This window comes from Parazoarcus communis SWub3 = DSM 12120, from assembly GCF_003226565.1.
In the GTDB taxonomy this organism is placed as follows: Bacteria; Pseudomonadota; Gammaproteobacteria; order Burkholderiales; family Rhodocyclaceae; genus Parazoarcus; species Parazoarcus communis.
Genome location: NZ_QKOE01000019.1, coordinates 1 through 56444, shown reverse-complemented (window position 1 = coordinate 56444; position 56444 = coordinate 1). Strand labels below are relative to the sequence as shown.

The 56444-nt window shown below is 61.4% G+C and carries 56 protein-coding genes and 1 tRNA gene (1 of these 57 running past the window's edge); 12 read left to right on the top strand and 45 right to left on the bottom strand.

Translation table 11 applies throughout. The features are described from left to right. Both DNK49_RS19225 and radA read left to right on the top strand, forming a co-directional pair. Nucleotides 1-899, top strand: partial view of a LysR family transcriptional regulator gene (locus tag DNK49_RS19225; protein WP_110528479.1) — the 3' portion only. Its footprint begins 43 nt before the window's first position; 899 of the gene's 942 nt are visible here — the last part of the coding sequence; the start codon falls outside the window, past its left edge; it ends in the stop codon at nucleotides 897-899. Then, nucleotides 899-2269: a DNA repair protein RadA gene (radA, locus tag DNK49_RS19220; RefSeq protein WP_110528476.1), complete on the top strand. Its 1371-nt coding sequence runs from the start codon at nucleotides 899-901 to the stop codon at nucleotides 2267-2269. Before DNK49_RS19225 ends, radA begins: the two co-directional genes overlap by 1 nt. A gap of 944 nt (nucleotides 2270-3213) precedes the next feature. On the opposite strand, the gene DNK49_RS19215 is transcribed toward radA, so the two are convergent. The 7 genes from DNK49_RS19215 to DNK49_RS19190 form a co-directional block, all read right to left on the bottom strand. Beyond that, nucleotides 3214-4248 carry a zonular occludens toxin domain-containing protein gene (locus tag DNK49_RS19215; protein WP_110528473.1) on the bottom strand — a complete coding sequence of 345 codons (1035 nt, stop codon included), beginning with the start codon at nucleotides 4246-4248 and terminating at the stop codon, nucleotides 3214-3216. Continuing rightward, a complete protein-coding gene (locus DNK49_RS19210) occupies nucleotides 4245-4514 on the bottom strand; it encodes a DUF2523 domain-containing protein (protein WP_110528470.1) in 270 nt (89 codons plus the stop codon). The genes DNK49_RS19215 and DNK49_RS19210 overlap by 4 nt, the downstream gene beginning before the upstream one ends. Before the next feature lie 3 nt (nucleotides 4515-4517). Continuing rightward, nucleotides 4518-5834 (bottom strand): virulence factor TspB C-terminal domain-related protein, encoded by a 1317-nt coding sequence (locus DNK49_RS19205; protein ID WP_110528467.1) that lies wholly within the window; start codon nucleotides 5832-5834, stop codon nucleotides 4518-4520. A gap of 74 nt (nucleotides 5835-5908) precedes the next feature. Further along, complete coding sequence (locus DNK49_RS23950; RefSeq protein ID WP_133255131.1) at nucleotides 5909-6220, bottom strand: hypothetical protein; 312 nt, start codon at nucleotides 6218-6220, stop codon at nucleotides 5909-5911. Between the two features lie 12 nt (nucleotides 6221-6232). After that, nucleotides 6233-6460, bottom strand: a complete 228-nt coding sequence (locus tag DNK49_RS19200) for a major capsid protein (RefSeq protein WP_110528464.1) — start codon at nucleotides 6458-6460, stop codon at nucleotides 6233-6235. 218 nt (nucleotides 6461-6678) lie between these two features. Then, nucleotides 6679-7686 (bottom strand): phage/plasmid replication domain-containing protein, encoded by a 1008-nt coding sequence (locus tag DNK49_RS19195; protein WP_110528461.1) that lies wholly within the window; start codon nucleotides 7684-7686, stop codon nucleotides 6679-6681. Between the two features lie 217 nt (nucleotides 7687-7903). Beyond that, nucleotides 7904-8248 carry a single-stranded DNA-binding protein gene (locus DNK49_RS19190; RefSeq protein ID WP_165843387.1) on the bottom strand — a complete coding sequence of 115 codons (345 nt, stop codon included), beginning with the start codon at nucleotides 8246-8248 and terminating at the stop codon, nucleotides 7904-7906. A 114-nt stretch (nucleotides 8249-8362) separates the two neighbouring features. On the opposite strand from DNK49_RS19190, the gene DNK49_RS19185 reads away from it, so the two are divergent. The 3 genes from DNK49_RS19185 to DNK49_RS19175 all read left to right on the top strand — a co-directional run bounded on the left by DNK49_RS19185 (nucleotide 8363) and on the right by DNK49_RS19175 (nucleotide 9655). Further along, nucleotides 8363-8707: a helix-turn-helix domain-containing protein gene (locus DNK49_RS19185; RefSeq protein WP_110528454.1), complete on the top strand. Its 345-nt coding sequence runs from the start codon at nucleotides 8363-8365 to the stop codon at nucleotides 8705-8707. Nucleotides 8708-8857: 150 nt separating this feature from the next. Then, nucleotides 8858-9454, top strand: coding sequence for an RluA family pseudouridine synthase (locus tag DNK49_RS19180; protein ID WP_341538208.1), 597 nt, complete (start codon nucleotides 8858-8860; stop codon nucleotides 9452-9454). A gap of 116 nt (nucleotides 9455-9570) precedes the next feature. Then, a tRNA-Leu gene (locus tag DNK49_RS19175) sits at nucleotides 9571-9655 on the top strand. Between the two features lie 488 nt (nucleotides 9656-10143). On the opposite strand, the gene DNK49_RS19170 is transcribed toward DNK49_RS19175, so the two are convergent. Further along, on the bottom strand, nucleotides 10144-19491 hold the full coding sequence (locus DNK49_RS19170; RefSeq protein ID WP_165843386.1) for a PLxRFG domain-containing protein: 9348 nt from the start codon (nucleotides 19489-19491) through the stop codon (nucleotides 10144-10146). A gap of 280 nt (nucleotides 19492-19771) precedes the next feature. Between DNK49_RS19170 and DNK49_RS19165 the strand changes: the two genes are divergently transcribed. Both DNK49_RS19165 and DNK49_RS23945 read left to right on the top strand, forming a co-directional pair. After that, nucleotides 19772-20479: a hypothetical protein gene (locus DNK49_RS19165; protein ID WP_110528448.1), complete on the top strand. Its 708-nt coding sequence runs from the start codon at nucleotides 19772-19774 to the stop codon at nucleotides 20477-20479. After that, nucleotides 20479-20877: a hypothetical protein gene (locus DNK49_RS23945; protein WP_133255130.1), complete on the top strand. Its 399-nt coding sequence runs from the start codon at nucleotides 20479-20481 to the stop codon at nucleotides 20875-20877. The genes DNK49_RS19165 and DNK49_RS23945 overlap by 1 nt, the downstream gene beginning before the upstream one ends. 392 nt (nucleotides 20878-21269) lie before the next feature. Here DNK49_RS23945 and DNK49_RS19155 read toward each other — a convergent pair whose 3' ends face one another. The 25 genes from DNK49_RS19155 to DNK49_RS19040 all read right to left on the bottom strand — a co-directional run bounded on the left by DNK49_RS19155 (nucleotide 21270) and on the right by DNK49_RS19040 (nucleotide 42001). After that, nucleotides 21270-23294 (bottom strand): hypothetical protein, encoded by a 2025-nt coding sequence (locus DNK49_RS19155; protein WP_110528442.1) that lies wholly within the window; start codon nucleotides 23292-23294, stop codon nucleotides 21270-21272. A gap of 70 nt (nucleotides 23295-23364) precedes the next feature. Continuing rightward, nucleotides 23365-24342 (bottom strand): hypothetical protein, encoded by a 978-nt coding sequence (locus DNK49_RS19150; protein WP_133255129.1) that lies wholly within the window; start codon nucleotides 24340-24342, stop codon nucleotides 23365-23367. 14 nt (nucleotides 24343-24356) lie between these two features. Next, nucleotides 24357-26300 (bottom strand): hypothetical protein, encoded by a 1944-nt coding sequence (locus tag DNK49_RS19145; protein WP_110528436.1) that lies wholly within the window; start codon nucleotides 26298-26300, stop codon nucleotides 24357-24359. Further along, entirely contained in the window at nucleotides 26300-27436 is a 1137-nt protein-coding gene (locus tag DNK49_RS19140) for a hypothetical protein (RefSeq protein WP_110528433.1), read from the bottom strand. Before DNK49_RS19140 ends, DNK49_RS19145 begins: the two co-directional genes overlap by 1 nt. Then, on the bottom strand, nucleotides 27424-27945 hold the full coding sequence (locus tag DNK49_RS19135; RefSeq protein WP_110528430.1) for a glycosyltransferase family A protein: 522 nt from the start codon (nucleotides 27943-27945) through the stop codon (nucleotides 27424-27426). The genes DNK49_RS19140 and DNK49_RS19135 overlap by 13 nt, the downstream gene beginning before the upstream one ends. Nucleotides 27946-27948: 3 nt before the next feature. Next, nucleotides 27949-28365: a hypothetical protein gene (locus DNK49_RS19130; RefSeq protein WP_110528427.1), complete on the bottom strand. Its 417-nt coding sequence runs from the start codon at nucleotides 28363-28365 to the stop codon at nucleotides 27949-27951. Next, nucleotides 28362-29579, bottom strand: coding sequence for a hypothetical protein (locus tag DNK49_RS19125; RefSeq protein WP_110528425.1), 1218 nt, complete (start codon nucleotides 29577-29579; stop codon nucleotides 28362-28364). The genes DNK49_RS19130 and DNK49_RS19125 overlap by 4 nt, the downstream gene beginning before the upstream one ends. A 1-nt stretch (nucleotide 29580) precedes the next feature. Further along, nucleotides 29581-31596, bottom strand: coding sequence for a hypothetical protein (locus tag DNK49_RS19120; RefSeq protein WP_133255128.1), 2016 nt, complete (start codon nucleotides 31594-31596; stop codon nucleotides 29581-29583). Between the two features lie 644 nt (nucleotides 31597-32240). After that, a complete protein-coding gene (locus tag DNK49_RS19115; RefSeq protein ID WP_110528419.1) occupies nucleotides 32241-32618 on the bottom strand; it encodes a hypothetical protein in 378 nt (125 codons plus the stop codon). A gap of 2 nt (nucleotides 32619-32620) precedes the next feature. After that, complete coding sequence (locus DNK49_RS19110; protein WP_110528416.1) at nucleotides 32621-33031, bottom strand: hypothetical protein; 411 nt, start codon at nucleotides 33029-33031, stop codon at nucleotides 32621-32623. Next, nucleotides 33028-33444, bottom strand: a complete 417-nt coding sequence (locus DNK49_RS19105) for a hypothetical protein (protein WP_243632447.1) — start codon at nucleotides 33442-33444, stop codon at nucleotides 33028-33030. The genes DNK49_RS19110 and DNK49_RS19105 overlap by 4 nt, the downstream gene beginning before the upstream one ends. A 1-nt stretch (nucleotide 33445) precedes the next feature. Then, nucleotides 33446-33757, bottom strand: coding sequence for a hypothetical protein (locus DNK49_RS19100; RefSeq protein WP_110528413.1), 312 nt, complete (start codon nucleotides 33755-33757; stop codon nucleotides 33446-33448). 2 nt (nucleotides 33758-33759) lie between these two features. Continuing rightward, nucleotides 33760-34134 carry a hypothetical protein gene (locus tag DNK49_RS19095; protein ID WP_110528410.1) on the bottom strand — a complete coding sequence of 125 codons (375 nt, stop codon included), beginning with the start codon at nucleotides 34132-34134 and terminating at the stop codon, nucleotides 33760-33762. A gap of 1 nt (nucleotide 34135) precedes the next feature. Next, nucleotides 34136-34354, bottom strand: coding sequence for a hypothetical protein (locus tag DNK49_RS19090; protein WP_110528408.1), 219 nt, complete (start codon nucleotides 34352-34354; stop codon nucleotides 34136-34138). Nucleotides 34355-34356: 2 nt separating this feature from the next. Continuing rightward, the gene (locus DNK49_RS19085; protein WP_110528405.1) at nucleotides 34357-34884 is read right to left on the bottom strand and encodes a DUF2829 domain-containing protein; all 528 of its coding nucleotides are present in this window, start codon (nucleotides 34882-34884) and stop codon (nucleotides 34357-34359) included. 5 nt (nucleotides 34885-34889) lie between these two features. Next, nucleotides 34890-35528 (bottom strand): hypothetical protein, encoded by a 639-nt coding sequence (locus tag DNK49_RS19080; RefSeq protein WP_110528402.1) that lies wholly within the window; start codon nucleotides 35526-35528, stop codon nucleotides 34890-34892. Beyond that, entirely contained in the window at nucleotides 35528-36016 is a 489-nt protein-coding gene (locus DNK49_RS19075) for a DUF2514 family protein (protein ID WP_165843385.1), read from the bottom strand. The genes DNK49_RS19080 and DNK49_RS19075 overlap by 1 nt, the downstream gene beginning before the upstream one ends. A gap of 1 nt (nucleotide 36017) precedes the next feature. Beyond that, the gene (locus DNK49_RS24160) at nucleotides 36018-36179 is read right to left on the bottom strand and encodes a hypothetical protein (RefSeq protein ID WP_165843384.1); all 162 of its coding nucleotides are present in this window, start codon (nucleotides 36177-36179) and stop codon (nucleotides 36018-36020) included. Further along, a complete protein-coding gene (locus tag DNK49_RS19070) occupies nucleotides 36167-37114 on the bottom strand; it encodes a lysozyme family protein (RefSeq protein ID WP_110528396.1) in 948 nt (315 codons plus the stop codon). Before DNK49_RS19070 ends, DNK49_RS24160 begins: the two co-directional genes overlap by 13 nt. Then, nucleotides 37114-37428: a hypothetical protein gene (locus DNK49_RS19065; RefSeq protein WP_110528393.1), complete on the bottom strand. Its 315-nt coding sequence runs from the start codon at nucleotides 37426-37428 to the stop codon at nucleotides 37114-37116. The genes DNK49_RS19070 and DNK49_RS19065 overlap by 1 nt, the downstream gene beginning before the upstream one ends. 80 nt (nucleotides 37429-37508) lie before the next feature. Then, nucleotides 37509-38180, bottom strand: coding sequence for a phage adaptor protein (locus tag DNK49_RS19060; RefSeq protein ID WP_110528390.1), 672 nt, complete (start codon nucleotides 38178-38180; stop codon nucleotides 37509-37511). Further along, complete coding sequence (locus tag DNK49_RS19055; RefSeq protein WP_110528387.1) at nucleotides 38180-38998, bottom strand: RyR domain-containing protein; 819 nt, start codon at nucleotides 38996-38998, stop codon at nucleotides 38180-38182. Before DNK49_RS19055 ends, DNK49_RS19060 begins: the two co-directional genes overlap by 1 nt. Before the next feature lie 55 nt (nucleotides 38999-39053). After that, nucleotides 39054-39533, bottom strand: coding sequence for a hypothetical protein (locus DNK49_RS19050; RefSeq protein WP_110528384.1), 480 nt, complete (start codon nucleotides 39531-39533; stop codon nucleotides 39054-39056). Nucleotides 39534-39594: 61 nt separating this feature from the next. Further along, nucleotides 39595-40890, bottom strand: a complete 1296-nt coding sequence (locus DNK49_RS19045; protein ID WP_110528381.1) for a phage capsid family protein — start codon at nucleotides 40888-40890, stop codon at nucleotides 39595-39597. A 25-nt stretch (nucleotides 40891-40915) separates the two neighbouring features. Beyond that, nucleotides 40916-42001: a hypothetical protein gene (locus DNK49_RS19040; RefSeq protein ID WP_110528378.1), complete on the bottom strand. Its 1086-nt coding sequence runs from the start codon at nucleotides 41999-42001 to the stop codon at nucleotides 40916-40918. Nucleotides 42002-42174: 173 nt separating this feature from the next. Between DNK49_RS19040 and DNK49_RS19035 the strand changes: the two genes are divergently transcribed. Continuing rightward, complete coding sequence (locus tag DNK49_RS19035; RefSeq protein WP_110528375.1) at nucleotides 42175-42687, top strand: hypothetical protein; 513 nt, start codon at nucleotides 42175-42177, stop codon at nucleotides 42685-42687. A gap of 2 nt (nucleotides 42688-42689) precedes the next feature. Here DNK49_RS19035 and DNK49_RS19030 read toward each other — a convergent pair whose 3' ends face one another. The 7 genes from DNK49_RS19030 to DNK49_RS19000 are packed head-to-tail and all read right to left on the bottom strand — an operon-like array spanning nucleotide 42690 to nucleotide 49739. Next, nucleotides 42690-44927: a portal protein gene (locus DNK49_RS19030; protein WP_110528373.1), complete on the bottom strand. Its 2238-nt coding sequence runs from the start codon at nucleotides 44925-44927 to the stop codon at nucleotides 42690-42692. Between the two features lie 22 nt (nucleotides 44928-44949). Further along, nucleotides 44950-46497: a terminase family protein gene (locus DNK49_RS19025; protein WP_207807047.1), complete on the bottom strand. Its 1548-nt coding sequence runs from the start codon at nucleotides 46495-46497 to the stop codon at nucleotides 44950-44952. After that, nucleotides 46490-47224, bottom strand: coding sequence for a hypothetical protein (locus DNK49_RS19020; protein WP_110528371.1), 735 nt, complete (start codon nucleotides 47222-47224; stop codon nucleotides 46490-46492). The genes DNK49_RS19025 and DNK49_RS19020 overlap by 8 nt, the downstream gene beginning before the upstream one ends. A gap of 19 nt (nucleotides 47225-47243) precedes the next feature. Then, the gene (locus DNK49_RS19015; protein ID WP_110528368.1) at nucleotides 47244-47729 is read right to left on the bottom strand and encodes a hypothetical protein; all 486 of its coding nucleotides are present in this window, start codon (nucleotides 47727-47729) and stop codon (nucleotides 47244-47246) included. Between the two features lie 26 nt (nucleotides 47730-47755). Next, entirely contained in the window at nucleotides 47756-48307 is a 552-nt protein-coding gene (locus tag DNK49_RS19010) for a PDDEXK family nuclease (protein WP_243632446.1), read from the bottom strand. 18 nt (nucleotides 48308-48325) lie between these two features. Continuing rightward, complete coding sequence (locus tag DNK49_RS19005) at nucleotides 48326-48928, bottom strand: hypothetical protein (protein WP_110528362.1); 603 nt, start codon at nucleotides 48926-48928, stop codon at nucleotides 48326-48328. Next, nucleotides 48882-49739: a hypothetical protein gene (locus DNK49_RS19000; protein WP_110528359.1), complete on the bottom strand. Its 858-nt coding sequence runs from the start codon at nucleotides 49737-49739 to the stop codon at nucleotides 48882-48884. The genes DNK49_RS19005 and DNK49_RS19000 overlap by 47 nt, the downstream gene beginning before the upstream one ends. A 62-nt stretch (nucleotides 49740-49801) precedes the next feature. On the opposite strand from DNK49_RS19000, the gene DNK49_RS18995 reads away from it, so the two are divergent. Beyond that, a complete protein-coding gene (locus tag DNK49_RS18995; protein ID WP_110528356.1) occupies nucleotides 49802-50272 on the top strand; it encodes a hypothetical protein in 471 nt (156 codons plus the stop codon). Nucleotides 50273-50304: 32 nt separating this feature from the next. On the opposite strand, the gene DNK49_RS18990 is transcribed toward DNK49_RS18995, so the two are convergent. Genes DNK49_RS18990 through DNK49_RS18975 form a run of 4 tightly spaced genes read right to left on the bottom strand, consistent with a single transcriptional unit; the run spans nucleotide 50305 to nucleotide 53799 of the window. Further along, the gene (locus DNK49_RS18990; protein ID WP_110528353.1) at nucleotides 50305-51534 is read right to left on the bottom strand and encodes a phosphoadenosine phosphosulfate reductase domain-containing protein; all 1230 of its coding nucleotides are present in this window, start codon (nucleotides 51532-51534) and stop codon (nucleotides 50305-50307) included. Next, nucleotides 51531-53318: a DNA cytosine methyltransferase gene (locus DNK49_RS18985; RefSeq protein WP_110528350.1), complete on the bottom strand. Its 1788-nt coding sequence runs from the start codon at nucleotides 53316-53318 to the stop codon at nucleotides 51531-51533. Before DNK49_RS18985 ends, DNK49_RS18990 begins: the two co-directional genes overlap by 4 nt. After that, a complete protein-coding gene (locus tag DNK49_RS18980; RefSeq protein WP_110528347.1) occupies nucleotides 53318-53536 on the bottom strand; it encodes a hypothetical protein in 219 nt (72 codons plus the stop codon). Before DNK49_RS18980 ends, DNK49_RS18985 begins: the two co-directional genes overlap by 1 nt. Next, complete coding sequence (locus tag DNK49_RS18975; RefSeq protein ID WP_110528344.1) at nucleotides 53533-53799, bottom strand: plasmid mobilization protein; 267 nt, start codon at nucleotides 53797-53799, stop codon at nucleotides 53533-53535. The genes DNK49_RS18980 and DNK49_RS18975 overlap by 4 nt, the downstream gene beginning before the upstream one ends. A gap of 93 nt (nucleotides 53800-53892) precedes the next feature. Here DNK49_RS18975 and DNK49_RS18970 point away from each other — a divergent pair, with 93 nt between their 5' ends. Beyond that, the gene (locus DNK49_RS18970; protein ID WP_133255127.1) at nucleotides 53893-54159 is read left to right on the top strand and encodes a hypothetical protein; all 267 of its coding nucleotides are present in this window, start codon (nucleotides 53893-53895) and stop codon (nucleotides 54157-54159) included. A gap of 75 nt (nucleotides 54160-54234) precedes the next feature. Here DNK49_RS18970 and DNK49_RS18965 read toward each other — a convergent pair whose 3' ends face one another. Beyond that, nucleotides 54235-54468: a helix-turn-helix transcriptional regulator gene (locus DNK49_RS18965; RefSeq protein ID WP_165843383.1), complete on the bottom strand. Its 234-nt coding sequence runs from the start codon at nucleotides 54466-54468 to the stop codon at nucleotides 54235-54237. Between the two features lie 82 nt (nucleotides 54469-54550). On the opposite strand from DNK49_RS18965, the gene DNK49_RS18960 reads away from it, so the two are divergent. Both DNK49_RS18960 and DNK49_RS18955 read left to right on the top strand, forming a co-directional pair. Beyond that, entirely contained in the window at nucleotides 54551-55402 is an 852-nt protein-coding gene (locus tag DNK49_RS18960) for a LexA family transcriptional regulator (RefSeq protein WP_110528336.1), read from the top strand. After that, complete coding sequence (locus DNK49_RS18955; RefSeq protein WP_110528333.1) at nucleotides 55402-56274, top strand: hypothetical protein; 873 nt, start codon at nucleotides 55402-55404, stop codon at nucleotides 56272-56274. Before DNK49_RS18960 ends, DNK49_RS18955 begins: the two co-directional genes overlap by 1 nt. Nucleotides 56275-56444: the final 170 nt, after the last annotated feature.

The following is a 56444-nucleotide window of genomic DNA, read 5'->3' as shown; positions in this document are numbered from 1 at the left end:
ACGGCTCCTTTACCCGGGCGGCTGAACACTTGTTCATGACCCAACCGGCCGTTACCTTCCAGATCAAACAACTGGAGGAACACTTCAACACCCGCCTGCTTGAACGCGGGCACGGCCGAATATCTTTGACTCCCGCGGGGGAGCTGGTCCTGGCTTACGCCGAACGCATCCTCGGACTTTCCGAGGAGCTCGAATCCCGCGTCTCGGAGCTGACTGATGAGTTGTCCGGCGTGTTGAACATCGGCACCAGCACAACGATCGCTGCGTATTGGTTGCCACAGTTGCTTGAACGTTTCAAGCGGACGTTTCCAAGGGTGATCCCCAGGGTCGTAGTGGGCAATTCCCAGCTCACTGAAAATCGCGTTGCGACACGCGAACTCGACATCGGCCTGATCGAGATCGTCAGCGACCAGCAGGCAATCGAGCATTTCAGTGCGGCCAAAGACGCTTTGCTCGTCATCTGCGCACCTACGCACCCGCTGGCCAAAGCCTCTGCGGTTCAGGCCTCGGACCTGATCGAGCACGCTTTCATTACTCGCGATCCTGGTAACGCGATTCGTGAAATCGCCGAGGAGTTCTTTGAAGCAGCGGGCATTCCGATGGCCGAGGTCAACATCTGCGCCGAACTCGGCAGCTTGGCTACCGTGAAGCATCTTGCAGCTGAAGGCATGGGATATGCCATCGCCTCGCAAGCCGCGATCCTGCGCGACATCCGTGAAGGACGTCTGGTCGGTATTCCGCTTGAGCCACGCATCTATACGCCACTGGAAGTCATCATCCCACGCGACAAGTTCCGCTCCCGCCTGATCAACACATTTGCCGAACATGCCCGCACCGAATTGGCCGCGATGGCGGAAACCTTCGCCCTGAAAGCGCAATTGGCGAGCCGGAATCATTGATGGCCAAGGTCAGATCGGTTCACGTCTGTACTGAATGCGGTGCTCAAACTCCGCGCTGGCAAGGCCAATGCCCGCAATGCAACGCCTGGAACACATTGGTAGAGTCTGTTGCTGAACGTGGGGCAGGGGGGGCAAGTCGATTTGCCGCCATTGCAGGTAGCACGGCCCAATTGCAGCGTCTTGCCGCTGTTCAACCGAGGGAAGAGCCGCGCACGACCTCGGGTATCGACGAGTTCGACCGCGTACTCGGCGGTGGGCTGGTTGCCGGTGGCGTCGTGCTCATTGGCGGGGACCCGGGTGTCGGCAAATCAACACTGCTGTTGCAGGCTCTGTGTCATCTGGCCGCCGCGCACCCTGTCATCTACGTCAGTGGAGAGGAGTCGGGAGAGCAGGTCGCTCTGCGCGCGCAACGCCTCCAGCTTGCGCCAGCCGATCTGCAGTTGCTCGCCGAGATCAATCTCGAGCGCATCCTCGACACCTTGCGAACCGCAGCCCCCAGAGTCGCAGTCATTGACTCCATTCAGACGATCTACTCCGAGGCCCTGCAGTCGGCACCGGGTTCGGTAGGCCAAGTGCGGGAATGTGCTGCGCAATTGACACGTTTCGCCAAACAGAGTGGAACTACCCTGATCCTGGTTGGCCACGTCACAAAGGACGGCGCACTTGCGGGGCCACGAGTGCTGGAACACATCGTGGATACCGTGTTGTATTTCGAAGGTGATACTCATTCGAGTTTTCGCCTGGTCAGGGCGTTCAAGAATCGATTCGGCGCGGTCAATGAACTAGGTGTCTTCGCCATGACGGAACGCGGTCTGCGGGGCGTCTCCAACCCTTCAGCCTTGTTTCTGTCACAGCACGCCGAGCAGGTCTCCGGCAGTTGTGTACTGGTGACACAGGAAGGCACCCGGCCATTGCTGGTGGAGATCCAGGCTTTGGTTGATAGTGCCCAGAGTCCCAATCCGAGACGGTTGTCGGTTGGTCTGGAACAAACACGGCTGGCCATGTTGCTGGCCGTGATGCACCGTCACGCGGGTATTGTCTGTTTCGATCAGGACGTTTTTGTTAACGCGGTCGGCGGGGTAAAGATCACCGAGCCTGCTGCAGATCTGGCAATTGCAATGGCCACCGTATCCTCTCTAAGAGATCGTCCTCTTCGGCGCGGTCTGGCCGTTTTCGGTGAAATCGGTCTCGCGGGAGAAATCCGTCCGGCGCCACGCGGGCAGGAACGTCTCAAAGAAGCGGCAAAACTTGGCTTCGAGCTTGCGATCGTGCCAAAGGCAAACATGCCGAGACACCCGGTCGACGGCATTGAGGTTCATCCGGTAGAGCGAATCGGTGAAGCACTTGATCTGGCAAGGCAGCTCACGTAGCGCGCGGGTGCGGCGTACTTGCTGGTCTGATCCTTTATGAGCCACCAGGAAGGCTCATGGCTCGTAGTTTACATAATACAAATTATCGCGGTTTTATCTCGCGCCGTTTCCGTATGCTATTCGCGTTTCTTCGACATCATCTGCTGCCATCGCCGAATGGCCGCTTGGCTCTCGGGATTGCGTAGCACCCTGCACAGCGCGTGCAGTTCGAAAAGATCAACGCCTGCATCAAGCAGGCGTTTTTTTTCGTCCCTGATCCGACGCTGCCAAGTGCGCGGCGTCGGGCGCGACATATGCCGCGCCGCACGAAGCCGGTAGTAAAGCCGGGAAAGCGTAAAGGCCCACGGTGGAAACATGCCGGGATGGTAACAGCGGCAGTGCCAGGTGGAGCGTGACGGAAGGCTCGCGGCGCGGGGCGCCGCTTTATTGAATCAATTGAGAAAACCTCGAAAAAGTCTAAACGTCCGGTCCTTCGGCCCGGCCAGACATTTTCGACCCCGTTGGGGCTACGCATCGCCGGGGGCGATGCTTCGGATTTTCTTGTACGAAGAAAGGCGGCATCTCACAGAGCGTGCAGCCGCGGCGGCGCCGCCGCGGGGATGCGTCAGGAAAGCAAGAGCGCTCTACTTCGCTCGCGAGTTCAGGGGGTGGCAGTGTGCCGCACGCAGGGCGTGCGCTGGGGGGCTCGATCCTGATGGCGAAAGGCGACGCCATCAGGCCCGGCTAAATCACGCTTTCGTCGTCGCAAGCGCCAACGAAACCGCTCAAGCCGGCGCTCCCGCGTCGATCCTGTGCCATGTGAACGCGCGGGGTTGGTCTGCAATGAAGCAGTGTTCAGAGGGGACGGGCGGGGGCGGCCGTTGGCCGGATGCGAAGGGAAGTAATCAGGGATAAGGAAATGCGGGGGTGGTTGGTGCGCATGCGCGCCCCACTCCACCCCCGCATCACCCAGGTTGAACAGAGGCAGTGGCGACAGGCGCAGAACGGTAAGGCTCGGCGTAGGGGTCATAAGGCGGGTTATCCAGCCACGCCCGGCACTGGTCGTGATTGAGGCCGGCATCTGTGCCCTGATCGGTCACACACCGGCACTTCGTGCGCATGGCAATGCACCCGCGAATAACCGGCATGGCCTTGACGACGCGAACGCCGTCGTAGATCGGGGCAGACTCCGGGCGACCGGCCAGACGCGGGGCAAACTCGGCCACCGTGGTGCCGACGGTGGCAACGCGCTGACCGAATGCAGGCTGATCAGGGACCGACGACACAACAGCCACAGCCGGATCGGCGACGGCAGAAGTCTTCTCGTCGATCATCCGATAGATGTACGTACCCAGACCGGCCAAGGCGACGGCAATGCCTGCGAGGTAATAGACACCGGTAGGAATACGGCGAACCGGTTTGACATGCACGGTTGCGGACTTGTAGAGGCCGAAAACGTGCTTCGGCAGAGACCACCGAATCTTAACGGGCGCGTTCTTACACTTGGTGTCGGGTGACTCCATCGTGTTCGACCACTCATATTGCGTTCGGCCAAGACCAGTCACGCGAATATGGATATGGCGACCCACGAGCTTACGCACGTGAGTGTCAATCAACGCCGGTTCCTGGGTGATCAACACGAAATCCAAACCCTGATGGCGGTGACGCTCAAAGGCCGCGACATGGGGCGGCACCTTCGACCCGGAGGCGCGGACGCGGTAAATCTCTTGGGCCTCGTCAATGATGACGAGGGAGCCGTGGTCGAGCTTGAAGCGATGCGCCTGAAGGCTGTCATCCAGTTCGCTGGTTGTGGTCTCGGTCCAATGCTCAAGAGCGGGCAGCGGCTCATGCGGGAGCTTCAGGTCTGGGATGTTATAGACGTAAATCTTGCGGGGCTCCCTGCCCTCGCGCTTGGCCTTTTCCTGTTCCTTCAGGATGAATTCCGAGACAGCAAACGCGGTCTTGCCACCGCCGGGGGTGGCCGTCAAAAGCGTGATCATTTAATCCCCCACCGCTTAAGCATCATCATCGAGACACGGGCAGAGATGCCGCCGCAGATGATGGAAAACGACTGATTGACACCGGCCAAGCCCATGAGCTGGGCGACTGCGCCGGGAAGACCCGCCCAGGCCGATTGCGCATAACCGATCATCTGGCTGGTCATGGTCTCAACACCGGCATAGACGAAAACGGCAATGCCGAGGGATGCCAACACCTTGAGCGCGAGCGGTTGGGCAAGCGCAAGTAGCCAAGTTCCCCAGCCCATGGATCAATCCCTCTTGTAGCCGCCGAGAGCGATCAGCAGCGCAGTCACGAACGCAACAGCAATGACGACCGGATTTAAGGCGATCATGAAGTTGCAAAGCGGTTGGTAGTCGATCGCAAACGCCCTGCCCTGCACGTTGAATGCATAGGGTGCGGGGCAAGAGCCGCCAGAGCCAAAGCCGCCCGAGGGGACGAAAATAACGTCAATGGTCTCAGGGGGCGTCGGAGTGACTGTGGGCACGTCAAGGTTCTGACAAGCGGAGGCATCCGGGTAAAGCTCACAGAACGGCTTCGGAGGCTCTTCAGGCGGGGCGGGTTGAGAGGTGCCGCCAGTCGCCGGAGGGGTGCTTTCGGTGGTGGTGGTCGTGCTCGTTCCATCGGGGGCCGTGGTGGTCTCCGTGGTGCGCTCTTTGATGGTCACAGACCCCGGCGCATAGTCCATGTCGTAACTGGTCTCGCGGGTGGTCGTTGTGGTGCCAGATGGGCCGCTGGTGGTGCTGGTGGTCGTACTGCCGGGGATTGACGACGGGCCGGTCGTGGTGATCTCGGAAACGTCGGGGCGATAACCGGCCTCGATCAGACGGCGCGCAAGATCGGAACCCATGCCACGGGCAACGAGTTCGACGTAGATCGCGTCTTCAATCTGCTGATCAGTGGCGGGAATAGGCGATTTAGGAATATTGGCAGCACACGCCTTCGTGATGACGTGTTTAGACCCGCAGTTATTGCCCCACGACCAGCCTTGAGAAACAAGTTGATCTTTCATCGAGTTGGGAACAATCCCGTAAACGAGATGTGGAGCACCATCAGTTCTTTTCCAAAATGCAGGAGGGGTGGCGCCACCGCCGTTACAGCTAGCGTAATAAGCGGATTGCCAATTCGGCAACGAGGTATAACCAAGGCAGGTCTGTACAGGATCATAAGGACCGCCAGTAGGGTCTAAAAACTGTTGAGTCGCAGGGTCCCAAATCAGATCAGCAAGCGTCAAACCAAGGGCCAACGGCCCGTAAACCTTCGCCATCGCCCTGCCAGCCTTGGCGAGATTGCCGGGCGAAAAGATGCGACGACTGTCAACGTCGAAGATGCGACCGCCGACACCGACACGGTTAATGTCACGGAAATGACCGGCGCCACCTGGCGCATCGGGAAAGTCGTAGATCGGGGAGCCATACCACCCAGGTGCGCGAGCACCACCGGAGACACCGGGATAGTTGAGATTGGTCGAGCGACCCCACGAAGCTGCCGAGGCAAACGACGCCACAGAAAAGCCCGCGAGTGCGAAACCGAGGAAGAAAAAGGCGAGAGACCGGACAAAGCGCATGGATCACATCCGATAGAAAATAATCCAGAGCGCACCCAGCACGCCCAAAGCGACGAAGATGAAATCAGGCGTCATCACACACCCCGACGAAGCGAAACCCAGATGTAAGCGGCACACCAGAGCGTTGCGACCCACCACGAATATTCAAGAGCGTCAGGTGCCTGAAGAAGCTGGCAGTCCTGTAGGGTGACAGTCACGTTTTTGACGAACGAACCAGCGGAATCGAGCCGCGTGCCCGTATAAAGAAGGCCGGTTTCCGTGACGGTCACAGAAAGCGAGTAAGGAGAACCGGAGACATCGACCACACTGCCGGAGATGGCCGAAGCCATCGCCGACAGGGTGGCGGGAGCGTCGGGGTAGCACACCCCTTGAAACTGGTAGGCCACCCCGGCACCCGATTACGGCGCGCGCTTGAGGTACTTCCAGACCGCGATGGCGATCACGATCAGAAAAACCGCAGCACCGACGACACCCACATCGGTGAGACCATCACCCAGGGCGGTGGTCACACTGGCGGGCAACTCGGCATGAGCAGCACCGGCAAACAGTGCAACGGGAGAAACAACGGCCAGTTGAGCCGAGCGACGATCAGCGAGAGCGCGCAGGCGGGCAAGTTTTTGCTTCATTTGGACTACTCCTTGGTCAGATTGAACGCCCGAGACCGTGACCAGCGAGAGACGGGCAGAGATTCGGACGCCCGGCCCCGAGGGGCCGCACGTCCTCGAAAATCACGAAAATGCAGCAGGCCCGTTCACGAGCAGATAGAGCAAGAGGCCGATCGGAGCGAGCAAAGTGATTGCGCAAAGCGCGAAAACCAGAAACCCAAGGAAATCATCAAGAAGGTTCATGCTGCGAACACCGAATAAAGCGCATCGAGAGGACGGACCTCTACAACGCGGGAGCGCTGAACCAGCGCAGTGACGTTGCAGGGAACACCGATATCGATGCCGTGATCCTTCAGCTTCGACTTGATCCGGCAGTAGCTGGAGTCGTGGGCAAACAACGTACGAATGTCCGTGCCATCGCGCCAGAGAATCGCGTATTGCCGAAGGCGGGGCGGGAGTTCCGACCAGTCCTCGACGCTCGGGGGTTCCCGAAAAAGATCGGCAGCAAACCGACCGTAAATAACCTTGCCCATGTCTTCACCCTCCTGCGTCCATGCCTTGACCTTGTGGAGCCCTTCCCGCTTGAGCCATTGCGAACCTAGTTGCACTTCACCCCGTGCGCGGGTGCGACCAGACCGGGGCTTGCGCTCGCCTGCCTGCTCGGCGTCCTTGTCATAAATCTTGAACTTCCACCACTGGGCCCGCTTGGAGTCATAACCCCAGGTCGGGCCAAACTTGCCGGGGGCGGGATGCTTGCGACCGATGGGACGAAGCAAGAGCGCACGGCACCACGCGGCAAAATCGCTCACGTCGTAATTGCCGGCGAGGTCGATACGGGTCAGCCGAGTACCCCACTCAGACGGGGTATCTTCAGCAAACAGCGACCCGAAGCCCATCAACTGAAAACCGAGGTTGCGGAGAACTTCCGCCCACTTGTCGATGCACTGCGCGACGGTGAGGCCGTAGAGGTTGCCGGAGCGCTGGAAGCGCCCGATGTTTCCCGAGAAGTAGAGCTTCTGACCATCGCACTTGATGCGGAGCGAGGTATCGGACGAGGGACACCGGATGGTGTCCCAGTCCTGTGTTTCCCACTCGATAGCCCCATCCCGGTCGATCTTGAGAGTGCGGCCCGCTTCCCACGGCTGAACCGGCTCTTTGTACCGATGGACCCCCTTCATCCAGTCGCAAATCACGCCGACCGGATGAACGGGGTTCAGGGGTTTAGAGGGGTTCAGCAGTGTGATCATTAGCTGTTCGGCTAATTAGTTGCAGTGGTACTAGCACTGCAACTGGAAACCCGGCACGCCCGACGTGCCCAGGCGACACGACCAGCCGGAGAACAAACACCCAAAGCAGAAAGGCACGAAGCCTCTTGCAGAGCCGTCCGAATTGCCGTGACAGACACGAAATAGACAAGGGCAAGCGCCCTGACATGTTGCGTGGTCAGTACCGGGTGGCTGTACATCACGCGGCCTGCTTCGCGGGGCCGCTGGGGGCGTTGACGTTGATGAAGGCGATCATGCGCTTGATGCCCTCGTTCAGCGGGATCAGCTTTGCGCGGGTCGTGACCTGGCCGAAGCGGTCGGGATAGTGCGACTCGTCCGCCATGACATAAGCGCCGACCGGATACGGCTGCTGATCGTCGCCCAGGGTGAGGCGGATTTTCTGGGGGTGCGGGTGGGGCTTGCCTTGCGGGTCAGTGAAGTAACCCCAAGCTTCCTGTTCCTTGATGCTGTACGCCTTACCGCTGCGCTGGCTGGTGCCCTGCTTGACCTGCACTTCCGTGCTCTCGATCTGAACCTTGATCATGATCTATCTCCAAATACGTGACAAAACGTCACGCGCCGAAACGTGACAGATTGTCACTTACTTGTCAATACGTCACGTGGGGGCTATCGTGCGAACAACAGCGCGGAGGCAGATATGGAACTGAAAGACGTAATCGAAGAAGCGAAAGAGAAAACCGGGCTCAACCAAGACGAACTTGCAAAGAGAATCGGGATAGATCGCACTGCCCTGTCACATGCGCTTCACGGAAGACGGAAATTGAAGGCGGAAGCTGCAATCGAGTTGTTCGACATAACAGGGATACACCCGAAGAAGATTCTTGCAGCAACGGCACGAACAGCGGCATGCATTGCACTTGCCGTTGTCGTTATCTTTTCGACGGCGGGTGCAAACCCTGCTTATGCGTCAATGGCATACGAAGCGGGAATGGCGGGTAATACAAATTATGGTTGTTTTGATGAGTACCACCCGAGCTACTAGGCTACGGCGCCGATTGCCGTAACCTCGGGATATCCCCACAATCCGGCCCCGACAGCTTGCGGCCACTCCCACACCATTTTCTTCATGACAACGATCCCGTACGTACCACCACCTCGAAGCGTACTGCACTATCCATACGTGGATGATGACTTGCTTGTAGTCGTCAAACCATCCGGTTTGCTATCCGTGCCGGGACGAGGCGCCGAGAAGTCCGATTGCTTGCTGAGCCGTGTGCGGGACGACTACCCAGACGCGTTGATTGTTCATCGTCTCGACATGGAAACTTCCGGACTGTTGATCCTGGCGCGAAATCCAGTGGCCCATCGCGCACTCAGCATGCAGTTTCAGGCACGCCAAGTCTCCAAGCTTTACATTGCGGTCGTAGACGGTTTGATTGAAAGTGACCAGAACGAAATTGCTCATCCGCTTATCACCGACTGGCCCAACAGGCCATTGCAGAAGGTTGACCGGTCTCTTGGCAAACCATCACTGACGCGGTATCGCGTCGTCCAACGTCAGCCGGATGAAAACCTGACAAGGGTTGAGCTGGAGCCTGTTACCGGACGGTCCCACCAACTGCGAGTTCATCTCATGAGCATTGGCCATCCCATACTCGGTGACGCGCTTTACGGGCGTCCGGATGCTGTCGCCAGAGCCGATCGACTGATGTTGCACGCCAGCAGGCTTTCACTGACGCATCCAGCAAGCGCGCAGACGCTCGTCCTGGCCAGTCCATCACCTTTCTGAACCTGCCCCCCTCCCCTGCAGAACGCCTGTTCGCTTCCTGAATGACCGCACATCGCCGAAGACGCCAAGCCCTGCGGATGTGTATAATCCGCATCCTCGTTTCAGAGCGGCACCTCGCGAGGGTGGCGGAATTGGTAGACGCACTGGATTTAGGTTCCAGCGCCGCAAGGCGTGAGAGTTCGAGTCTCTTCCCTCGCACCACAAGGCGTTCAGGCTGTTACCCACAACACAGGTTTGGTTATCAAATCTGTGGGCGGTTATCAAACTTGCTGAACCAGAGCCGACCCTTGTGACTTCGGATTGCCCACGGCGCGCCCTACTTTGTACGCCGCCATCAGTTCGGACGGATACTGTCCTGCAATTTCTTTGCGCGTCTGGTATCCGCCGGCAACGGGACGCTGCCCGCGCTGACGAAGGCGTGGCCGGCCGCCTGGATGTTGATGTGTTCAACGTCCCGAATGCCTTCGGCCGCCCGACGCTGCGGGCGCGCATTGTCGAGCGCACCTGCGGGCTCGACCGTTCGCTGCTACCGCCATTGTTCGACGTCGTTTTGCGTCGAGTGACAAAGCGGGGGATTCTGCTCGCTGGCATCCAGCGGGCTGAAGATCGGCGCCGATGCCTGCAGGAGTGGTGGTGCGAATATGTCACGTCGGATGTCGACACCACCACTGCGAGGGACGCCCAGGCTGTCAGGGATTCGCAAACCTCCCTGCTTCCAGAGCGTCACGCCGATTCCTCGGCAGATACACCCCGTCCTGAGCCTGGTCGATCCGACGCTGTCGAGCGCGCACGCTCTGCCACATCTGCGGCGCCGTGATTCGTCTGCCCGGGTTTGCTTGGTTGAAGGCTGCAATCGCGTCTCGAGCCTGCGCCATCGCTTCGGCGTCCTTGTCCATTGCCGCCCGGGCAAATCCAGACATGAGCTCGGCGCGTCGTTCGGCAAGCCGTCTGTCGGCGCGGAACACCGCGCTACGACCTTCGAACGCCAGACGAACCTCGGACGGCGAGAAGCCTGCAAGCTGCCCAAGCGCACCGGCCGTGCTCACCTCGTCCTTGATTGCGATGCCAGAACGGTCGATTGCACCTTCATCCCACAGTCGATAGGCCTTGATGGGGTTTCGCATGAAGATGGGGAGCATGTCCTCAAGGCCTCTGCCGTAATCGCCATCAGCCATCTTTTGCGCGCCTTTGGCAGCATTCGCCCCCATGCCGATCACCGGCCCCAGCATCGCCGTCGCGAACGACTCAGCCCAGCGCTGCCCCTCAAGGCTCTCCTGCACATCCGGAAGCAGCAGGTTATTCAGCCCCACCCGTCCAGAGATATCCCAAGGCGTGAGCCGCGAGAAGCCCTTCGAGATCACCTCGGATACCGTCGGGCCAAATGTCTCGGCCAGCATGTTCCGCAACGCGGCTTCGGCATCCCACGGTTCGTCGTCGCTCCCACCGATCGCGGAGGCCATGGTCAGCAGCGTCCCCACAAACGGCAGGCCCAGCACACCGGCAGCGGCCGCATGTGTTGTCAGCAAGGCACCGAACACCTTGCGGGCTTCGCGCTTCACCTCATCTGACTCACCGGCAACGGATTGATAGGCGTTTCTTGCCAGCGTGAAGATCATGTTCTGCGCGTATTGCTTGAACAGCAGCACCACGCGCGCCACGTTGCCTTGCATGACCCGCGGCCGGTTCCCGGCGCTGTAATCGAAGTGCCCGTCGTAGGTCGCCTTCACCGCCTGTTCGTAGGCGCTGTCATGATGACTGCCGGCCTCCTTGGCCAGCCGGTAGGCTGCGATGAAGGTGGCCTGCCGGTTAAAGCGCTCAGCGTGGTGGAACAAGAAGCTGGCCATGCGCATCACAGGCCGGATCTTCCACATCACCTTGGCGTCCTCGCCTTGCGCGATGCCGGCCAGGTCGTGCGCCATGGTCACGTCGATGGTGCCGGTGCGTACAGCTTCGTCGTACGCTCGAATCTCGTCGGCGTCGGTCAGCTGGCTTCTCATGTCGTTCTTGCCTGCCAGCGTCTCGCCAGAGGCCTTCAGGAGCGCTGCCCCTGCCTTCTTGAACCCCCACTTGGCCCCCATCACCGGATACGCAACCAATGCGGTCTGCGACAGGTTGACGGCCGCTGCAGCGGGCGACAGGCCCAGGTAATAGACAAAGCCCAAACTGGTGAGGGCTGTCGAGAGCGGATTGCTCTTCGGGTTCATCATCGCGTCGTGGCGCTTGTTCATCTCGTCCACCACTCGCTGAGCACCAGGCTGGTCGAAGCCATCGGCGCTGCTCATCTCGTCGACGTGCTTCTGCATCCGATCGAGCTCAGTCTGCATCTGGTCGCCGTACCGCAGCTTGGCCAGATACCGCGCACCATGGAAAGTGTTCTGTGCAAACGCGCGACGTGCATCCTGGCTGAAGCCGGGTGTGCCTTTGCGATGGATGCCATGCTTTGCCCACGACAGGTCGGGCAGGCTCGACAAGTAAAGCTGGCCGAGCGTGTCCTCGAGTTCCGCCAGCTGAGCGGCAGGCAGATTCTGTTGGTCGAGCGCCTCGTAGAGTTCGGTCATGAATCCGCGGCCGACCATGTCCCTGCTGGCGACAAACTCCTTGCTCAGCACAACGCGCCCCACCCGGTATCCATCGCGGGCCGGAAACGCCTTCACCATCTCGCGGCGCATGGCCTCGGCCTCGAGCATGGTCTCCGCCCTGGAAACGCTCTCAACTTTTCCGGCTGCGTCCTTGACCACCACCACGTACTGACCGAATCGCGCCAGCGGAAAATAGACGCCCTTCACCGCTTTGAAAAAGTCGTCATCCATACGCTTCAGGATCTCGGCCTTGCGCTCGTTTTTCAGTTCGCTGCGGCCAATGCGATCGCGGATCGCATCACGCACTTCAGCATGATGCCGGCGATAGTGGTCGCGGGCCTCTCGATAGACCTTCTGGGCGTCTGCGCTCAGCGCCTTGAACTGCCCCTTGAGCATCGTGCTGCGCATCCGGTCATCACCAGCGACATAGGGGACGGCTGAGTCTGCATCGACCTGGGCCAGGGTCGCGTCATGCATCAGCTCGGCGAGCCGCTGTTCGTCGGGCAGCTTGCCCCAGCGCCGGGCAAGATCGTCGGCCGTGGCGCCAACGTCGTTCTTGTCCGCCTCCATCTGTGCGGCCAGGCGGTCATAGTGGGCGAGCGGCAGTACGTCACCATAGACCTCCACCAGCTGACGCCGGCCCAGAAACTGAAGGCCAAGCTTCAGCCAGTCGGTCAGCTTGTGCCGACCGGCTTGTCTGATGTTCTGTACCGTGATTGATTTGAGGCCGTCGCCGATATTCCGGGCGATCTGCTGCGAGGTGACTCCGGCGCGGCTGAACTGGATATTGCCGCCTCCAGGAGGGGAGACTACAATCAACCCATCCCCGCCGTCGCTTCGGGCGTTGGAAGGCAGAGTGGCTACGATGTCACTGAAATCCTTCGCGGCGGGGTACTTCCGCATTGAGACGGCCGCCAGTTCGCGCCGGCCGCTCCTGACCTCCTCCAAGTACAAAATTGAGCCGTCGGCCTGGCGCTTCAGATACGCAATCTGGTCCTTGCGCCCCTGCGTCTTTGTGCCGAGCACCACTTGATCAGGCTCAGCAATCACCTCAGCTGCGGCTGCGATATCCGCATCGGTCAGAGGGATCTGGCCGCGGTTCTTTTCAATCGTCGGATTTGTGTGCCGATTCAGCATGTGTCGAACAGCCGACCCGTCGAGTACATGGGTAAAGCCGGCGATATTCAGGCCTGCTCGTGCCTTCGCCTCATCGGCAAGCCAGTCCGCCACACCGCCGAGGTTCGCCTTCTGTGGCGCGTGACCTGGCGAGCGCGCGGCGTCGATAACCGCACGAATCGCCCCCGCCATGCCGTCTGGCCCGATGCTCGTTGCCGGGACTGCATTCCTGCCGGCACCCGCCCTTCCACTGGCAGCCCGCTCCACCCCAGCCATCGCATACCCGACCAGATCATCCACAGTCAGCGTCGTGATGCCACCGTGCCGAATCATCCATGTCCGCACCATGGCCGCCACGCTGCGAACAAACTCTGCCACGCGCGGCCCGAGTGTCACGCCTACCCAGTCCAGGAATTTCGAATCGGCAACTCGGTACCCGCGACTGCGCCCCTCGATCACCGCCTGCTCGACAATGTAGGCAGCGGCCTCCTTGCTGTCGGCAGCCGCACCGGCGTCCACCATGCGCTGCGCCACGCGATCGAGAAAGGCGCGAGTGGATGCATCCTTTTCCTGACTGCGGTTCATCAACATTGCCATCGCTTGCGCGTCAATCTTCTCGCGCTGCTGACCGTGAATCATCTCGTGCAACAGCACCGCAGGTGCCGTGATCGGATCCAGGTTCGGCCCAACAAGGAAGATCAGGCCGGAACGAGGATCGAAAAACCCGTTCACGGTAGCGGCCTCGCTGAACAGCTCAATCGAGTCATCCAGCGCACGCCCCGTCTTCATCGAAAACGTGCCTGCCACGCGTAGCGGGTCCGCACTATCGATCACCACCAGGCCGCCTTTGGTGCCCGCTCGGCCGCGCTCGAGCATTCTCCGCGTCGGCTCCACCAGACCAGGGAACTGGTACCGCAGCGCGCGCAACAGGCCGCGTTCACTCACCGGCAACCGGCTGCCGGTATTCTTCGGCGCCGTACTCAAGACCTGGCCATTGAAGGTCACGATCACTTCGTCGCTTGGCACATCTGCGGTCAGTTCTGGCGACACCTGCCGGCGCATGGCGTCAGTCATCCGCATGCGGCTTTGCGTGTTTCGCGCCTCCACTTCTCCGGCCAGTCGGCGGTAGGTCTCGGCGCCTGATCGATCCAGGTCGCTCGTGAGATTGCGCGCGCTCCCTCCAGTGGCGAAGCCTTCGGCGTTCTGGATGGCGTGTTGCAGTTCATGCAGCATCACCGACGGCAGCGTCTCACTCTTCAGACTGCCGCGGATCTGAAGCCGAGTACCGGTGACCGATCGCATCAGCCTGGCCGCTGCGCGCTCGCCGGCCGGCATCAACTCGACGCGAATGTTCTCCAGGTGTGGGTAGGCTGCGAACAGCTGCGGATGATCCAGCATGTCAGCCACGCGCACATTCGGGCCGTCGAGCGACGCGGCATCAAGCACTTCGGCCGCCGTTTTACCGCCTACCGCCAGACGCGCCTGCTCGTCGCTGATCTCGAAACGCCACATGCCGTCCGCTCCGCGATGCCAGCCGGTCGCCTGGCGCACCGCTTCCGGGTTCTCGCCAGCCGCGATGCGGCGTTGCGCGTTGCCCAGTCCATGCAGGTCAGCCGTCTCGGCATCGCGGCCGGCGAAGGAGAACAGCGCTTCGCCGCGATCAGTGCGACGCGTCTGGATTGTGGCAAACAGCGCATCGAACGCCTCGGCAACCGGTGCCATCTCGCTTTCGAGCATGTACGGGTAGCGTCCGGCGTCGCGCACGAAATCTGCCGCAGGCACCACATTGGCGAGGTAGTCGTTCTGGTGGCCACGCTGCGCCATCTTATGTATCGCGTAGCCCTCGAAGGCTCGCGCCGCACGCTCGATAATGCGCGACCAATAGCCATCCGTCGCGCCCTTGTCGTTCAGTGCCGAACGCTGCGCCATCGGCGACTCGTCGAGCGCCTTCACTACGCCGGAAAATGCCTCACCGACCTCGGGCCGTACCCCTTCCTTCAGCTCCCACTGCGCACGATCCATCGCGCGGCTGCTCAAGCGGCCATGTTCTGGATGCCGCTCGCCCTTGATCATGACCTCAAAGGCACGCTGCGGCAGGATGGTGCCCGTAGTCTTGTGGGTATAGAAGCTCTCTGGGTTATAGGTGATGAACGCCTCGCGCCGATATTGAGCCTGATTGCCCTTGAACGTCGGAACCCCTCGGTAGCGAGCAAAGTAGTTGTCCAGCGCGTGGAACCACTCGTGCGCGAGCGAGCCGGCCCCGCGCGTCTTGGTGAGATTGATCACCAACGTGTCGGACTCGAAGTGCGCAGACGCCCGCCCACTCCCGCGAGAGCCGAAGCCAAGCCCGAGCGTGCCGTCCAGCGAGACAGCGCGCGGCGGAATGCCCACCACGTCGGCCAGATCCCGCAGTGCGTCGTACGCCTGGTTGAGCATGCCCTGACGCTCCTTCGCCCCCTTGCCCTGCTCCACCCAGTTGCCAAACTCCACACCACGGAAGCCAAGCTCCTCGATGAACTGCTCCGGTGTCACATCCTTGCCGCCACGCCAGTCGTGACCGACCCGCTCCCGATTCTCTCCGCGGCGTACGTCGGTCTTCTTTACGTTGTCGCGGTCCTTCACTGCCTCCCATGCCGCCACCAGGTCGTCATGGTTCGACTTGCGGTACTCCATCGCCTCCTTTGCTGACGGGAAGCGCCTGAGCGCGCGCTTCTCCTTATCGCCAGCCTTGGCGATGAAGTAAGCGCCGCCCTTGCTGTATACGTCGAACTGCAATCGACTCTCAGCGGGCCCATCGCCCAACCGCTCGCGGACGGCATCGAGCGCATCGGCCACTGAGCCAACACCGCTAAAGTGTTCGGCGCGGCCGTCGATCGTCACCGAAACAAATGAACTGCGAATCTTCTCGCCGTCCTCGCCGAAGCGGTAGGCGTCCGGGTACTCATTTACTTCACCGATGCGCTTCCAGTGCTGCCGGTCGATTGCCTCCAGTAGCGCCAGCTTGGCCCTGAAGCCATCCAGTGCGCGGTGCGATCGCATCTCTGCAAGGAATTGCTCGCGGGTCACGTCACCCAGGGCGCGCTGCACCACCCCACGAAATAGCTTTACCTTCTCCGCCCAAGCGCGAACCTTGTAGCCCTTGCGCGGCTTAGCCGGGATCTCGGCGCGCGACGCAAACATCACAGCAGCAGTGAAAGGGTCTTCGATCTTGTCGGTCTCGCTTGCCGGCCATAGCTTGCTCAGTGGCAGATGCTCGATCTCGGCATCAGTTGGAACCTTGTCGAACGCTGCCCGCATCGCATCGCGGTCCTTGCGTGCACCACCCAGCTTCTCGCCGAAGTCAGCGATCTCGGACGCCTTGGTTTTGTTCGCGGCGTCGATTGCGCGCTGAGCATCGCCGATGCGGATGCCGGTAGCGTTGTGGATCTGGAACGGCGTAGCCGGTGTGCCGCCGTCAATCTCGCTTCGTGTTGCTGCAGCAGCCTCAGCTAGAGACACAAAGCGCACGTCACCGCTACCCATGACCACGCCGACGTCGCCATCACGCTCGACCTCGTGCGACTTGGCGCGCAGATCAAGCTCTGTGGCCTGCGGCGCGATGGCTGCAGCAAGTGCGCGTGAGTCGATATCTGCTGCTTGTTCAGGTCCCTTCTGCCTAGTCTGGGCATCAGAATTGGTCGCCTGGTCTTTGGCGGTGTCGATCTCCGGCTTGCCTTCGGTCTGCGACATCTTTGCAGCCAGACTCTCGCGCACCTTCTCGAGCAATCGATCCCAGCGCTTTTGCGCCGTTTTCAGGGCAAAGATCCCTGGCTGTCCAATGGAGAGCGCCAAGGCCTCCCGCTCCGCAAGGGTCATCTCGAACCAGCGCTGCGCGTATGCGTCAGCCGCGGCGCGGGACTTGCGCGCAACTGCAGCCTTTGGTTTCGTCGGGCTCACTGACTGAGCGGGCAGACTGGATGCGCCCGACGCGTTCGTCGAACTCGGAAACTCTCGTGCCAAGGTCACCAGGTCGCGGATAGGCGCGTTCAGACGAATGACCTTGATCTGCTCACCCGCCTCCCGCTTGGCAAGCCACTGATGGTGGCCATCGAGCACATAACCATCGGACGAAACAAGGATCGAACGGTCACCACCATCAAATCGCTTTGCCCGGGCGACCTTGGCAGGCGAAAACTCGGCCTGGGTCGGTTTCAGGTCACCGGCATCCATCGTTGCCTGCTCATGCGTCACGCCACGCGCATTCATGAAATTGACCATGGCGCCGCGGTGCTCGGCCTTGATCTGGGGCATCTCGGCGCGCGGAATGCTCAGCGTTCCTGACGTCTGCGAAAAGGCGGTCCATTCCCGGCTGATGCGCTTACCGGCAATGCTGGCAGGCGTTACTGTCGCCCGCCCATTGTCGGCGTCTCCAGCAGATTCAGCCGGCTCGCGGCTACCTGCAGTTGCGGTGGCAGCGGGGTCCAGTCCTCCCACGGTGGGCACATTGCGCTGTGGCACCGTATCGCCTGCGCCTCTTCCCACGTCAGCGCCCGCTTCCGTATTGCTCGCCGCAGGTACGCTGGCATCGTTTCGTGCAACAGCGATTGCGCCATCTTGGCCCTCCTCGTCCTGTGCAATCAGTCGTTCGATCCGGGCGCGTGCCTTTTCCGGCACTGCCTCCCAGCCGCGGCCCATCAGGTTCTTGCCGACCACATTCAAGAAGCCCGACTTCGTCGCCCAGCCTCCTTGGCGCGCCAGTACGGCGGCTCGTGCGTTGGCATCCATCGAATCCCAGCGGGCGCCAGCTGCCTGCGGAGCGTCTGATCCGTTCTTGATCGGGTTTTGATCCGCCCCGGCGTCCGGCGTCATGGTCTGCGCCGGTGGCGACGGCTCAGGCTGCAACGCGGCGGGCACTTCAGGCTCAGGCTGGGGACCGGCCGCGGTAATCGCGTTCTGTAGTCGGGTTCGTTCCTCGATGAGACGGCGATCCCATCCTCCATTCGTTCGCGCCTGTTGCTCGATGAAAGCAAGACGCTCGCGCATCCCGGCAAGCGTTTCATCCGGCTGCTGCTGAGGTTGCTCAAACGGCAATGGCGCTTGTTCCGGACGAGTGATCTCACCGGTGTCCGCATTCACAACTTCCGGCGCTGGGCTGATTGCCGACGTTGCGCCCGAATCGACCGCCAGCGCAGCCGCCGCTGACATCGGGCCGGTGCTCGGATCAAGGCCCATCCGCTGGGACGGGGTTGCGACAGGGTCAAGTGCGCGATCGTTGATGATCGGCGCGGGCGCGGGCGGATAGACACCAGCACGGCCAAGCGCGGCTTCGTCAATCACCGGGGGCTCGACGGTCGTTTGCGGGCTGGCTTGAGGGTCGGGTGGAGGGCTGACAGGCGTGGCAGCGTTGCCCTGCGGCTCAGCCTGACGCCCTGCCACCCCGCTCGCTATCGACGCGCCGCCGCCCATCACCATCCCGGCCAACGTGCCCATCACGGCCGCGTCTTCAACGCCATCGCTCCACGGCCTGTCGAGCGCCAGGTTCTGAATGATCTGCTCGGAGATCGACTGCGGCAGTTCCTCGAGGAATCCCTCGGTAATCGCGCCCTCAACCACTTGGCGCGGGACGCTTTTCGCCGGCATGCGTGCCAACTCGCCAGCAACGTCCTGCCGGGTCAGCGAACCGCGTGCGAGCATTGTGTCGACGTCACCGATTCCCAGGCGTTTGGCCAGACTGGCGCCGCCAAAGCTAAAGAGTGACCCTAGCACCCCGGTCAGCGCAGCCGCACCACTCTGGTTCGATGTCAGCAGCCCGTCATCGGTCTCCTGGCGAATCGACTCTGCCTGTGCGCCAGCCATGACGGCGCCCTCGCCGGTCGCGCCCGCTGCAACCGCAGACATTCGCGGCGCCAGTGCGCGCAGCCCGCGCGCCGCAACACCGCCAGCCAGCATGGGGGCAGCTGACTCCATGACCGTATTGGCGATCAGTGACGGGTTCTGTAGCGCCACACCCGTCTTGGCCAGTACACCGTCTGCCTCCTGGAACTCGCGTTGCTGCGCCTTGTACTGATCAGTGTGCTGGTCGCTCAGGAACTGTTTGGCCTCCTTCGGTCGGAAGCCAAACAAGCCACCCTCGTTCTCCAGGGCCTTGCCAACGCGGCCACCGGTCGGGATGTCGGCCAGGCCGACGAGGGTTTCGGGTACTGCAATGGCAGACTTCAGCGCAGAAAGCCCCAGGTCTCGGGCGTGGCCGGTGATGCCTTTGGGTGCAGGCGGCTCCGTGATCTCACCTGCATCCCAGTCAATCTCATCCCCTGCGCTGGCAGGGAAACCGATCTGCCCACTTTCCCAGTCAATCTCGGCCATCACCGCCTCTCATCCAGATACACGATCTCCGGATGATGGGGTGCAGGGGGCGGAATCGCTGCGCCCTACAGGGGGTGATACAAGGGCAAGAAGTAAACGATATTTCTAAACTATAAAAGCGATAGAAAAATACAATGAGTTATCAACAGCCTTATCCACAGCCAGGGGAGTTATCCACATATTGCTCTCTCAAAAAGTGCTAATCTCAACGCACCCGGAGGGCTCAGGCGCAAAGCTTGGGCTGAATCGCTGTTATGTTCTCGGAATAGATTTTAGCCGAATGCCGCTCCCACAACTCGACACTCAGAAGTTCATCGACGAGCTTAACGCGTTACGTGGTAACGGGACAATAGTTCGCGATGAATTGCTCTTGGGCAGGCTTCGCAGGCAGATAGACGCAGTTAAGGCTCATGATGTGATGGCGCATTTTGCCTATCTTGGGTCACTGCTTATGGTTGCCGGAAAATATGAAGCAGCTATCGACGCTGTCAGGAAGTCACTGAACACATCTCAATCTGGTGAACGCCTTCCATACAATATAAATACGCTAATAACGTCCGGATTTTTCTCTGAGGCTGCGAAATACGCTTCTCAGCTTAGCGATGAAGATGTGTCCTCTCAAGAGATTGCCGGCAATTGTGTCTGGTGCGTTTTAGATTTTAGGAGGGCCATGTTCGTGGATAGCCGGATAGAAATTGCGGGAGATGCCTTGCGAGTCTTTGACGCCCATGGAGTATCGTCCACTGACGTGATTCCTATGCTTGATTTAGCTGGTGAATTGCTGCGAGAGAGAGGGCTGCTTACGACCGGCGGTCCATCTTTCTTTGTGTACTCATTGGACAAGACGATGACCATCCATCTTCCGGTGAAACAAAGACCAGAAGTACTGGCAGAACTCGAGTGGGAGTACAGTGCTCGGCTTTTTGCCACTCTGCCGGACTCGCCTCATTCATTCGTCCATGTTGGCTTTTGTTCCGGTGATCACTAATGGCGAATACTCCTGCAGATTTACTGAAATTCGCTGAACGTATTATTGAGACTGGATTCAACGATGAAATCGTAAATCGAACAGCAGTCAGTCGAAGCTATTACGCCGTTTATCACACCGCGCTTGGATTGGCTGACAGCTTGACCCTGCCGCCAGCCGATCCGAATGCAAAAGGCAGTCATAGCCGACTTTATAGTCAACTGATTAGCTGCGAAACAACACATTCGTCTGAATACATGAAAATACGGCAGATAGGATATATGGCCCGAGGTGTATTGAAGCCGTATAGAGTTCACGCAGACTATGAGTTAAACAAAGACTTATCTGGCGAAAAATGCAGCGAAGCCATTGCAAAAGCAAGACTTTTGCTCGACAAGGCCAAGCATTTCATCTCCTAGGCTATCGCCAATTCTATATTTTCGAGCTTTGACCACAACTAGGATGCTCGCCCTCGCTGCCCTACTCGCGCCGGCCGTCGCCAGTGCTGGGAATTTTGCGGAGTGCATCATCGAGTCCGTACCAGGAGTGCGCCATCAGCAGGTACTCCATGCGGCCATCCGTGCGTGCCACGACAAGTACCCCGCAGGCATTGACAGCGTAAAGTGGGGGTCGGGGCGGGGATTCTTCTCCAAGTACAACTCGACCGACGAGTGCTTTGCGGCGGAAGGCCGTGAGACCAGCATGTCTTCCGCCGCCATCCAAATTTTTCAGGCGTGCAACAGGTTGTACGGTAATGAGCCGACTCCGGATTGGGAGAACGGCATCATCACTCCTCCATCCCCGCGCTAAGCTAAGTCCTCTCTACCCACTTAGCGCCATCCCACACAGCAGTTCTACCACCGACCCTCGATGTGGCGCCCACCGGGCGCGATAAAGATTGTTGCTGCCCTGCTCCCTGAGACTGCCCTCCTCCAGCCATCCCCAGCGCTGGCGCGGCCCATTGATCAAACAGGGGCATCTTGTTGTCTTTATCGTATGCCTTCTGCTCGGCGTAGGTTTTGTACAGGTTCCCAACGAGATCGATGCGAGCCTTCTCGAGACCCGCCGTATCGCGCTCACGGCCGGTCAGAACCCGCAGCCGCTCCGCCAGCTGAGCCCGTTTCGCCGGATCCGTTTCCGTCTCGAACTGCTGTTGCAGCCCCTCGATACGCTCCAGCCCTCGTAGCTCATAACCCCGGGCTCGAGCGTCAGTCTCGGCGCGCTGCTGCTCAATACCCAGCCGCTGGCGATCCAGGCCAAACCGCTGCCCCTCGAGCGCCTGCTGTTGTTGGGCAATCTCGGCCTCGCGCCGGCTATTCATCAGGCCAGCTGCGACCTGTCGGCCGCTTCGACTGCTGCCGGTCAGCAGGCCGCGCTCGATCTCCTCTTGCGACATCTGACGAGAGAGTGCGGCACCGCTGCCAAAGTCGCGCTGCGCCTGCAGGTCACCCATGCCGGCGCGGATCTGATTGGCCCTGGCCATGCGCTCGTTGCCCAGGTTCATGTCGATGCCCTGGGTGTAGGACTGCGGCAGGGCATTGGCGCCGTCGCCCGAGAACGACATGACGCCGTTCGGTCCTCGTGTGGCCGTGATGCCGGTACCGCGAGTCGCCTGCTCGGCGTTGTAGAGCGTTGTCGCGTCACGGCCGGCGCGTTGAAGCCCGCGCGGGGCCTGCGCCTGCCATGCCTCACGATAGCCGTCAGCGGCCTTGTCGCGTTCCTGCTGCGAAGCGCTTGACTGCCAGTCCGCGAAGGGCGTGCTGGGGGTGGTGACTGCGCTGGGGGCGACACCGGCGGCAGGGGCGCTGGGTACCGACTTGGAGGTGGGTTGAGTGGTTGTGCCAGCAAGCGGGGATGTCGCCCCTTGAGGGTTACTCAGGCGGGCCGATGTCTCCAGCTGAAACGGGGACGCCCCCGGAATCGCATTCACCCTGTCCTGGTAGCCGGGCAAGCCGCGATCGGACGCAATCTGCGCACCGGTTCGTGGCGTTCCGTACAGACCGGTGCCGGTGCGCTCGGCGCGCTGGGTGTTCGTCTGGTTCATTGTCTCGCCCATGGTGGGCGAGCGAGTGAAGGAGGATCCTGGCGCTGATCGCAGCCGAGTTTCATCGTCGACCATCCCGCCGTCGGCGAAATTGAGTGGCTGCCGACTGCCCGGCCGGCGAAGGCCAAGCCCAGGCTCTTGCGGCGTGGCGTCAGAACGTCGGTTGTTGAAACCTGGCAAGCCAAGCTTCGGCGCGGGCGCAGGCTCTGCCGGCGGCGTCCGCCTCAGCCCGAGCCCGGGCGCCTGCTCCTCAATCTTGAAGGGAAGGCTGCCATCCGGCATCCGAAACCCGAGCTTGGGTGCAGGCGCAGGCTCGGCCGGGGGTTGGCGCCTCAGTCCGAGCTTCGGTTCCTGTGCCGGCGCGGCCGGGGGTGGGCGGCGCAAGCCGAGTCCCGGCTCCTTCGACTCGGTTCCTTGGGTCTTGGGCTTGTAGCCGGGCAACCCGAGCTTAGGCGCATGCGTCGCATCGCGAAGCTGGTCAAGCGCCTGAACGCCCACCGCATGCACCTGCTCGGGCGGCATGCCGAACTCGCCCTTGCTGACGCGGGCATCGACTTTGCCGCGCGGCATCCCATTGAACCCGGGCAGCCCTCGCGCACCCATTTGAGCAAGACGATCTGCGCCGATCTGGTCGGTCGAGTCTGCCGGCATGATGTAGCTGCCACGAGGGAGTTTGGCGGGAATGCTGTCAGACGTGCCGGTTCCAGGCCCCCTGATCAAGCCAAGTCCCGGCTCCTTCTTCTCTGGCTGCGCCTCGCGCTTGGTACTGTTGTTGCGATTCAATCCGAACATGACTGACTCCTGAGTGGCGGTTGCCGGATACTCCCCCTGACTCGAATTGGAGATCCAGCCCTATAGGGGGTTAAGCGCTCTCAGCCTGTACAGCCACCTGCGCGGACGCATGAACCGCGTTGAGTGCTGCAGCTGCCTGAGTGCCCGCAGCCTGCGCCGCCTGGGCCAGCACCTGCGCACGCGCCTTCAGTCGCTCAGCGTGGGCGTTCACGTCGACCGCCTGTGCGGCGTTTTGGACGTTGCTGTTCCACTTCAATGCCTCGAACCGCAGCTCTTCTACGCGGATACGGCTGCCGTAGTAGCTATTTGCTGCGCCGATCAGCCGCGCCTGGGCATCGGCTGCGCTTGTCGCCAGCTTCATGGCGATCTCGGGTCCGATCGCAAGCGTCTTGATGTAGTCAGCCGCCGCTGCGATCCCCTTGATGCGGTAGTCGAGCGCCTGCTGCACGGCGAAACGCAGATTCTCGATCAGGATTTCGACATGCTTGATGGCCACGTCACGGGATTGCTGCGCCACCTTATCCTGAGCATCCTGCTGCATCGTGCTGAGCTGGTGCTGAGCCGCACCTGGCGGCAACGGAAACCCGCGACCGGCAAACGTGGCCAACACCTCGCGATGGGAGCGCCCCACTTCGTTCAGCACTCGTGCGCGGTCTCGCTGCCATATTTGCTCTTCGACATGCGCGGGAATGCCGGTGCTGCCGTCAAGCATGGCACACAACGCGCTCTGGGCTTTGGCCAGGTAGTCGCACTCGTTCGGGAAATACTCGACGAAGAAGTTCGTAAAGGCTCCGGTCAGATCCGCCTGGATGCGCCCGTAAGTCGAGTCGTACAGTGCCCCATCGACGCCCGCAGCAGCGTTAGGGATCAGGACACTCGGCTCCAGGTTGCTCTTCGGTGTGAACGACACAAGCACCGGATTCGTACTTGCAAAGCCACTAGACGCTGTAATCGCCTGATCGGCGTAGCTTGCCGACTCATCGGCCTTCTGTTGCGCCACCGCCAAGGCTTGGTCGATGATCGCGATAACTTGTGCTTCTGCTGACATGATTTTGGCTCCCGTCATACGGATGCGATATTCGTAAAGAGCAGCGTACTCAGCTGGTCTGGAAACTTGCTCTCAATCTTCTTTTTGACTGAGCTTGACGCGAAATACGCCCGGTCGAACACCCGCGCGGGAGGATCTGTGGCAGACGAAAGTCTGGCGTGCACGTACCCGTAAAGGTGCTGTTCCCCCGCAACCCCGAGGGAAGATGCCAGAGAGCTTGGCACGCTCGGAACGACCATAGACGCCTGTGTTGAAACTTGCGTGCCGGTGAAGCCTGGCGCGTACAGATTGCTTCTGGCCAGTGGAACGAACTCATCCATCTCCGCCACCGCTACGGTGTATTCCTCCAAGGTAGCGCTGTAGCTCGCACCATCTATCCGCCCTTTCAGCATGTAGCGGTACGTCGTTGTGCCTGGCCCAGACACCGGATACGAGATGGTGCCCCACACGTCCTCCAGCACAGTGGAGAACTCCCACGTCGCGACGGACTCCCGGTACAGGACCACTGCTGCATCCACCCTCGCATCCACGAAAACAAGTGAAAATGCTTGCTCGGTGCGAGATCCAGAGTGGGTGTGCGTGTAGAAAAGCGTCGTGCCGTCGAAGCTGTTGGTGGCCGACCCGGTGCCCGACCCCATTCCTGCTGGCAGCGTGAGCGTGCCACTCCCGGACTTGATGCCTCCGTGCGTAATGGTCCAGTCCCGCACCAGCTCCTGGCTGACTGCGGCTACAATGTTGGTGCTTGAATCCGGCTGCCCCTCATCGCCCCCAGCCTCGTCCATGGTATATGTCATGGTGGACACCTCCTCATAGGGAAGGCATTGCGCAGTCACGAGGGTGGTCTCTGCGTAGTCGGCGTAGAACGTCTGAGCTGACTTCGTCAGGTGGAGGGTGTACGTGGTGGTCCCGTGCGGGTCGATCTGCGGGTTCGAGGTGATCTTGGTTTCGACGTGCGTGTTCGACTGGACCACCTCGAAACTGAGTCCGTTGAATCTCACCACCGAGTAGGCCTCCCCGGTGTCGAACGTGCAGACCGCGTTCTCACCCTTCGCATCGAAATACCAGTCAGACATCATGGTATGTGCACTGGAGTACGAGGCGATCTCGGTCAGCTCGGTGTAGTCCGCAACCCCTACGCCTGTCAGCGGGGCTTCATAGAAGGTGAAGGTGTGTGTCGCCTGCCTACGCCCGGTCCCCATCACGACCCGCAGCTTGCCTTCGTAGATGGCTGCCCCCATTACTGCGCGACTGTATGTTAGGACAGGTGTGGCTGGGATCGTGGTGGCTGTGGCAAGCCCAGCTTCGAGCGCGTCAAACACCACGCGCTCATCCTCGAACACCAGCACGTCCGGGAACGACGCATAACGCCAAGTGCGCAGGTACTCGTCGGCCGAAGAATCGTAGAGGATGCTGCGGACCGTAACCAGCGCGCTGGGGGCGATACCCCACCCGGCGATGCTTGACACAGTGGGATGGTCAAACCGTGATGACGGCCCGCTCCACGACAGCACTCGCTTTCGTCTGCGCCCGAACCAGGTGCGACCCCCGTACAAGCGAGTGTGCTCACGCTCAAGTCTGGTGGATTTGCCGCGCACCTTGGCCACCCACGCATTCAAAGGAGGCTCCTGGTTATAAAAGCTGTACTGCTTGGGGTTAAGCGTCTCGGTGCCCAGCGGCGGATTAATCGCGGCCCCTTCTTCATCTACATACGGAGCAGCATATCCAACTTGGTCTGTCTCCAGGTTTCCCGTGGAAAGCACCCCCGTCACGGGCGTGAAGATAATGTCCCCCGCTTTTTCCTCCCCAAACTTCACTTCGCCTTTCCCTTGCATCACCCCCGCGTACACATCGCCCGCCCGCGCGCTCAGATATGGCGCTCCAGTCAGCTCAAGCCCGCGCACCAGCCCCTCGCCGAGCGCGTGAGGGCCGTTCCACAGCTTGGGGCGCTTGTGGTCCATCAGATCCTCCGCGACAGTGGTACGGCCACGAACTCGACCGAGGCCAGCTCGAAGTCGTCGCCATCGGCGTTGTAGAGTTCAAACTCCAGGTAGTTAGCTCGCAGTCCGCGGCCGAGGTCGAAGCGCTGTACTTGGAGTTCTTCGGAGCCGTCCCGCGCCTGGTACAGGTACTCTTCGCCCTCGACCAACACTTTCACGAACAACTTGCCGCCCGAGCTCGTGCCGACGTAGATGTTGCTCACGCGCTTCAAGGCTGACGTGCTGAAGTCCTGCTTGCCGAAGCTCACCATCGCCTGAATCGGGGCCTCGTTATCCGTTTCGCCGTCGAGCTCGTAGATACCGTCTGCGGTGCATCCGTAGTAGCGCCCGTTGATCTTTGCGAAGCTGTCGTATGGGTAGTTCTCGTACCGGCTGAACGCGTTCGTTGCGACGTTGCTCACCCACACGACGTGCAGCGTGCCCAGAAGCGTGACGTCACCTGCAACGACAAGCCGCCCAGCGACTCGCTCAAGGATGGTCGCAGTTTCTTCGGCGGCGCCAGCCACAACAAGCGTGCCGGACACCGCCTCGACGAACCCCAACCAGGTGCTGACATCGCCGACAAGCTCCAGGGTGCCGGACACTGTCTCGACGAACATCTGCATGGTAGTGCTGGCACCAACAGCCACCAGCGTGCCATCAACATCCTCGACGAACGTAACGGTCTCCAAAACACCGCCGCCAAGTTCCAGCGTGCCGGACACCGTCTCTACGGTCGGCTCAACAAGCGCTTCCCAGTCTATCCCGTTCGCCGTGTTGAGCATGTTGTTTGCGACAGCAAACTCTGCACCCCACGCGACGAAATAGACCTTGTACGGCACGTCCCCGTAGCCGTCCGTCGAACCCGTCACGCGGATGTCGGTCGGCAATGGCTCATCGACTCCGAGCCCGGCCGGTGCGTCAAACTCAGCACGGGCCGTTGTGAGCATCGAGTCCATGACGAGGTTGTCGCCGTCGACAGTAAAGCCGGTCATGGCAGTGGCTGTCGACGCCAACGTGGCGGTTTCCCAGGCGGGCAGTTCAAACCCCGACAGGACGTTGGCCGAGCCCGTCGAATATGGGTTGAACTCGATGATGATCTTGGTCACCAGGGGCATCGCGCCACCTCTTTGTCAAACTCGGTTTTGCTGAACTGCTTGTGCGTGTTCGTCTTGTGCTGAGACCACACATACCCAATGAAGTCGAGCTGCACCGGCTGCAGCTGCCGACTGATCAGTCGGTTCCCATGACGCACAACAGTCGCCAGGTGAGGTAGCAGCGGCTGCACATCAGCACGGCGGTACACTGCCAGGCTGTGCCCGACTGCCGGCGTAGGGTGTCGGCGCCCGTCTTCATACTCGACCCATTCGCGGGTCACAACTGCGTGGTGTCGCTCCAACGCCAGCAAGCATACGTCGCCTACGCCGGGCAGCAGGTAATCGTCCGAATCGACGTATGTCACAAACGCATGCCGCCCGAGCGCATAGCCCGTCGCGCGCCCAGCCCCGATGTTCGGGCCGTTGCGCACAATATGCGGCTCGATCGGCTCCCCCTCGAACGAGGCGAGGCACCGATCGAGCCATTCGGGTTTCGTGCCGTCGTGCACGAGGATGTGGGCGTCGATCATGTGTTACGGGGTCGGCTGCACAAGCTCCAGCTCGACCAGCACTTGCAGATTCGACCCAGTGGTCATGGCCCGCGGTGTGGCGAATCGTTGGACGTGCAGCAGCACACCGGTCAGGGCACCTTTCGTCGGCACGGACGACACGCCCACCCCGTACCACGTCTCGTCGGCGGTCGCGGTCAGTGTGGTCGGAGCCGCGGAGTTATCTACCGCTCCTGCCGTGACCGTGCCGAAAGTGATGGTCGCCCGGGTTGATCCTTCGTAAGCCGTGGATTCTTGCGCCAGCGTCGGAAACGTCGCGGCAACGTCGGCCGGAGTGGGTGTGTAGTTGCCCTTGATCGGGAACACATACCACTGAGTCACTGGCGTGGTTCCCTTGACGCCGGCTCCTGCCAGATAGGTTGCACCTTCGGTTGTAATCACAGCATCTCTCCTTCACGCGCGGCGTCTGCCGCAATGTATGTCCGGGCCGGAGCCAGGGTGTCGCTCACCCCGAGCAACGCGGCCACCGCTTGCCTCATTCCGTCCTGCTCACGCCACAGCATTGCGCCGCGTTGCGCGCCGCCCACTGCGACGTTGCTCTCTTGGATGTTCCTGACCTCTCCACCCGCACTGGCTCGAACCATTCCCCGTGTCGAAAACCACAACACGTCCGTGCTGTTCTCGACAGTCGCGTCGGTGCCTTCCACGACTCCATAGGGCAGCACCTCGACCAGCTGCCCTGCTTCGACGTCGCCGCTAGGCAGCCACCAAGTCTTGTCGTGCGTAGCGATGTACCTGCCTCCGTCGACCGGGCGGTACATCGTGATCCGCCCCGGAAACGGCAAATACCCGCGACCAGGGCTGAACCAGCCTGGGGCGTAGGGCTCCGAGATGTACGCGACGTTGGCTTGTGCGACTACCAGGCGCCCTTTGTCCCACCGCACGATGTGCCCGGCCGGCATTGGGCTCAGGCCCAGCGTCTGCAGCTGCGCCCCGAGACTGGGCATCACGGGGAACGCGTAGCTTGTGAATGTTGTGGTCACCACGTGGAACAACACGTCCCCGTTAAGCGACGACATGTAGATGTTCTTCAATCCGGCGGGCATGCCTGTGACTTGCACCACGCCACCCTGGGGAACCGCCACTTGAGCCGGCCACGTCGCTCCGGATTCGCGTCCGTCCATAACTGCAGTGATTGCGACCTGGTAATACCCGGCCGGCAGGGCGCCACCTACAGTTGCAGTAACGCTCGGCGCAGGATTCGGCACGGCGATCCCTGCCGGTTCTGAGGAGGCGCCTTTGGTGCGCTCCAGCACAACCCCATTCGACCAATAGACCCAGCCGTCCGGGGCCTTGGCGAACGAGCACCGAGCGCCCGGCAATAGCCCGGATCGAACCGCTGTGCGGGGCCACTTGTAGAGCGTGTCGCCGTCGGCGTAATACGCCGCAGGCCCGTCTGCCCACAGACTGTGGCAGGCGCTGCCGGCCTGAGTCAGGGTGCTACCTTTGCGCCGCTGAATGGTGCCGGCATCGGTGATGTCGACATTGATCGCGTTGCGCAGGTAGTCGCCACCGTCGGCAATCCTCAGCCGATGGTCAGGTAGGCGGTTATTCATACCGGCGAACGGACCTAGCGATGGCAGGTCATTGACCATATCAGTGCCTCGTGAAGTTGGTCATCGGGTCATCGACCCGAACAAACGCCCGCTCGTCCGAGACTCGGGTGGTCGCACCCTGCCGGCTCAGTCGAGTCACAGCGACGAGCTCGGCGAGTCGCACGAACACAGATTTGCGCAGCAGCTCGGCGGCCGGCACCGGCAGGTACAACGTTGGGTTGCTTGCCTGGTGTGCGTGGATCGCGTCGCTGACCAGCAAATTGACCAGCGTGGTGAGCGTCAGCGCGTCGGCGTAGTGGGCGTGTAGCGCGTCGTGGATCGCCAGGGACAGTGCAGCATCGAGTGCCAGGCCATCAGCGACGTGTGCGTGGAACGCGCTCTGTACGGTCAGCGAGATCCCCGACGCCGCCGAGACGTTGTCCGCCGTGTGGGCGTGCATGCTGCCGCTAATCGACAGCCCGAGATTCGCCGAGAGCGTCACCGCATCCGCGCCGTGCGTGTGGATCGCCGACTGCATAACAAGCGTCAGTGCGGTGCTCAGGGCCAACTGCTCGGCTGCCTGCGCGTGGGTGGCGTCCTGGGTAACGAGCTGCGCAGCGTTGGCGGTGTCGAGCGTCAAGTTGCCGGCCGTGTGGGCGTGCGCTGCCGCGTCGACGAGCAAGTTCAGCACAGCCGACAGTGCAACTGTGCTGGCGCTGTGGTCGTGCTGTGCGTCGGCTACGACAAGGTTGTGCGCCGCGGACAACGCGAGGCTCTCGGCGAGGTGAGTGTGTACCGCGTCGGCCGGGGCCAGGGACAACCCAACATCGAGCGTCGGGGAGCCTGCGACATGAGTGTGTGCGGCGTTGCTGGCAATGAGCGAGTGTGCGGCGCTCAGCGTTGCTGTATCCGCGACCTGGCCGTGCGCTGCGTTGCTGGTGGCGATGGTGTGTGCCGAGCCGAGCGTGGGGGTCTGGGCAGTGTGGGCGTGCAGCGCGTTGTTCGTGCTGAGGTCCGCCGCGACTCCGGAGAGTGTGTGGGCGGCGAAGTTGTCGAGCTCGGAGCCTGCGCTACCATTTCCGAGCAGGCGAACCCCCGCACGCCCCACGTCCAGAATCGGGGTGGTGTCCGTGTAGTCGATGACAAGCGAGCCGTTCCCATACACTTGGATCTTGTCACCCTGCATGCGCAGTTCGATGTCTAGTTCGGTTCCGTTGGCGAAGCTCTGTGCTTGCTGCGCCAAGATGGCGAACGTCCCGCTCAGTGCCCGAAATAGCTGCCAGTTGCCGTTGCCATATCGCGCCACATACATCGTGTTTTGCGACGTGCTCATACGTCCCGCCGGGCCTGGGTATCCTGATGCACCAGTGCTCAGCACTTTGATCTTCGCCCTAACTGCATAGTCCGCACTGCTCGGGACCTCGGTACGGTAGTACGCGCTACTACCTGAAGCGGGTCCAATAACCCAGGCTGAGGCAGTCACCGTGGTCGTGTTGCTGTAACTCGGGTGCTTCACCCACTGCGCGTTGTGCGCCGACAACTCCGTATCTGCCGACGAGCCGAAGAAGTCATCCTGAGCGAAGAGGCCTGGGTATGTCAGCTGCCGGCGCTCGGCCGACTGTGCGTGCAGCGCGGCGGCCACGGCCAGGGTCAGGGCTGCCGATACAGGGAGCTGGTCGGCTGTGTGCGCGTGGAGCGACGCTGCGACGTTCAGGGTGTGTGCAGCGGTCAGGGTCGGGCTGTCAGCCTGCTGAGCGTGCAGGGCGTCGGCGACGGTCAGTGCGAGGCCCGCCGAGAGGTCTAGGGCCTCTGCTGAGTGGGCGTGCGTGGCGCTGGCCGGAACAAGCGCGTGGGCAGATCCGAGCGTGACGCTGTCGGCCGTGTGGGTGTGCGTGCCGTCCGTCGTGACCAAATTGAGCAGGGCCGACAGATCGATAGTCGGCGCGGTGTGCGCGTGCAGCGCGTTGAAAATATCGAGGTTGAACACCCCTTCGGCGCCCAGGCTGTAGATCCGAACTGGGTCTGCGCGGAATAGTTGCCAGGGGTTCTGCTGCAGCGCCCTGCGAACCTCCTGCACGCCGGGGTCTCTTAGAACCGCACGAAGCGCAGCCATATGCGACGAGGGTTCGCGCGTCAGGCCCTCGGTCACTCGGGAGTACCAGCGCGCAATGCTGGCGTTCTGCCCCCAAGCGCTCGGAGCGCCCGTCATGGTGCCAATCACTTCGCCTGACGGCGATATTGCCCCGAATGTGAGTCCGTTTGACCACCCAACAACTGTGCCGACACCACGATCTGTGATTCCTATGGGTAGCGACACGGAGAACGGCTCCACAGCAGTGTTGAACCTGACTATCTCCAAACTTGTGCCGTTTGTTCTGAATTGCAGCCGCCGATTGACGGGGTTGGCTACGTTGTCGCAAGCAAATATCTGCTTAATGCCTGACAGACCACGCGGGGTAAGCACGCACAATACGATGAACTCAGTCCCAGGCCCTGCTGGCTCTGAAATGTATGGGTCAGCCCCGTTTGCGGCGTCGCAAGTCCCGGCTTGACTAAGGCCAGGTTCGACACCGTTTTTAGTGTCGAACTCCTGACGGGCTACGTTGTAAAAGGAACCGCCGATCGAACAGGATAGTACCTGGCTCTCCCACCCAGGCGCGATCGTCACCCGTCCTTGTGGTTGGTTGTAGTGCCTACGAGGTATGATGATCGCGGTCACGCTTACACCGCATAGAGCGACGCAACAGCCTCGACGGTCACGGCCTGGCCTGTATTGCCGGTGAACTCGATCTGGACATGCCGGACTTCAGGACCGAACGTGTAACTCTGCTCGGTGGGTTGGTTTGCTATTACACCGCCGCCAAACCGCCAAATCGTCTTCCAGTCGGCGCCTGCAGCCCCGGCAGTCGGCAGAGTGTCCTCGTGCGAGACCATAACGCGCCCTTCGCACTGCACCGTCGGCCCTGTGCCCCCGTTCGTGATCTTCATCGTCACGATGCCGCCGTACTTGTCGTTGACGTTCAGCGTGCCGCGGGTTGTTGCACCAGCAGCGTTGCTTGCGCTGGCGACGATTGTTGCTTTGGATTTTGTGAGCGCCATCGTTATACCCTCAGCGTGCCGTCATCGTTGAAGATCGCACAGCGCACATCGAACTCACTGATGGGGTCAGGTGCCTGCGCTCGGGCCAGCAGAGCGTCGCACTGCCCCTGAGTGAGCAGCGCCGGCACCATCGCCTGAAGCGTGGCTCGAACGAACGCGCTGTCCAGCCGCAAACGCCCTTGATCGAGCAGCGGCTTGACGTGCCGGTAATCCTGGGCGCTGTAGATCACATCGAGCACTGCGTTCGCGGAGCTCAGCCCGAGCACTTCGATGATCGTACCGACGCCGATCTCGGTATGTACGAACCGTGTGCGGCCTGCCGACAAAGCGTCGGCAAGTGCTGCTGTGTCGGGCACCAGGGCCTGCAACACTTCGTCGGCGGCGATGGCCGCTCGGATCTCGTCGTGTGTCATTCTGCGTTCCTCATTCGGCAGGCCTGCGCGAGTAACGCGGGCGAGTAAATCTGCGGGCTGGCGAACCCCAGCGCGGCGGCACACCACTCGCTGCAGAACCAGCCTGGGGCGTCGCCGGGGCGGTTGAATATCTGGCGCGTCAGCAGATCCCAGTAGCCGTAGGGCTCTCCGGCGGTCTTCACGTAAAGCTCGGTAACGCAACCTATGTCGGCCCAGGGCAGCTCGATGAAGTCCCAATGCTCTGGATTCCAGTCGATCCTCTTCATTCGTACTCCACCGTCGCGGATACTCGACGAATACCCGTACTGACTGAGAGCAACCACCTCGCAGTGGCTATACTCGGACTTGGTCCACCACCGGATCAGCGCGTTGCCGAGGCTGCCGCGGCCCTTGTAGAGCGCAAGTTGCACCACGTCACCGCCCTCCTTTCATGAACGCCATCGCTTCGGCTGCTGTGCTGAACCGCCTGCAGCGCACTGCTCGAAACTCCCACACGCGGTACGCCCCATCAAAGAGCAGCAGCCAGTTGCGCACAGTCCAGAGCTGCTTGTGCGGCGGCACATACTCAAGCGCCATGAAGCGACGCCACCCGAACCGCTGGGCCGTCCCCGCGTGTGGGATCAGCCCGCCGAAGTGCAAGCTGCGCCGGGTCCAGATCGCCGCTCGAAAGCGACTTGCGCCCCAGAACCACAGCGCGACGAGCCAGCAGTTCAAATGGATCCGCATGATCAGGTCGGAGCGTTAATCTCGACCTTCCAACTGGGGAAGTTCACCGTGTTGCCGGCGCCGGCCGTCAGCACGAGGTTCGAGCAGGTGGTGACGTAGCTTAGGATCGCGCTGTTGTTGTGCAGCACGATGTGGTTCGCGGTGCCGGAGGTGTCGATCGTGACGCCCGACTTGGCCGCGATGGTGACCTTGCGGCCCGAGGTGTCGCCGTTGGCGATGGTGAAGTCGCCGGAGGCCAGGGTCGCTTCAGCCAGCTTCACCGCGGCGATGCCTGCGTAGTTCGCGGGCTCGGCCGAGCAGGCAGCCATGCGGATGGTGTTGTCGCGCAGCCAGCCCAGCGCTGCGTCGTAGAATGCGTTGTCGGCTTTCTTGGCCATGTCAGAGTACCTCGCTGTCGTGGCCGAGCTGGCCGTCTTGGATGTCCAGCGTCACAGCGACGCCGGTCGGGATGGGGGCGCCGGCCGCTCCGGGGGCTTTCAACCAGCCATAGCTGACAAAGTTGCTCAGGGCCTCAGCTTCGAAGTTGCTCGCGGCCACGCGCTCGCCCTCGTAGTAGCGCTGCCGGCCGTCGTTGAATGTGATGACTACGTCGTACATGGTCAGCCCTCCACCACAGCCCAGTCTTCTGACAGCATGTCGGTCTGGCTTGCAAGCCAGGGTACAAACATGTTGTCCGCCGTCTTCATGCCAATCCACGACAGCATCGTTCCCTTGGCCTCAGTGTTATTGTCTGCCGCCTTGAAATACGGGTTGGTTCGCACACCGTCGCAACGACCCGCAAGCATGTCCGGGTGTGGCGCGTAAGGGTCAAGCAAGCGCAGCCACATGCCCTTGCCGTTCCACCCGGCACGTGCCACTTTCTTGCCGGCCTTGAGCGCCTCGATCGCGAGGCCGAAGGTCATGCCGTTGGTGGGTCGATACGCACGCTCGAACACCGCCTCCGGGCTCCAACTGATGTAGCCGACGTGCCGCGAATCGTTGGCCTGCCCGCCGTCCAGATACTCCACAAGGAAGCCGGCATCCGCGCCGTTCTCGTTCTCGGGCAGCGTCCAGCCGCGGTACTCGTTGTATTCCAAGCGGGTCATCGGCGTGGCCTTGATCAGCTTGGTTCCAATAAATGTCTGCATGTCTCTCACTCCGCTGTCGTAACTTCAGGGAGCACGGTCAGCACACTGTCTGCCGTGCAGATGGGCTCCACGTCGCCGTTGGCGCGCAGCAGCTCGATGTCGAAAACGCACTTGTCGAAGTCGATGGCCTCGGCCTCTTCGTCGGTCAGGCGCAGCCACAGCGTGTCGTTGCTCGTATCGAGCTCCAGGGCGCCGTTGGTCGTATCGGTAACGGTCGCAGGGGTAGCGAAGAGGGCCAGGCGCGTGCCGCCTACCCGATCCTTGCACTCCATCCGCGCACCAATGTAGAGCGACAGATCCACCGGCTTGTAGAACACCAGCTGCCCGGTGCTGGCGACGTGCGCCTTGCGGTAGCCAGCCGCATTCACGCTGTTGAACTCGATGGTGTCGGCGTCGACGCGGGTCACCAGGCGCAGCTCGGCGTCCTTGGGTGGGTTGTTCTCGGCGTTGAGCTCGGTGAGCCCCACCGCGTTGGCCACTGCCGCCCGCCAGCCGTCCGGGACACCGTGCGCCGTGGCTGTGATGCTCACCGGGGCGGTGCGCTGGATCGCAGTGATCTGGGCGTACGCCAGCTCGCTCGACTCGACCCGGATGGGGAGTGCGATGGTCGCGCCGCGTCGGATCGTGAGGTTCAGGCGCTGCATCACTGAGCACTCACTGCGTCGTAGGCGCTTTCGCAGGCAAGGCCGGCGATCCGAGCGGCGTCAGCATGTCGAGCAATTGCATCCGCAGCTTCGTCAAGCCGCTGCTGCACGTCGGCGAGCAGATCGGCGGTGACATCGGCTGTCTGGCCTGGGGCGGCAGATCCGGGATGGCCGGTGCCTGCACGACAACTGGCGGTGAGTTGGGCGATACGCTTGCGCAGCCTGTCGCCAGCATTAGCTGCACCAGCAGCGTCAGCGCGAGCGCGATCGAGTTGGGTCTGGGTTTCATGGGCGATCTCCTGCAGTGCTGTGTATCTGCGTTGCTCTTCGATCCGTGCTTCTTCGACGGCTTCGCGCCCGGCGCGCTCCAGGTCGGCGATCTGTTCGGCGTGCAGGCGTTTGGTCTCGGCGTGATCGCGCTCTTCTGCGATCAGCAAGCCGAGGCACACGAGGAACGCGAAGGCAGCAACAATCAACGCTTCTTTCACGTCACACCCCGAACCAGGTGCGAATGAGTACCCGCTGCCACGCAGCAGCGAGCCGGATGTTGCTGCGGGTGATGGATTCGATTGCAGCGTGCCAGCGGCAGGCGTCCGACACAGCCGGGCGCATTGCGGCGCGATAGGCGGTCATATCGATCACGATTCCCATGACGCGCTCCCGAGGTGGGCGCGGTACTTCGGCGCTCGCCGCTGGATCACGTCGGCGACGTGGTGGCGGTTGATGTCGCAGGCACTACGGTTACCGTAGAGCGGCGTGCGACTCTTGAGGCATGTATGCTCAACGTGCCCCCACCATCGCTGCGGGTCGCAGCCGTCTTTGATCTGGCACGCCCGGCGCTCGCGCTGCAGCCCGCCAAGCCCGCCGTTATAGGCTGCGTCAGTCATTGCCAGCCGCTCAAGCGGGTCAGCGACCACGCGCAACGTCGTGTAGTCATCGCGGACCTTGAGCACGACGGCGCGCATCTGCAGTTCCGGCCTGTCGTAGATCGTGCGCCACGACAATTCCCGCAGCGCCGGATGTCGATCGCGCATCTCGGCCAGCGCATCAAATCGAAGTGAGCCGTCCGGACGCCACGCTCGCGTCAGTTGGCCAAGGCCGGCACCCTCCTCCCGTGCCGTCTTGAGGCGTGACTTCGAGGACCAGCACCGACTGTGTGTCAGGCTGATGCAGCTCTCGTGCTCGATCAGCCCGCCGAAATACTCAGGCATCGGGTGACCGTTGAAGTGGGCGCGGATCTCGGCCTGGAGTCCCAAGAGGTGCTGGTGCGCCGCAGCGGGCACTTGGCCGTGCGCGACCGATCCGAAAAGCCCAACCAGCCCGTAAAACACGATGGCCAGCGCCACGAGCGCAAGCCCTGCCCCGGTCGGACTCTCACTGGCTCTTGCAAACAACCTGCGCGCGTCAGCTTCAGGGTAGTCGTGCGTCGCTTTTCGGCCGTAGTGTGCGAACCCCAGCGCGAGCAGTGGTGTGACCAGGCCCAGCAGCAGCATGCCCGTCGAAATGCCTTGATCGGGGTCGGTTGCAAACAAGGCCGCCAACACGATGGCGCTGCCGCCGAAAATGAACAGGTATCGGAATCGCATCAGATGAACCCCACTTTCTTCGCAATGAAAAGCACGGCCAGGCCTGCGGCAGTCCACACTCCCGACAGCACCCATCCGCTTGTCTTGCGCTGAATGGGCATGTCACGCTCAATTGCAGCGACGCGGCCTTCGACTTTGTCGAGCTGCTTGAAGGCACGGCCAAGCGCCTCGTTTGTCTGGCTTTGTCGCTCTTCAACGAGCGCGAGTCGCGTCACGGCCGTGGCAATCTCGCGCAGCGTGGTCTTGAGCTCGCCGACGTCTTCGGATAAGCCTGATAGGCGGGCTAGCACCACGTTGATGTCGTGTTCGGGCACGGCGGACAGATCCTGAAATCGAATGTCCGCAGTCTCGCGCGCAGTCCCTGAGCGCCGCGACCCCTACAGGGGGTGAAGACCTACCAGGCGATGTTGTGATGGGGTTCGTCAGCCCTGCCGGCGTGACGCAAATCGGCATCAGGACGAGGCCCGAAGTAGCGCGAGAACTCGCTTTCGGCGCGAGCTGCCCGATTTGGGTCGTACGTTTCTGTGTCGGGGATTGAATACCCTTTGTAGAGCGCCCACTGCACAAGGTGGATGTGGTGGACGCCTCCAATTTCCGGCGTGTCGTCGTCATTCACCATCTGACGCAGTGGCAGTCGATAGCCCTCGAGGAGCAACGTGCCACCAACACCTGGGGCGGGCACAAGCCGCAGCAGATTGGCGTCGCGGACCAAGAACTGCGGATCATCCGGATCCAAGTCTCGCCAGTCTGGACGATGGCCATCGATCCATTCGCGCGAGACAAGGCGGAGCGGCGATGACCTGGCGCCGTTGAGCGGTCGCCAGGTCTGATGGCTGATCTCGAAGAGCGCAGGATCCATCTCGCGCTCCGCAACGTTCGCAGAAAACGCGACTTCACACAGGCTTGACGCGGTCGAAGGCGTTGCACGCAATAGCCGCGCTCGAATGGCGGCCTCCGCTTCACCGTCGTTGAGCCAGTCGGTGATGTTCTCGGTACGCCACAAATAGGGCACACGAAGATCATCAGCGGCAACCCGCACTCGACGGATCAGATCCGCGAGGGTCATCAGCGAACCCCGAACTGCTCGATCAGGTTAGCGACTTCGGTGCGCAGGGCTGCGACAGCGCGACGCTTGTCCAGGCTGACTTCGTACTTTGCCGCGTAGGCTTCGAGCGCGTCCTTGTCCATGGTCTCCACCAGATTCAGCGTGCCTTCGAGCTCCTGGCGCACGGCGTCTTCGCGCTGGGCCTGCGAGGCAACCAGCGTCGCCACATCGTCGTCTTCGTTCGACTCAGGCAGCGCTTCCGTTTCGTCAGGGGCAGCGACCGCGAACTCAATGAAGCGCAACAGGATCTCGGCGTCTCGCGTCGGCACGCGCTTGGTCTCGCCGGGCTGCCAGGTCGCGCGTATCGAGGTCCGGTCTCGATAGACCTTGCGGCCGCGATAGGTGATCGACACGATATCGGCGCCGGCGTCGCGCAATGCGCGGACTGCGCTCAACTGGCGCGTCGGCGCAGGCTGTTGCACCTGCACAGTGTCGGGGAGGTCCTTCAGTGCGTGTACAACCGCGCGGAAGAGATAGTCCTTGGATTTCTGTTCGGTCGGCAGCTCCGCATAAGGCACACAGCAGGGATGTTCCTTCTTGTCGGCATCCTTCACGGGGCCATACTTCCAGCCGTCCTCAAGCTTCTGCGCAAGCCAGGATTCATGCGATTGCTCTGGCGTCGCCTCGGGGTTGGCAAGGTGCATATCGACACCCGCCAGTGCGCTCGCGCGTTGCCATTCCGGCGCACTTTCCCACTCCGGTTGCGACGGGTCGCCGATCGATGCGCAGTAGGCGCGATTGATCTCGTGCGCAACGCGCGCGATGAGTGCTCGTTCCATATACCCTCCATGAAAACAGAGGCCACAAGGCCCCTGCTCCCGATTCGCTCAGCGGTTATTCAACGCCTTCGGCAATGCCGAAGACCACGACCTCAACCGCCGATGCTTTCGCATTCGCGGCCCCACCGGTGGTGACGGTCAGCCAGGCCTCTTTCGGCAGAACCGCGGACGGATTCGCGGTTGCATTGCGCAGCCGTGCTGCCGAGCTCATGACCAGTGCAGCACCGAAGTAGTCGTCGTCTTGCGGGACTGCCGTGACGTCGACGCCATCGGCGTACTCAAAACCCACCTTCGCGGTCACCGATGCAGACATCGCCGTGGCGATGATGATCAATGAATCCACAATCCGGAATCCCGCCGGCAGCAGCCCGACCTTGATCTTGTCGCCACTCGCCACGGCCGCGGCTGTGTCCGAACCAATGACGGCGCCGGCAGCGTTGGTTGAAAAGTGATACCGCAGGGCCGAGAGGTTGCCCCACGGCGTCGAGCCAAGGCGCACGCGTGCGTCCTTGTCGGATTTTGTGATCGTTGCCATTCTTCAGATCTCCTTGATTGGTGGCAGCCTTTTCGCGACTGCCACCAGTTGCGATTGCTGGTTACTGACGGGCGCCGATGATGCGAACGGCCGTGTCGATGGCAACGACCCCGTGGTCGGTGAAGTGCTTCTGGCCATTGCCTTGATCAACAAACCAGCGGACCTTGCTGATGCCCTGGATGGCGCCGATCAAGAGCTCCATCTTGTCGTCGTGGTCGAACGACTTCTCCTTCCAGAAGAACGGCATGCCGCCATGGCCGCTGGCGGCAAATGCCTGTGCGATGGCTTGACCGCCCAGCAAAATCGAGCGATCAACGGCGTGCGTGGTGCCAAAACTTGCCGGCACGGTGCAGGTCGATTCGGCTTCGCTCGTGAAACTCGCGCAGTAGTTGATGGTGTCGCCCGCGTAAAAGCGGATCGGCTTGGGCATCTTCATCAGCAGGATGCCGTTCCAGAGGCCGCACTCGCCCAGGAACAGCGGGTGGTTCTTCGCCTTGGCGGCACGCGCCATTGCGCTGGCCTGGAACTGACGGAAGTTCGGATCCTGAGAAAATGCGTGGTACTGCGCAGGCGACACGAGCAGCACGCGCAGGGGCGAGTCCTCGGCCACCACGTCGCCAGGGATCTTCACGGCCGGCGGCGGCAGCGCGATCGACTCCATGACCGTGCGAATACCGTCAACGGTATCCATCTCGAGCACATCGGTGCTCGCCAGATCGATCTCGCCGGCATTGACAGCAAACGGCTTGATGCCATTGGAGCCGTCGGCGATGTAGTGACGGTTCTTGGTCGGCGCGCGCACCACGTTGATCGCGATGCTCGCGAACTTGGGGTGATCGGCAACCGGCACGCGCCACTCGATGTTGTCCTGGAAGCCGCGGGCGCCAGCCATATGAACCAACAAGGACTGGTCCATGTAGCTATCCATCAGCGACTGGGCGACCGGCCGACCGACGCGGCGGAAATCCACCGGTGTGCGAATGGCGGTCATGGTGTCGCCGAGATCCACGGGGAAGCGCGCCTGATTCACCCGCACGCGGGACGTGTCGTAACTCAGACCGGTCCCCTTCCCTTCGGCGTGCTCGCTGCCCATGATCGGATAGGCACCGACAGGTTGCAGGAACTGGAACTCGACTTCGTCACCCTTGCCGCGGGACAAGTCCATCGACTTGACGATGGGCATGTCGGTAGCCGTCTGCTTGCGTACGACTTCGCCGGCCGCGGCTTCGCCCTTGGGCATCGGGCCGGAGAGCCGACCCAGTGTGGAGTTGCGTTGCATCGCCTGGGCAAACAGCCCGGCGGCGAGTACTCGTTGCTTATCCGCGGCCGACGCCGGGACGGTGGTCTTCGTGGGCATATTCAATGACTCCTATGAGTTCAGATCAGATTCGGTCCATCAGCGCATCGATCTGCTCTCGCGTCATGCCTGACACGCGATCGAGCAGTGCGCCGGCATTGCCGGCCATCGCAAGCGTCTGTTGTGTTTCGTCGACGGGCGCCGCTCCGGGCACGTCAGAAAGTGAGACTGGAACACGCGGCTTCGACGCCTCCGGCGCGGTCTGCTGAGTGCTGGATTGCTGTTGCTGTTGAGGCTTCGGCTGCGACTTGGTGAAGGCGTCGAACACCTCGATCACCTGCTGTGAGCTGCCGACCGCGATGGCGTGATCCACGCCCGCACGGGCAAACGCGGGCAGGCTGTTGCGCCAGGCGTCGAACTCTGCCGAGTCGGCGATCTCGTAGGCGTGCGGGTACGCCTGCAAAATGGCTGACTCGTGCGCACTGGATGCCGTCTGGGCTTCGCGGATCACGCGCTCCTGGCGCTCTTCGCGCAGCGGCGCAAGCTCACGCTGGAGCGTCTCGGCGAATTCAGCGCGCAGTTGGGTCTGCGCCTGCTCCATCGCGCGACGATTGACCTCGGCCACCCCTTTGGCGATGGACTCCTCCGAGAAATCGCCAAACACGGACATGTCGACACCCTGTGCGAGCGCCTGGGTCGCTGCAGCCAGGTTCGCGTCCGCCTGCGTCTGCGCCTGACCGGCATCCGCACGGCCTTGTGCGCCGGCCTGGGCGTCGGCGAGGTTCTGCTGCTGTTGCGTGGTGAGCGTGCCAATCTGCTGTCGGAGCGTTTCCACTTCCGCGCGCAGCGCATCGCGCTCAGTGCGGGCTTCAGCCAGCTTCTGGTACGGGATCGTGTAGTTACCGGACTTGCTCAGGATGGGGGCGCCTGCCGGCTCCTGGTCGGCGGCTGATGCCGCAGCAGAAGAGGCAGTGTCGACCGCGCTTGCGGCGTCAGTCGGCGCGGTGGTGACTGCAGGCGTCGTTGTGGATTGACTGGCCGCAGCATCCGCCGCATTGCCGTCATCCGCGCTACCCTGCGGCTCGTCCTGTGTGAATGCCGTATCCTCGTTCAGCGTCCCTTCCAGGGCTGCCTCGAGAATCTGGGCATCGGTCATGTCCTTCACGTTCATGTGCGCGCTTCTCCAAAGCTGCTCTGCAACAATGCACAGGCAGTGTCGGTGCGCACGCGAACACAGTTCCAGCCCTACAGGGGGTGATTGCAATCAATCACAACAAATCCGGGCACTTGCAGGTATTCAAATGTGATCTATGCTGATCTGATTCGGGTCACAAGGGGATCGTCATGTGGTACGACACCGTCAAAGATCTACTCAAAACAAATGCCCCGGGTACCGTGATATTCACGGGAATTGCATTTGTCTTCTTTGCAGCCCTGATCTGGAGTTTGACAAGCCGGGTCGGCGGTGCGGCGGATGACCAGTCGTCAGTGAACGCAAATAGGCTGGTTGCTCTGATTGGCGCGCTTTGCGGTTGGATTATCGGAACGGCCTTTGCGCCATTCTCGGACGCCGAGCGGGAGCATTTTCAGCAGATATCTGGGGTGATCTCGGCATTTCTGTCGGGGTATGTCGTCAGTAAGCTGGATCGCTTCGTCGAAGCCAAGCTGTTCCCGGTGAACGAATCAAGCCGGGATTCATGGGCACGCGTGGGGCTTTTTGTCTCTGCGTTCCTGCTCGCATCCGTGACCGTCTTTGTGAATCGCCTGTACGCCTTCCGCGATCCTCCTCAAACCCCAGCGATCAAAAGCGAGGGGCAGCAGCCGGCTCAACCGCAGCCTCCTCCTCCGACACAATAAACCTACACAGGCAAGTTATCTTCCGTCTCGGCCGTCTCGATACCCCGCATCGGCGAGGCGCCATCATCCGGTACCGGTGGGAAGGTCGGGCTGGTGTTGTTGCGAACAGGCGGCACCGCAGTATCTCCTACAGGCTCTATGTCAGGCGCCGGGCCGTTCGGTACCGGGAAGTTTGGATCATCGCCCATCGGATCCGGGCGCTGGTAGCCGGCGCCCTGCATGATCTTGTCGGCGATCGGGGCAATCATCGGCATCTGCGCCACCTGAGCACCGCCCTGCATCGCGCTGAATGCAGCCTGGACACCAGTTTGTACCGCTTCGGCCATCAGCTTTTTGATCTTGGCCTCGCTCTCGGCCTCTCGCATGGACAGTTCACGTTCCTTCAGCTCGAACATCAGCTCCCGCCTGATCTCCTCGCGCATCTGATCCGGGTCTGGGGCCTTGGCAGCGGCCTGGATCGCCTGAACCACCTCCTTCTTGCGTGGCAGATCCATCAGATCCACCATGAACGGCAGCGTCACGCGCTGCAAATCAGGCGGTGCGCCCTTTGTCGATTCAGACAGCGCACGTAGTTGCTGCGCCCGGAAGCTGCTCGAGCTCGGCACGTCCTCAAGCGCGACCTTCAGCCGGGTGCGCTGCACATCGTTCGACAAATATTGCAGGCCGGTGGCCGGATCGGTCTCGGGGTGGTTGAGAACGACCGTGCGCGGCGGGTTAAGGGTATCGCCTTCAATCACAATGGTCTGTTCTTCACGCCCCATGTCCTCGATGATCATCGCCATCAGGAGTTCGCCCACCATTCGCCGTGCTTCTTTGAAGTTGTCCATCAGGTCGGCGATTCCGACCTGCGATTGTTCAAGTTGCGTTTGCTCCTGAATGCCGGAGCGCGCGGTCCCTTCTTGCCCGGAAAAGGCTGGACTGATGCCGCTCACGCGACCGAGCGCACGCCGACTGTCCTCCATCAACTGGAACTGCTGATTGTTCAACTGAAAGTCGCGCTTGACGTCAAAGCGCGCACCTGGTCGAGCCATATGTTCTGCGTCGAGCACGATATCGGCATCAACGCGGGCAGAAACGCGTCGGAACACCGCGTCATCCATCGCGACAGCACCCTTCGTGCGCTCCGTACGCGTGGCAGACATGCCCCAGCGCAGCTTGCTGATCGAGGCGTTGAGATTGTCTTGCGGAAAGAGCATGTCGCGAACCAGGCCGAAAGGTACGCCGGTCATGTCCTCCCGATATCCCCAAACGGGCACGTAGGGGAAGTGCTCGTGCGGGTACGGGCTCGGACCATCATGCAGCCGATGCGGCCCCATCCAGTACGCGCGGCGGACATGCGGCAGCACTTCAGTCTGAAGCGTTGCACGGCCAGTTGCCAGCGCAGCTTGGTGTAGTTCGTTGTTGGGGTCGAACTTCACGGCACGCCCATTCTTCGCTTTGAGGATGCTCACCTCGGCCCATCGCCGATACCAGAGTTCAGTAATGCAAACCTGCTGGTTCTCCTCGTTGAACCACGCATCCTCTTGCACCGTCCAGGCGCGCTCGGCCTCCATGGCCTGAGCAAGGCCTGTCGACTGCCCGCCTTCCAGCATCTCGCCAGCCATATCGGCGATCCACTTGTCCGCCTCGCGCAAGATGATGTCGCGGTGCTCAGGAAACATCCGGGCTGCGCGCTTACGATTTACCCAGCGACGCCGGAACAGCCACTGGGCGTCGGACATGTCAGGCTCCCGCGACGACATGTCCCACCAAATCTCGTTGCGATGCACGTATCGGCACTTGTACGGAAATTGCAGCGAGTTCGACGCGCTGGCGACCTCCACGAAGCCGATGCCGACGGCCGCGCCCGGGCGAAACGCCTCGGAGAGCGCGCGATCAGCGTGGCTGTGCCGCTCTGCCTGGTTCAGCCGATAGTTCAGCGCATCCGCCACATCCTGGCCGCCTGGATCTCCATCAGGCGTCACGCGCCAGTCTGTGCGGGTCTTCGCCTCGTAGCCACACACTGCGGCAATGGCTGGGCCGATGATGTTCTCTTTGGCCGGTGGGATGCCCAGCGCTTTCTGCTTTTGAAGCAGTTCGGAGTCGAGTTGGTTGCCGTCGGCGTAGTCGGCCTCCTTGTCGGCATTTACTCGCCACGGCGGCTGATTGATGGCTTCGCGGACGATCTGTGCAAACTCGTCGATCGAGATCGGCGTATCGGCCTCGGGCAGGTCTGTGTCGTGGGTCAGGTTTGCGAGCATGGTGTGCGGGTGCTCCGGGTGATCAGGTTCGCCAGTCAGGCGGTGGGGGTTCGTGGTAGGTCTGCGCTGTAGCGCCAGGTGGTGGGATGCCGTCGACAAAAGTCATGGCCACAGCGTCGCCTTTGTCTGGGCTGCGGCCGAGCGCCTCGCGAACCTCGTCCTTGTCGCGCATCTGGATTGCAGCCACCTTTCCCATGGTCACAACCTTGTAGCGAACCGCTGCAAGGTCGGCGAGCAGCTCCGGATCGGGTGGCAGCGCGATAGGCTCGGGGGCTGTCGGATCAAGCGCCTCGCGCAGGCGCCAGTACATTTCGGCACGGCGGTTTCTGAATCGCAGTTTGCCTGCCTTGGCCATGCCAGATGCCGACTCGGAGCCGACGACGGCGAGCACGTTAAGGTTCAGCCCCACGAGGAAATCGAGTGCGCTCGAGCCGATCCCGATGGCGTCAATGCAGATGCATGCTCCGTCTCGCACGAGCGGCACGGCAAATCCAGCTGCTGTTGGCCCGTCCTTGGTTACCGCGCCTGGCGCTGAGACGATCTGATCAAACCAGTTGCCGTGACGCCGAGCGATCGAAGACTTGTCGATGCCACCTCGAGCGGGATCAAACCCCACTGCAGTCATCAACCCTTTCGCGTCGCGCGGCTTCCACCTGGCCTGTGCAGCCTTGATCCACTCGGTTGGTATCGTCTGCCATGCAGGGTCAGACGCCCCCGCATTGAAGTCGCCACGCAGCATCTGCGAGCGTAGCGGCTCCGGCAGCGCCTGTAGCGTCGCCTTGTACCCCGTGGAAAGCAGGAACAGGTTGTCGTTGACCGAGGACGGGATGAACGTGCGACTTTTCGGCTGTGTCAGGTCCTCGCCAACCATGACTGGCTCGGGCCCTGGAACCTCCTGATCCTCACCTTTCTCGTTGGTCACATACCAGCGCAGTTCGCCCGGTTTCGCGGGATTAGGGTGAGTCGGCTCGAGCCAGGCCGCCCAGTACCGCTTCACCCATTCACCTTCCGCAGTCGTGGGTGGATTACCGGCGCAAACAACCCGCTGCCGAACGTCTGGCCTGTCCGTCCGAAGCCAGCCGATCAGTGTCCGGAACTGCGCTTCGGTGAAGTGGCAGATCTCGTCGAACAACTTGGCGTCGTGGGCGCGCCCCTGGTACTTGATCCAGTCGCCAGGCTCCTTCACGCTACCAAGTTCCATGACGCGTCCACCCGGAAGGCGCCAGACGCCGTCCTGGCTGTTATAGCCCTTGCGGGTGCCGAGGATCGCGGTCATGCGCTCCTCGATGCCGACGAGTTGAACGGCCTCGCGTCGGAAAATGATCGAATGCTGTTGCGACGTGAGCGATAGACCCAGCAGCAGATCGGTTTTCCCGCCGCCTGCTGCCCCACCGTAAAAAACGATATCGGCTGCAGACTCAAATGCCTGCCGCTGCGGCCCATCCTGCGGCACCCACAGCGGCGCGTCGCCAGCCATCAGGATCGTATCGAGCTCTGCGCGCGCAGCAGGGTCCAGCTGCTTGACCAGCTCCAACATCGCAGCGGTGTCGAGCGCAGCTGTATCAGCCATTTCCGGTCACCCGTTTCAGCATCGCAGCCGCGACTTCCGGGCTCGAGGCAAATAGACGCGACAGCCGAACCGCACGCTCTGCATCGGTCAATGCACGGGCGCCGCCGGCCGGCTCTTCCCCGTTTGGCGTCTTGGCGCCAATGTTGAATGCCTCACGCTCCTTATCGACCAGGGTCGCGAGGGACGCCGCCAGATCCTTCATGGTCTTCGCGCGGCCGGGCAGCGATACGATCGCCTGATAGAGGTCGTTGAACTTGTCTCGACCGTACTGATCGGGATTGCGCATCATCTCGCCCAGTTGCACGAGCAGCGCAGCCTGTTCCTCGCCGCAGGATGCTTCGAGCTCGGCCATCATCGCCATCACGACAGTACGCGTGCGCTGGATGTCCCGTCGGTGTGACAGCAGCACATCAGCGACGCCCTGCGCATTGGCTTCGACGATCTGCCGTTCGGACGCAGTACGCTCCGTGCGTACCTCACTGCGTACCGCCTCTTTGCGTACCAGACCCTCCGCTCTCGCCTGGATCTTCGCTGAAAGGTCACGCTCCCACCCGTCACGCCTGGCGCGCTTGCGAATGGCGCCTTCGGAGATGCCGTGCTCGGTCGCAATCTCGCGCAGACTCTTGATCCCAGCCCGATAGTCGAGCTCGATGCGCTCCCAGTCCGGAGGTGACTTTTTCTCAGGCGCTGGGTTGTCTTGATTGGGGAAGGCGTCGTCTCTCATCATGCCTCCCATCCTCCCCACATCAACTCGCGCCTTCCAGCCCCACAAGGGGTGACGAACTTTCCAGCGCACGAACAGAGCGCTCGAGCTCCCGCATTTTCGCCGCCATAGCAGATGCAAGCTGCTCGGCCTCCAGCCCAATGCGTACCGACGCATACTGTTGCCCGGCACCGGCCATGAGCTCGCCGAGAAGGCGCGCTTCGCGTGGCGTCAGCTGCAGCACCTCGTCACCAATCTCGAGTATCGAACCGCCGTCGGGCAGCAAGGTGCGTGTGATGGCGCGTGCCGGCGCGTGGTGCTCCATCGGCACATAGACGCCTCGCTGCACGCGACGAACCCTGCCGATATCGACCAGGTGTCCAAGCCGGTCGTCGATGATGCCGAGCTTGATGCCGGTGACGTCGGCAAGGGTCTCGCGCGTGACAAGCTGCTCGCTGGCGTACAGATCCTGCACGGCCTCGAAAATGATCTCGGTGGTGGACTTCGTTTTCGGGTCTTTTGTGCGCATTGGTTTTTACCCTTCCGTTGTCGCTGTCACTCAAACACCTCAACATCCCATCCGCCGCCGTCCTTCTTCGGCTTAACCCGCACCGCCAGGAAGCGGAACGGATACTGCTCGGCCGCGATCTTGATCTTTGCCCGCGCGTCGTCTTGCCAGAACCCTTTAACCTCATGGCACTCGATCTGTCCGGACGCGAGCATCACGGCGTAATCCGGGGTGTAGAACGTGTTGTCTGCGAGGCGCAGCTTCAGTCCTTCGAACCGGTACCAAAGCACGTCACCCGCAGCCTGGCGAACCTTCAGCGTCGCCTCATACGCTGCTTCGGTCTTGTTTTGCTGGCCGGCCTTGAGTCGCCCGAGCGCCAGGTGACCGCCGCCTGCCTTCCCGCTGATTCGATGCCTTGCCACTACCGCCACTCCTTCATCGTTCCTCGATTCCCTCGTACCCACTGCTTCTCCACCGCTTCGCGAATCTGCGGGTAGATGGCGCTCTTTTCCATGACCTTGAGCGCGGCGCGATTGCCTTCCGCCCTCCATCGCAACACCTGCCTGACCAAACAGCGATTCCTGTGCGTAGCCGTCCATGTCGATCCTCTTTCGATGTCAGGCAGCAACATCAGCTGCAACCGCGTTGATTGCCGCACTCGCCCGTGCGCTGACGATCACACCCTGCTCCACGTGGTCGGCGAGAATGCGCAGAAACTTCGGATGACCCTGCTCGGCGAGCTCGATGATGCGGCGCTCCCACAGCGACCCACGCGCACCGCGATCAGGCGGCGTCTTGGCCCATGCCAGGCCGTCAAATGCCCGGCTGGCGATCCTGTCGGCGGCCTGGCGAAGCTCTTGGGCTCGCGCCTGAGCGACCTCCTGCGGCACCTCGGGGGCTGGCAGCGCCACGGGGGCGTCGGGGTGCTGTTGGCGGCACAGATCGAGAAATTCCGGCAGCGTCGGCGGCAGATTGCGATGACGGCAGGCCTCAAGCGCGCGAGTGATGCGCTCAGGGTGGTCAGAAAACCCGGCCAGCTCCTGCCCCCATGTCGCCTTGGCCAGCAACAAGCCACGATCGAACCGCTGACCGTCGTGCTCGATCACCTCGCCACTGCGCCAGCGATCGAGCCACAGCGAGCCGTACAGGCCCTGCATGCGATCGAAGATGCGCTCAACCCAGCTGTCGCGGAGCGGTGGGCGCTTCGATGGTGCGTTCATCGTTCTGTCCTCGGTTTGCGTCTGCAGCGCACGCTGCACGGAAGTCGGAAAGTCGGGTGCTCGCCGCGATAGCGCGGCTCTCGTCTCGGGACATGCGGCCAGGAGATGCACGCGCATTCGGGGCGGATATCGGCTGCGGTGGCTCGAGCAATGCAGGTGCGACGTACTTGAGCCCAGTGCGCTGATTTGGGCGGCTCGCGCGCTTCGCCATCGCAATCTCGACAATCTCGTCGTCGGTGCGAAGTGCAAGGATTTGCGCCCAGGTGTCTGCGGGCAGGTATCCCACAGCTGCATCGGACATCCCGGATTCCCGCAGGCGCCTGCAGATCTGCCCTGCCCTTCGTGACGCGTCGGATTCCTGAGCGAGCTGACCGACGATCACTGGCCCTACACTGTCAGAGTGTGTCGACGCTCTCTTTAGAACCTCTGTATCTGCTTCTGTATCTGTATCTGCTTCTGGGGGCGTTTCTGTAACGTTACCTGCTTGTTGCAGCGTCTTTTTCTTCTTCTCGCGATGGCGCCGAACCCGCTCTGCGCTTGAGTCTGAGATGAATTGGCGACGCTCCCAGGCGGTCGGTGTGTTGTCGTCGTGAATGAGCCCTTTCTGCAAAAACCGAGCCTTTGTTCGTGCCCATTCGTCGTCGCTGATACGTAGCTGAAACGCGACCTCCTCATCGTGTAACGTTACATCGTCGTTAGCGCAACGAAGGCACAGCACCATGATGAAGCGGCGCTGATCTGCCTCGCTCATCATCTGCACCTTAGGGTCGGTAGCGAATTCGGCGTACAGGCGAAACCATTGGTTTGCCATTACGCGTCCTCGCAACTCACGTAGATGGCATACTTATTCTTTTTATCACCCTGACTTAGATTATGGCTTTCAGCTATATCCGCGACGTTCTGGATGAGATGCGCATACGTAGAGCGGAAAAAAAGGAGATAAATGACCATTCGCGGCGGATTTTCGAGCTGCAGAACACAGCAGCAGCGGATGAGGACGATGCTCCCCCGGGCGTGCTCGGCACCGGAGACTGGGGGGCCGTACAAGCCGCTGAAAACTGGCTCGCTGTGATCGTTACTCGCCACTTGAGCCGTCGAGCTGCGAAACTGGACGTTCCAATGCCGAGCCGCGATGAACCTGAGATGTACCGCTCCATGGAGTGGGATTACGACAATAACGAAACAGCATTTCTCACTGAACGAGGCATCTTCGAAGTTAAGGCGCGAATCCGCGAGGAAGAGAAACACCGCCGCGAGGTCTTCGGGTTTTGGGTCACGACCATTACTGGCTTGCTTGGTGCAACAATTGGTGTCCTGAGCTTGTTGATAAGCCTGATCAAATAGCGGATGTCGAGATCTGCACTGACAAATGGAGATCATGCTGCCTCCTCTAGCCCGAACAAGTCGTGCTGCTCGGCTCCGTTTGCATAGACGGTCACCCCCAGGAACTTGTCCGCGTGCGGCTCATCCCCGCTCCAGCCGTCCGGCCAAGTGCCCGACGCGATCAGTTCTCGGATGCGTGCCTCTTCCTCCGCGTCAATCAGGGATAGCTCAGGCATACGCGGCGGCCTGGCGACGTTGCATTCGGTCTGGATGCGGAGGATCTCGCCCAAAGCCCAATTGCGCGCCTCAAGGGTGAGCGGGCCCATTCGTTGTGGGTTCGCGGCGATCGAGCCGTCCTTCAGCTTTTCTGCGCCGGACTTGCGCAGCCTGTGGCGTGGCTCACGCAGTTCGCGGTAGATAGGCTTGAGCCCACGAAGAGGTGCCAGCCATTGCCAGCGTGGCATTGCCAAGATCGCCTCAAGGGCCTTTTCTTCCTGGGCCAACGGACAGCCAACGCACCCGGTCCGAGCATTGATCTCCTCAGCCTCGTCGCCGCCGTATGCGTCTGCAATGATCTCGGTTGGCCACTCACCGTACTCGGGCAGCGGCGCCCAGTGCCGTAGCCATTCCCACACATGGCACACACGCCAATGCAGTATTGGCGCCAGCGTTGCAATACGACCACGCACGCCTTTGCTATCCGGCAATACCTGTTGATACCAGCCTTGCCCGCACTCGGCGCCGTCCTTGCTGCAGCTCATCTCGATGCGACGGTCGCGGATCGCGCTTTCGCCCTGACGCACGCCGGTAATCACGAGCGCTGTACCGTCACTCAGCGTCTCAGCGATTGCGACCGTCATCGGATCAACCTTGATCTGACGGGTGCACCACCTGAGCGTGTTGTTGTTTGGTGGCGGTACTCCTCGGCCCAATATGTAGGGCATGAACCGCTTGTCGAGCGATGCTCGTACGATGCGACAGGCAATTCCACGCTCATTAAGACAATCCATGATCTCTTGCGCAGCGATCGCCAGTGGCGGGAGCTCCTGCCGCGTGTCCGCGTAGAGAACGGTGATGCGCTTCGGTGCAACAATCTTGCCAACTGCAATCAGATACAGGATCAGCGTCAGCGTGGCCGTCGAGTCCTTTCCGCCCGACCAGGCAAATACCCAGTGTTCGTGTTGAGTTCCATAGGCCATCATCGACTGCACCGTGAGCTCGATGGACTCTGTCATCTGTAGGCGAGCGCCGGCTTCAAACAAAGACAGGTCGCGCGTACTCATTGCTCTCCTCCCTGCGCCACGCTCAACGCCACCGCCACCGGCCGCACCCAGATGGGTGCCGCGGACAGCGCGAAGGTCTCACCGCTCCACGCCAGCAGCAGCGTTGTACCCATCACCCCGGCGATGGCCTCGGCGGCGGCAGGCGGGACAGCGTTGCCGATGCGTTCGCGCCATGCGCTGTCGGAGAGGCCGTCGAGCTCGAGCTGTTCCTCGGGTTCGACCAGGCTTTGCAGGGCTGCGAGTTCCAGGGTGGTGAATGGGCGGTGCCAGGTGCCGTCCAGGGCGCGGATCACCGCCACGAGCTTGTCGGCCGGCGCAGGCATGCTGAAACTGCCAACTTGCTCCGAATCGCAAACTCGCGGCTCCGCAGCACCCTCCATCGATGTCGAAAAATGGGAAGCGCGTGGATCTGCTACCGACCACCGGCCGTTGTCGTGGCACGCGGCGGCAGAGACTGCGCCGCTCGGCTCATCCCACCTGGCCACGCCGTAGTGACCGCCGGTGAGGTAGTGGTCGCCAGACTGCGGAATGCCGTTGGGGCGAGGGTCGGCGACGGCGTAGGCGCCGTTCGCATTGCCGGCAATGACGGTGCGAGCCGGCTGGCTCCATGACTCGACCTTGTACTTGCCGTGCAGCGCCGAAGGATCAGCAGCCCCACGTGGGTCGGCCACGCTGTAAGCCCCCTGCAGCGGCCCTTGCTGGCCGGCGACGGTACCGGTGCTCTCGCCCCACTGGCGCACGCCGAGCGCCTGGCCGTCCTTCCACTTGGCGGACTGATCGAAGCGCGGATCTGCAACCGAGAACGCGCCGTTGCTCGGCAGGCTTTCGCCCTGCACCGTGCCGCACGGGGCGTCCCATCCATTCACGCCCAGGTACCCACGACGGTGCTCCGGCACGATCAGGTAATCCCGCAGGTGCCCGTTCTCCACCGCCAGCCGGTTCAGGCTGCGCCAGTCGCTGCCGGCCTCGACGAAGGCCAGGCGCACCCAGGTCTTCCACTGCAGGCGGGGTACGCGGTGCATCGGCCCGCCGGCAGGGTCGCCCGGCAACGCCATGCGCTCGAGAACGGTGCCCACGGACTGCAGGCGCTTCTTGTCCGGTTCGTACAGGAAGGGCGCCACCTTGGCCATGTGGCGGGCCACCAGCAGGAAGCGCTTGCGGCTCTGCGCCAGCGCGCCGATCTCGCCGCAGTCGTGGGTAGTCTCGGCAACCGCGTAGCCGTAGGCGCGCAACAGATCGCCGATCTGGTCGAGCAGCTGCCGGCCGCGGGTGGCGATGCGGGGCACGTTCTCGAACACGATCAGCTCGGGCGGCTCATCAGCGAAGGCTTCCAGCATCAGCCACACGCCTCGAACGGTCAGGCGGTTCAGCGCCTGGTACTTCGCCGTCTTGCTCTTGCCTTCGGCCAGCAGGCCGGAGAAGCCCTTGCACGGGGCGGAGAGGAACACGATATGCGGGTACTCGCCGCCGGCCGCTGCGCGGATGTGCGCGGGGCCAGCCTCGCGCCAGTCGGCGGGCGGCTCCACGCCGTGGAAGTCGATGAACTGGCTGCGGTCGAACAGATCCAGCACCGTGCCCCGCGCGCCGGTCAGGCGCTCGAAGTCACGGATGGCTGGCGCGTCGACGTCGATTCCACCGATGCAGCGGAACTTGCCGACCATGTTGCCGACCCGGGGAGATGCCTTGTTGAAGCCCTTGGCGCCGCCTCCGAGGCCGCAGAACAGGTGAAAGTGGCGGATCTCGCGTACGTCAGGCGGAGAAAGCGTGAATTCGTCGCGACCCATCACCGCCCCCTCCCCGCCCGCACCATCTCGAAAATCTCAATCGCGCCACGAATCACCCACGCGAGCACCAGCGCCACCAGCGACAGCACGATCAGTCCCCACATCGGGGCGGTGATTGCCACCACCGACAGTTCCACCACGCCGGCCAGGTTCAGCATGGCCAGACACAGCGACAGCAGCACGGCCGCAAGCTCGATCAGTTGGTCACGGGCGATCATGGCAACGTGCCCTCTTTGCTCCCCGATGCGGCCCCCAATCCGGCCACCCGAGACAGCCGTGCCGCGTACAAACTGGCAACGTATTCATAGCCATGGGCATGGACCATCAACAGATCGCGGACATACTCGGCGAGCGACAGCCCGGCAGATCGAGCCATGCGTTCGAGCCCCTCCTTGGTGTCTTCGTCGGTCCGGATCTTGATCTCGGCAGTGAGTTTGCCGAGTGGCCCGGTGTGGCCGCTTCGGCTCATGGGAACGGTCATGCGGCCTCCTGATGGATTAAACCGTGACTGGAGAGCAACCCACATTGGATACAATGAAGTTTCCACACACCATTGACTCCAAAGGGGTTGCCCGTGAACGAAAACGACATCCGCAGCTTGGTATTCACCACCATCACTCCTCTCTGGATCGCGCTTCACGAGAAAGGGCTGATTCCGCTCCACGAGCTCGCGCTGTACTACGAAGACGCTCTAGCGCGGCGCCGATTCGAGCTCGGAGAGTCGGACGGCGACACTCAGCTCGCTCAAGAGCTTGCATCGTCGATTCACAAGCTCGCAGCCGCTGTTCAAGCTCGCGGACGCGCTGCCAAAGGAGGTGCGGATACCCCGCCGAGCGCATGACTTCGCCGCAGGCGCCTTCAAGCGCAGGGTCGATCACTTCGCGTTCCAGAATGGCGAGTCGATCAAGGGGCAACTTCATGCGGCCTCCTGGGGTGTTGTCGGCTGAGTTGCTGGCCTGTAGATGTCGTCGTAAGTCACCGAAAGCCCGTGACTCGCAGCCACCTCAATCACCTTCTGCGCGAGGTTTGGCCTGATGACGTAACGACCGATCTCCATGTTCGAGACGGTCCCCTGAGTGACGCCAAGTGCGGCCGCAAACTCAACTTGCGACAGGCCGAGGCGTTTGCGGATGGAGATGATGGTGTTCATGAAGCGCATATTAGTCCGACTGATTTTATAAATCAATCGTCGGACTGCTTGCAGTTCAATCAGCCGCGCTAATAATCGCTATATGCCAGCTCAACCACTTTCACCAGAACAGCGATCTGACGCCGCCCGCCTGAAGGCTGTTTACACAGCGAAGAAACGAGAGCTTTCGCTTACCCAGGAAGGCCTAGCAGCTGCATGCGGATGGGAGTCTCAAGGAACCGTCAGCCAGTACTTCAATGGAAAAATCCCGTTGAACATTGACGCGGCAGTGAAGTTCGCTCGCGTTCTGAAGGTCTCCGTTTCGGAATTCAGCCCACAGCTCGCTTCTGACTTGGCCAAGTTGCATGACCCGGGTGCTCCGATAGAACGTGATCCAAGTCACATGGCAAGCCAAAATGCCGACGACCTATCACCTTCGTTGAATGGCCGACTCCTAAACTCTGACGCAGAATCGGTCGAGATGAGCAGACTTGGCCAACAACTATCGCAAACTCAGGCAGACACGGTCACCGTGAGTGTCTTCGATGCGCGCGCGTCGATGGGACTTGGACTGGCTGAGCCTGAGCACGATACAGTCGTTGACCACCTCCGACTGACTAGGGCTTGGGTGCGCACGCACCTACCGACAATCTCAAGCCTTGAAAGTCTTGCGGTCCTGACGGCATATGGCGATTCGATGACTCCAACGTTCTCAGACGGCGACATTTTGCTGGTTGACCGCGGCGTCTACGACATTAAAGTCGATGCTGTGTATGTACTTGCGCTAAACAACGAGCTTTACATCAAACGCATCCAACGCCGTATTACTGATGGAGCTGTGATCGTAAAGAGCGACAACCCACTCTATGACCCAGTAGTGGTAGAGAACGGTACTCGTGAGGGGCTACGCGTTCTCGGACGTGTCGTCTGGGCGTGGAATGGACGAAAGCTGTAATGATCCGAACGCAGGTACTCGCCGCTCTCGTGTCTGTTTCCGTATTTGGACTGCTCTCCTGTTCTCCCCTTGCACCCCAAAAGCCAGTCATTGTCGCTTACATGGAAGAGGCTGATCGTGCGATTGCTCGGTCAGATTGGGTCAAGGCTTACAGATTTGCCGAAGATGGACTCATCAGCTCTCGTGAGGACGTTAAAGCCCGCGCAATGCAAATGATGCGCCAATATCCACAGTTAATCGCGGCAGCCGAATCCACCTTCTCGCGCGAAAGCATCGCACGAACGGTAGAAATTCATGCGCCTGGAAAAGGTATCGAGGTTGAGTCGCGCCGCCTAAACATGTTTCGGGTAGTCGCTTCCGATGATCAATACGGAAGAGCTCTTGAAAACCTTCAGTCGGTTGCGGCCCTCAGTGTAGATCCCCTCATAGCAGACAGCCGAACCAAAGAGAACGATTCACTGGAAAGGGAAAGACAGGAAGCTAAACGCAAAAAAGAGCAAGAGGTTGCAGCACTAGAGTATGCAAATGCAGTTCTATCGGCTGAAGAGGCGAAGAAGCATGCTCGGTATAGGTGTGGGACCCGACAAGCTTGCGACAAATCGTTTGCCTTGACGCAAATTTTCATCAGCGAGCGTGCAGATATGAAGATCCAAGTCGCCACCAACACCATCATCGAGACGTATTCGCCAACGGATGCAAACCGAATCGGTATGAAGGCCATCCGCATGCCTGGTAGAGGTGAGTCTGCCGAAATCACGATAAGTATCAAATGTCGAGACGATGGGAGTATCGCCTCCAAGAGTCTCTGCGCAATGACGCAAGATTATCTGTATTCGCTTTACCCTAAATTTTTGGCTTCCGCAATGCGCTGAAGCCTCTCAACGATCTACTTGAGAGTCGCTATGAGCAAGATCTTGAATCGCCCCGGGTTCCGTGGAGGCCGGTTGGTTTAAGTCAGGTCGCGATCGCGGCCTGACTGGCGAGCTGCCTGTAGTAGTTTGCCTCAGCTTCTGCGGGCGGGATATACCCGATAGGTTCAAGG

Bases quoted from the DNA above. Each gene is read 5' to 3' on its own strand.
- radA (WP_110528476.1), top strand. From the start codon at position 899: ATGGCCAAGGTCAGATCGGTTCACGTCTGTACTGAATGCGGTGCTCAA.
- DNK49_RS19215 (WP_110528473.1), bottom strand. From the start codon at position 4,248: ATGATCACGCTTTTGACGGCCACCCCCGGCGGTGGCAAGACCGCGTTT.
- DNK49_RS19210 (WP_110528470.1), bottom strand. From the start codon at position 4,514: ATGGGCTGGGGAACTTGGCTACTTGCGCTTGCCCAACCGCTCGCGCTC.
- DNK49_RS19205 (WP_110528467.1), bottom strand. From the start codon at position 5,834: ATGCGCTTTGTCCGGTCTCTCGCCTTTTTCTTCCTCGGTTTCGCACTC.
- DNK49_RS19200 (WP_110528464.1), bottom strand. From the start codon at position 6,460: ATGAAGCAAAAACTTGCCCGCCTGCGCGCTCTCGCTGATCGTCGCTCG.
- DNK49_RS19195 (WP_110528461.1), bottom strand. From the start codon at position 7,686: ATGATCACACTGCTGAACCCCTCTAAACCCCTGAACCCCGTTCATCCG.
- DNK49_RS19190 (WP_165843387.1), bottom strand. From the start codon at position 8,248: ATGATCAAGGTTCAGATCGAGAGCACGGAAGTGCAGGTCAAGCAGGGC.
- DNK49_RS19185 (WP_110528454.1), top strand. From the start codon at position 8,363: ATGGAACTGAAAGACGTAATCGAAGAAGCGAAAGAGAAAACCGGGCTC.
- DNK49_RS19170 (WP_165843386.1), bottom strand. From the start codon at position 19,491: ATGGCCGAGATTGACTGGGAAAGTGGGCAGATCGGTTTCCCTGCCAGC.
- DNK49_RS19165 (WP_110528448.1), top strand. From the start codon at position 19,772: ATGCCGCTCCCACAACTCGACACTCAGAAGTTCATCGACGAGCTTAAC.
- DNK49_RS23945 (WP_133255130.1), top strand. From the start codon at position 20,479: ATGGCGAATACTCCTGCAGATTTACTGAAATTCGCTGAACGTATTATT.
- DNK49_RS19155 (WP_110528442.1), bottom strand. From the start codon at position 23,294: ATGTTCGGATTGAATCGCAACAACAGTACCAAGCGCGAGGCGCAGCCA.
- DNK49_RS19150 (WP_133255129.1), bottom strand. From the start codon at position 24,342: ATGTCAGCAGAAGCACAAGTTATCGCGATCATCGACCAAGCCTTGGCG.
- DNK49_RS19145 (WP_110528436.1), bottom strand. From the start codon at position 26,300: ATGGACCACAAGCGCCCCAAGCTGTGGAACGGCCCTCACGCGCTCGGC.
- DNK49_RS19140 (WP_110528433.1), bottom strand. From the start codon at position 27,436: ATGCCCCTGGTGACCAAGATCATCATCGAGTTCAACCCATATTCGACG.
- DNK49_RS19135 (WP_110528430.1), bottom strand. From the start codon at position 27,945: ATGATCGACGCCCACATCCTCGTGCACGACGGCACGAAACCCGAATGG.
- DNK49_RS19125 (WP_110528425.1), bottom strand. From the start codon at position 29,579: ATGGTCAATGACCTGCCATCGCTAGGTCCGTTCGCCGGTATGAATAAC.
- DNK49_RS19115 (WP_110528419.1), bottom strand. From the start codon at position 32,618: ATGGCGCTCACAAAATCCAAAGCAACAATCGTCGCCAGCGCAAGCAAC.
- DNK49_RS19110 (WP_110528416.1), bottom strand. From the start codon at position 33,031: ATGACACACGACGAGATCCGAGCGGCCATCGCCGCCGACGAAGTGTTG.
- DNK49_RS19100 (WP_110528413.1), bottom strand. From the start codon at position 33,757: ATGCGGATCCATTTGAACTGCTGGCTCGTCGCGCTGTGGTTCTGGGGC.
- DNK49_RS19095 (WP_110528410.1), bottom strand. From the start codon at position 34,134: ATGGCCAAGAAAGCCGACAACGCATTCTACGACGCAGCGCTGGGCTGG.
- DNK49_RS19090 (WP_110528408.1), bottom strand. From the start codon at position 34,354: ATGTACGACGTAGTCATCACATTCAACGACGGCCGGCAGCGCTACTAC.
- DNK49_RS19085 (WP_110528405.1), bottom strand. From the start codon at position 34,884: ATGCAGACATTTATTGGAACCAAGCTGATCAAGGCCACGCCGATGACC.
- DNK49_RS19080 (WP_110528402.1), bottom strand. From the start codon at position 35,528: ATGCAGCGCCTGAACCTCACGATCCGACGCGGCGCGACCATCGCACTC.
- DNK49_RS24160 (WP_165843384.1), bottom strand. From the start codon at position 36,179: ATGGGAATCGTGATCGATATGACCGCCTATCGCGCCGCAATGCGCCCG.
- DNK49_RS19070 (WP_110528396.1), bottom strand. From the start codon at position 37,114: ATGCGATTCCGATACCTGTTCATTTTCGGCGGCAGCGCCATCGTGTTG.
- DNK49_RS19060 (WP_110528390.1), bottom strand. From the start codon at position 38,180: ATGACCCTCGCGGATCTGATCCGTCGAGTGCGGGTTGCCGCTGATGAT.
- DNK49_RS19055 (WP_110528387.1), bottom strand. From the start codon at position 38,998: ATGGAACGAGCACTCATCGCGCGCGTTGCGCACGAGATCAATCGCGCC.
- DNK49_RS19050 (WP_110528384.1), bottom strand. From the start codon at position 39,533: ATGGCAACGATCACAAAATCCGACAAGGACGCACGCGTGCGCCTTGGC.
- DNK49_RS19045 (WP_110528381.1), bottom strand. From the start codon at position 40,890: ATGCCCACGAAGACCACCGTCCCGGCGTCGGCCGCGGATAAGCAACGA.
- DNK49_RS19040 (WP_110528378.1), bottom strand. From the start codon at position 42,001: ATGAACGTGAAGGACATGACCGATGCCCAGATTCTCGAGGCAGCCCTG.
- DNK49_RS19035 (WP_110528375.1), top strand. From the start codon at position 42,175: ATGTGGTACGACACCGTCAAAGATCTACTCAAAACAAATGCCCCGGGT.
- DNK49_RS19030 (WP_110528373.1), bottom strand. From the start codon at position 44,927: ATGCTCGCAAACCTGACCCACGACACAGACCTGCCCGAGGCCGATACG.
- DNK49_RS19025 (WP_207807047.1), bottom strand. From the start codon at position 46,497: ATGGCTGATACAGCTGCGCTCGACACCGCTGCGATGTTGGAGCTGGTC.
- DNK49_RS19020 (WP_110528371.1), bottom strand. From the start codon at position 47,224: ATGATGAGAGACGACGCCTTCCCCAATCAAGACAACCCAGCGCCTGAG.
- DNK49_RS19015 (WP_110528368.1), bottom strand. From the start codon at position 47,729: ATGCGCACAAAAGACCCGAAAACGAAGTCCACCACCGAGATCATTTTC.
- DNK49_RS19010 (WP_243632446.1), bottom strand. From the start codon at position 48,307: ATGGACGGCTACGCACAGGAATCGCTGTTTGGTCAGGCAGGTGTTGCG.
- DNK49_RS19005 (WP_110528362.1), bottom strand. From the start codon at position 48,928: ATGAACGCACCATCGAAGCGCCCACCGCTCCGCGACAGCTGGGTTGAG.
- DNK49_RS19000 (WP_110528359.1), bottom strand. From the start codon at position 49,739: ATGGCAAACCAATGGTTTCGCCTGTACGCCGAATTCGCTACCGACCCT.
- DNK49_RS18995 (WP_110528356.1), top strand. From the start codon at position 49,802: ATGGCTTTCAGCTATATCCGCGACGTTCTGGATGAGATGCGCATACGT.
- DNK49_RS18990 (WP_110528353.1), bottom strand. From the start codon at position 51,534: ATGAGTACGCGCGACCTGTCTTTGTTTGAAGCCGGCGCTCGCCTACAG.
- DNK49_RS18985 (WP_110528350.1), bottom strand. From the start codon at position 53,318: ATGGGTCGCGACGAATTCACGCTTTCTCCGCCTGACGTACGCGAGATC.
- DNK49_RS18980 (WP_110528347.1), bottom strand. From the start codon at position 53,536: ATGATCGCCCGTGACCAACTGATCGAGCTTGCGGCCGTGCTGCTGTCG.
- DNK49_RS18975 (WP_110528344.1), bottom strand. From the start codon at position 53,799: ATGACCGTTCCCATGAGCCGAAGCGGCCACACCGGGCCACTCGGCAAA.
- DNK49_RS18965 (WP_165843383.1), bottom strand. From the start codon at position 54,468: ATGAACACCATCATCTCCATCCGCAAACGCCTCGGCCTGTCGCAAGTT.
- DNK49_RS18960 (WP_110528336.1), top strand. From the start codon at position 54,551: ATGCCAGCTCAACCACTTTCACCAGAACAGCGATCTGACGCCGCCCGC.
- DNK49_RS18955 (WP_110528333.1), top strand. From the start codon at position 55,402: ATGATCCGAACGCAGGTACTCGCCGCTCTCGTGTCTGTTTCCGTATTT.